Consider the following 57671-nt stretch of genomic DNA (forward strand, 5'->3'; position numbering starts at 1 on the left):
TTCCAGCGCTTCCACCGGGTGGAGGGGGCGAAGGGGCGCACCCACGAGGGCAGCGGCATCGGCCTCGCGCTCGTGAACGAGCTCGCGAAGCTCCATGGCGGCTCGGTCGAGGTGCGCAGCGTCGAGGGAAGGGGCTCCACCTTCTTCGTCCGCATCCCGCTCGGCAACGCCTACTGGATGGCGAAGCCTGCTCCACTCGATGCGCAGCAGCCCCTCTCCACCGCGACGCGCCCCGAGGCCTACGTGGAGGAGACGCTCCGCTGGCTGGCGAACCAGGTGCCGGAGGCCGCTCCGGTGGCGGACGGCGGGAGCGGGGCAAGGCTCGCCACGTCCCCGGCGGCTGGCGAGCGCCAACGAATCCTGCTCGCCGACGACAACGCCGACATGCGCGACTATGTCCGCCGCCTCCTCGAGGGCCGCTATCAGGTGACGGCGGTGACGAACGGCGAGGAGGCGCTCCGCGCGGCGCGAGCGTCCCGGCCGGACCTCATCCTCTCGGACGTGATGATGCCGGTGATGGACGGCATCGAGCTGGTGCAGCGGCTCCGGGCAGACGACGCGCTGCGCACGCTCCCGGTCATCCTGCTGTCCGCGCGCGCGGGGGAGGAGGCCACGGCGAGCGGGCTCGAGTTCGGCGCGGACGACTACCTGACGAAGCCGTTCGCGACGCGGGAGCTGCTGGCCCGCGTACAGGCCCAGCTCAGCATGGCGGCCCTGCGCTCGAAGGTGGCGGAGCAGGAGACGCGCGCCGCGAACCTCGTGCGGCAGCAGGAATGGCTGGAGGCCGTGCTCGACCGCCTCCCGACTCCCACCCTCCTCGTCGACCCGGGCTCCGGCCGGTTCACCTTCGCGAACCGCGCCGCCCAGCAGCTCTCAGCGGGTCCCTTCCCCGTAGACCTCGACGCCGCGGAGCGCGGCCGTGCATTCCGCATCACCGACGAGGCGGACCGCCCGCTACCGCCGGAGGACACCCCTGGAGCCCGGGCCGTGCGCGGTGAGCACCTCCGCGACCTGGAGTCCGTGTGGCACTCGCCCGCCGGGCGGTTCAACATCGTGGTCGACTCCGACGTCGTCCCCGCCATCGACCCGCAGCCGTCCCAGACCATCGTCACCTTCAGGGACATCTCCCGGCTCAAGCGGGTGGAGCGGGAGCTGAAGACGCTCCTGGGCGCACGCGACGAGTTCCTCTCCATCGCCTCGCACGAGCTGAAGACGCCCATCACCTCACTGCGCATGCAGTTGCAGATGACCGAGCGGGGCGTGAAGCCCGAGGAGGGCCGTGCCCCGAGCCCGGAGAAGCTCGCGAAGGCGCTGCGCGTCTCGTTGATACAGGTGGACCGGCTGACGAGCCTCGTCGAGGACCTCCTCGACGTCGCCCGCATCCGCACGGGCACCCTCGACCTCGCCGTCCAGAAGCTCGACCTCACCCAGCTCGCACGCGACGTGCTGGAGCGCCTCTCCGGACAGCTCGCGCAGGCCGGCTGCCAGGCGCGACTGGACGCCCCGCCCGGGCTGATGGGGGTGTGGGACGGGCGCCGGCTGGAGCAGGTGCTGACGAACCTCATCTCCAACGCGATGAAGTACGCGCCGGGCGTGCGCCTCGACGTGCGCCTCACGGCGGCGGGAGACCTGGCCCGCATCGAGGTGCGCGACCATGGCCCCGGCGTCGCGGAAGCCCAGCGAGAGAGCATCTTCGAGCGCTTCGACCGGGGCCTCGCCTCACGCAATGCCGGAGGGCTCGGACTGGGACTCTTCATCTCCAAGCAGATCGTGACGGCCCACGGAGGGAGCATCGTGGTGGAGGGCCCGCCGGAGGGCGGCGCGAGCTTCGTCATCCTGCTTCCCCGCGATGCGTCGCACGCGCGGGCCGGTGGATATGAGGCCGCGCCGGGGGGCGCGACATGAGCCGGCGAATCCTCGTCGTGGAGGATGACGTCTACATCCGTGACTCCATCCGCGAGCTGCTCGAGGACGAGGGCCACACCGTGGTTTGCGCGGAGAATGGCGCCCAGGCCTTCGCCGAGCTGGAGACGATGCGGCATTCGCCAGACCTCATCCTCCTCGACCTGATGATGCCCGTGAAAGACGGCTTCCAGTTCCGCACCGAGCAACGGGCCGACGCGCGCTTCGCACACATCCCGGTGGTGGTGATGAGCGCCGACCCCCACCTCGAGAGCCGGCGCAGCGTCCTCGACGCCCGCGCCTACCTGCGCAAGCCGGTCGACATCGACCTGCTGCTCGCCGCCACTGCCGCGTAGACAGCGGAGGGCGGTGCCGCGGCCCGGTGCTGGAACACGCGTCGGCGTCCGGATGAGGCCCCTTGCCAGGAAGCACCGACCTCGTTAATCCTGTCGGCATGTACCTCGTGGTGAGTGCTCGTCGATTTAGCCGCCCCCCGGCCCCGTTTGGGAGTCGGGAGGCCGTGCTCTTCGACTGAGCGCACGCCCCTCTCGTTGGTGGAACGCCGTCAGGCGCGACGCCCTCCCGAGCTCGCCGGGGGGGCATCCGAAGCCGGCGGCGCAAGGCGGCTCCCCCGCCCGGCGTCCCGGAGACCGCTGCGTCCCATCGCCATTCCACCGAGAGGTTTCCCATGTCGTCCGTCTCCGTCTCCATCCTCAGCGCCGAAGAGCTCCGGCGCGCCCTGTCCGTCCGCGACCTCACCGACCCCACCACCGGCCCGCACGCGATGCAGCAGCTCGTGTCCGCCGCGCTGGAGGCCCTGCGCTCCGCCTGGGGTTGTGAGGTCCGCATCCACCGCCAGAGTCCCGTCGTCTCCATCGCCGACAACTACGACCGGCTCCACTACCCGCCCGGCGGCGCCGCCCGGGACGCGCGCTACTCGCGCTACGTCTGTGACACCGCGCTGCTGCGCTCGCAGACCTCGGCCATGATTCCAGGCCTGCTGCGACACGTGGCCTCGGCACCGCCCGAGGACGCGCTGTTGGCCTGCCCCGGCCTCGTCTACCGCCGCGACTGCATCGACCGGATGCACACCGGCGAGCCCCACCAGATGGACCTCTGGCGGGTCCGCCGGGGGCCGCCCCTCACGACGGACGACCTGCGCGAGATGATTTCCACCGTGGTCCGCGCGCTGCTCCCGGGGCGCGAGGTGAAGCTCACCCCGGCCGTGCATCCGTACACCACCGATGGCCTCCAGGTGGACGTGCTCCACGGCACGGAGTGGGTGGAGATTGGCGAGTGCGGCCTCGCGCTCCCGGCGCTGCTGGAGGAGAGCGGCCTGGACCTCCGCACCACCACGGGTCTGGCCATGGGCGTGGGGCTGGACCGCATCCTGATGCTGCGCAAGGGCCTGGACGACATCCGCCTGCTGCGCTCCGCGGACCCGAGGATTGCGTCCCAGCTCCTGGACCTGGAGCCCTACCGCCCCGTGTCCTCCATGCCGGAGGTGCGAAGGGATGTGTCCCTGGTGATGGAGGAACAACAGACACCCGAGGAGCTGGGTGACGCCGTGCGCGCGGCCCTGGGCGAGCGGGCGGAGTTGGTGGAGAGCGTGCAGGTGCTCTCGGAGACGCCCTGCTCCGCGCTGCCCCCCAGCGCGGTGAAGCGCATGGGCATATCCCCGGGACAGAAGAACGTGCTGCTCCGTGTGGTGCTGCGCGCGCTGGACCGCACGCTGACGCATGACGAGTGCAACACGCTCAGGGATGACATCTACGCGGCGCTCCACCGGGGCACCGCGTGGGAGTGGGCGGCACGGCCGCACTGACGCCCGTGACGCAACGATGACGGAAGGAACGCGACCCCATGGCTCGGCGGGGCGCGCCTTTCTCTAGCTTGACGGCCCGCCCGACAACGCCGGTCGGGCTGTCACTGGAAAGGTCTGCCCATCATGTCGAAGCTCCTCCGCCGTGTCGTGATGATGGTCGTTGGCTCCTGTGCCCTTGGAGCCTGCTCGAGCGTCAAACCCGCCACCTGGTCCACGGACGCCATCTCGGTGCGCACGCTGAACATCGTCGACGAGAAGGGCCAGGCGCGCATCCGCATCGGCGCGCCGCTGCCGGACCCGCAGGGCCTCAAGCGCGCCGTGAAGGCGTACGGCATCCAGTTCATGAGCCCGGACGGTCAGGAAATCGGAGGGCTCGCCATGCTCGACTCCATCGGCATCCGCGGGCTGTGCTTCGACAGTGAGGAGGGCTACGAGGCGATGTGCGTGGGCCTCATCAAGGGCCAGCCCAACATCACCTTCCGCAAGGACTGGAAGGAGCGCATCGTCATCGGCGTGGACGACGGCGTCGCGAGCATCGTCATCAATGACGCCGAGGAGAAGCCGCACCTGCGCCTCTCCGTCGACAAGGACGGCAAGACGCAGGTCGAAGGCGTGACGCCGACGCCCGCGAGCAGGTAGGCGGCGTCACACCTTGTAGAGCAGGTCCATGTACTTTTTGAGCAGGTCGCTCACGAGGCCGCGAAAAGGGACGCTGGCCGCCATGCCGTAGACGGGCGCCATCGTCCCCTTCTCGCCGGGGTGGGCCTTCACGTGCTCCACGGCGGCGCGCAGGTCCGCGAGGAAGCGATCCGCCACGCCGGGTTGCGCATGCCGCAGGGTGACGCACAGGTGGACCGCGGCGGGCTTGTGCAGCCCGTTGAGGCTCCACCCGTGCGCGCTCATCTGCTCCATCACCTTGAACACGTCCACCGCCTCCGAGCCGAAGGCGATGACGAACAGCGGGTCGCCCAGCACGTGCAGCTCGGGAATCGCCCGGATGCCCTGCTTGATGGCGGAGGCCGTCTCCAGGATGCGGCGGGTGGCCTCCAGGTAGCCCTGCTCGCCCATGCTCACCAGCGAGGCCCATGCCGTGGCGATGAGCGCGCCGGGCCGGCTGCCGGAGAACGTGGGCGAGAAGTAGATGCCACCCGGCCAGTCCGTCGCCGTGAAGTACTGGTGCGAGCGCAGCGCCGTCCCCCGGTACAGCACCACGGACGAGCCCTTGGCCGCGTAGCCGAACTTGTGCGTGTCCACGGAGATGGACGTGACGCCCGGCAGCCGGAAGTCGAAGGGCGGCACCTCGTAGCCCAGCTTCTTCGCGAAGGGCAGCACGAAGCCGCCCAGGCACCCGTCGGTGTGGAAGCCGATGCGCTTCTTGCGCGCCAATTCGGACAGCTCGGCGATGGGGTCGATGACGCCGTGGGGAAAGCCCGGCGCGGAGCCAATGAGAACAATCGTGTTGCGGGTGATGGCCTTCTTCATCGCCGCCACGTCCGCGCGGAAGTCCGGCCCCACCGGCACGCGCACCATCTTCACGCCGAAGTAGTGCGCCGCCTTGTCGAAGGCCGGGTGCGCGCTGGAAGGCGCCACCATCTCCGGCCGGGTAATCCCCTTCTCCGCCCGCGCCCAATCCCGGTACGTCTTGATGGCGAGCATGATGCTCTCGGTGCCACCGGACGACATGGAGCCGCAGATGTGCTCCTCGGCGGGCCTACCGGCATTGGCGGCGTCGGCGCCGAGCATGCTCGCCGTCATGGCCACCACCTCGGCCTCGAACTTGGTGGCGCTGGGCCACAGGTCCGCATGCAACGGGTTGCTCTGCGAGTGGAGCGCGTACACGCGGTTGAGGAAGTCGATGTGCTCCGAGTCCCCGTTGTACACGGCGCCGGACACCCGGCCCTCGCGCCAGCGCGACTCCTCCTGCGACTCCAGCGCCTGGAGCTCCTTCAGCACCTCCTCGCGCGAGCGCCCCGTCACCGGCAGATGGTCGAACGCGGGCATCTTCCCGCGGTACGGCTTGAGGTCTCCCTCCAGCTCGGACAGCAGGGAGTCCGTCTCCTTCGACAGCAGCTCACGCACCATCGGCACGGCCTTGAGGTAGCGCTCGGCGGCGGACAGCAGGCGTGGGGGCACGTGGTTCAGCAGGCGCAGCGACTTCGGGTCGGGCAGTGCCATGGGAAGTCCTTTCCGGGCCGTCAGGCGCTCCGGGCGCGGTTGAGGCGCGCGAAGATGGCCTTGTTGGCCTTGTAGAGGTTGACGAACTCGCGGAACAGCTCGTCGTAGAGGGCCCGGTTCTTCGGGTCCGGCTCGTAGGTGCGGGCGATGGGGACGAGCGAGGGAATCTCCTCCACCGTGAGCTGCCCCAGCGCCACCGCCGCCTGGAACGCGGCGCCCCGGGCATTGGCCAGCACGGGCTCGTCCACCTGCTGAATCGTACGGCCCAGCACGTCCGCGTGAATCTGGCACCACAGCGGCGAGCGCGCCCCGCCGCCGATGATGCGCATGGAGTCCAGCCGGCGCCCCACGAACTGCTCCACGTAGGTGAACAGCCAGCGCGAGTTGTAGGCCACGCCCTCCATCACCGCGCGGACCATGTGGGCCCGCGTCGTCTTGAGGGACTGGTTGAAGAAGCCGCCGCGCAGCGCCTTGTCGTCCACCGGGCTGCGCTCGCCGTTGAGCCACGGCATGAAGATGAGCCTGTCACTGCCGGCGGGGACGCTGCCGGCCTGGCGCTCCATCAGCTTGTAGACCTCCGCCGAGTCGTCCTCCGCCGCCACGTCCCCCGGCTTCGCGTCGCGGCCGTAGAGGATGTTGTCCTTGAGAAAGGTGAGGCAGATGCCGGCGGACTCCTGCTCGTTGGCCAGCAGGTAGCGTCCCGGCAGCGCGGAGGGCACGGAGGCCATCTGGTGGAACAGGTCGGTCTTCTTGTACGGCACGTGGCAGCTCAGCCACGAGGACGTGCCCACGCACAGGTGCGGCTCGTGGTCTCTCACCGCGCCGGAGCCCACCGCGGCGGCGAGGATGTCCGGGGCGCCCGTCACCACCTGCACGTCCTCGCGAAGGCCCAGGGCGCGCGCGGCGTCGGGCTGCAACGGGCCGAGCACCGTGGCGGCGGGCACCAGGTCCGGCAGCTTCTCGCGCTGAAGCCCCGTCATCTCCAGGAGGCGCTCGTCGTAGGCGACGCGGCTCAATTCGCGGTTGTCCGTCACCCAGTGCAGGGTGATGGAGTCGTAGGAGGCGGCGAAGCGGCCGCTCAGCCGCAGGTTGAGCCAGTCCTTGGGCTCGAGGAACTTGTACGTGTTCCGGTAGACCTCCGGCTGCGCGCCCTGGAGGTAGAGGATGTGGCCCACCGGGTCCTTGCCGGACAGGCTCGGCACCCCGCCCGTCAGGCGAATCCACGTAAGCAGGCGGCGGAGGCCATAGCCCTCGATGGGGATGAAGCCGTGGGCCACGCGCTTCACCTGGGCCGCGCCGCGCGAGTCCATCCAGATGAGCGCGGGACACAGGGGCCTGCCCGCCGCGTCCACGGCCACGGTGCCGGACCACTGCGAGCTGCAGTTGACGCCGATGATGTCGTCCGCGCGGACGTCCCCAGAGTCGAGCAGGCGCCGCGTGCCCCGGATGATGGCGCGCCACCAGGCCTCGGGGTCCTGCTCGGCGCCTCCGTCGGGGAGCAGGGAGAGGTCCAGCGGTTCCACCTCACCGCCGAGAATGCGTCCCCGCACCGTCACCACCGCGAGCTTCACGGCCGAGGTGCCGAGGTCGATGGCCAGGATGGACTTCTCACCTGCGTGGGACACGCGCCCTCCGTGGGTCCAGAATCTACGGAGGGCGTAACAGGACTGGCCACCGACGTGCCGGGGAAAGTTGTCTTTCTGAACCCCCTGCGCACTCGCGTGCGTCCACTCCTACCGCAGACGTGCAGCCAGCTTCTGGAAGCGCGCGTCCTTGCGCACATGCTCCAGGTCCGGGTCGCTCAGCGCCCACGAGCCCTTGAGCCCGGCGTCGATGGCCTTCCCCAGGTACTCCAGCGCGCGGCCCGTGTCCGACTTGAGCGAATAGCCACAGGCGGCGTTGTAGAGCGCATTCACCTGGTACTGCTTCGAGGAGGAGGCACGGAGCGACGCCTCGATGGCGCCGTCATGGTCCTTCGCGGCCAGGAGCACCTGCCCCAGCCGGAGCCAGGCCGTCGCGTCGTTGGCGTCGGATGCCACCAGCTCCCGGTACGCCTTCGCCGCAGCCGGCAGGCTGTTCTCCTCCGCGAGAAGCTGCGCCTGCTGGTGGGCACGGCCCCGCTCATCGAGGCTCGGGTTGAACAACGCGTAGCCGCCAGCAAGGTGCGGCTCTGGCGTCCAGCGGTACTCCATGTAGCGCGCCGTCTGCTCGGCCACGCGCAGGCCGAGCAACCGCGCCACGACGTGCAGCGAGCCGTCGATGCCGGCGGACACGCCCGCGGTGGTGACGATGCGCCCGTTGTCGATGAAGCGGCGCCCCCGGTGGACGCGCGCCTTCGGCGCCATCCGCTGGAGCGAGTCGATGGCGTTGTTGAACGTCGTCACGTCCAGCCCGTCGAGCATCCCCGCCTTGCCCAGCACCATGGCCCCGGTGCAGACGGACAGGGCCACCTCGGCGCCCGCGGCCGTCTTCGCGAGCCACTTCGAATACGCCTCATCCTCCAGCACCACGCCGGTGTTGCCACCGGGAATGACGATGACATCCGGCACGGGCGCATCCTCGGGAGAGAAGTCCGGCGTCACCTTGACGAAGCCCTGGCTGGTCAGCGGCGCCTTCGACTTCGCGACGGTGTAGACGCGGAAGGCGGGCGCGTCGCCCTGCATGGACTGGTGCCCCGCCGCCGAGAACACCTCTCCGGGACCGGCGAAGTCGAGCAGCTCCACGCCCTCGTAGAGGACGATGGCCACGTTGCGGGTGTAGCCCGAGCGCCGGGGCGGTGACTCCGGCGCCGCCTGGGCCGGCGTGACGACGAGGAACAGCGACACCGCGAGCATGCAGCTCACCGCGAGGTGCTTCATGGTCTTCCTGCTTCCTGCCCCGCTATCGGGGCGCTGACTGGGTCCGCTGGCGCCCGGCCTTCCACCGCGCGGGACTCACGCCGTGGGCCTCCTTCCAGAGGCGGCGAAGCTGACGCGCATCCTTGAAGCCACAGTGCGTGGCGACGCTCTCCACCCGGGCCTCCGGGTCCTCCAGCAGGTTCGCCGCGACTTCCAGGCGGACGCGCTGCGAGAAGTCCTTCACGCTGATGCCGGTGGCCTGCCGGAAGGCCCGCGTCAGGTTGCGCGGGCTCATCGCGGCCAGGCTCGCCAGGCGCGGCAGCGTGGCGTGCTCGCGCGGGTTGGACACAATCCAGTCCTGCACCTTGTGGACGCCGTGGCTCAGGTGCGTGCGGTACTCGAGGAAGACGGACGACTGCCGCTGCTCTCCGTCGCGCCGGTGGTAGACGACCATTTCCCTCGCCACGCGTGCCACCACCAGCGGGCCCTGGTCCTCCTGGACCAGGGACAGCGCCATGTCGATGCCGGACGTCACGCCCGCGCTGGTGATGACGGTGCCGTCCTTCACGAAGAGCCGGTCCGCCAGCACCTTCGCCGCGGGATGGCGGCGCTGGAGCAACTCACAGAGCTTCCAGTGGGTGGCGCACTGCCGCCCGTCCAGCAGCCCCGCCTGCGCGAGGGCGAAGGAGCCCGTGCAGATGGACGCCACCCGCGCGCCCGCCGCATGGGCCTCGCGCAGCCACGCCACCGGCACCGCCGTAGCCAGCGAGTCCAGCGCGCGCGAGTCCATGCCCGGCACCAGCACCAGGTCCAGCCCGCGCGGCTCCGGCAGCGACTCCAGTCGGCCGAAGACCAGTCCCTGCGCGGAAGTCACCTCGGGCGTCGCCGCGCAGTAGCGCAGCCTGTAATCCGCGCCGAAGCCGTTGGCCTCGAAGAGCACCTGGACGGGTCCGGCCAGGTCCTGGAGGTGGACGTGTGGCAGGACGAGCACCGCGACGTGCCGGGGACGGGCGGACGCGGCGACTCCGGTGCGCCCGAGGGAACGGGTGGACGACATGCCCGGTAGCATAGTGAGGCCCAGGCCCCGGTTCCCACGCACGTTCCGGACAGAGAGCGGACATTTCAGGCCACACCCGACAGCCCCTCCTCCTCCTCAAGCCCGAATATGCCTTGACGAGAATATGAACCGCTGGTTATATACCTGTCGTGGAATCTTCATTCACCATCGTCGCGGAGCCCAACAGACGGGCGATCTTGAGCCTGCTGCTCTCGTCTGAGCGCTCCGTTGGCGAGATAGAGCGCGAGCTGCACCTGTCGCAGCCGTCCGTCTCCAAGCACCTGCGAGTGCTGCGAGACGCCGGGTTCGTGGAATCACGAATCGAAGCGCAGCGGCGCCTCTATCGGCTGAGACCGGAGCCACTCATGGAACTGGACGCATGGCTCGTGCCCTTCCGGCGCTTCTGGTCGAAGCACGTCGATGCCCTGGAGCAACACCTGGACAAGATGGAGGACGAGCCCCCTGTGAAGCCTCCTCTGACTCTGAAAGGAAAGAAGAAACATGAGCAGCCGTGAGCAATACGCACCGGGTGCCGCCTTTGGCGCTGATATCCGAAAAGAGGGTGAGACGTGGACGCTCGTGCTCGTCCGCGACCTCCGCCACCCGCCTGCCAAGGTCTGGAAGGCGATCACCGAGCCCGAGCATCTCCGCCAATGGGCTCCGTTCGATGCGGACCGGAACCTCGGTACCGTTGGCACCGCGAAGCTCTCGACGGTGGGGGCGCCCAAGCCGCTCGTCTCCGAGACCCAGGTGAAGCGGGCCGACGAGCCCAAGGTGCTCGAGCTCAGCTGGGGGGGACAGAACATGCGCTGGGAACTGGAGCCGCTGGAAGGCAGCGGCACCCGGCTCACGCTCTGGCACAACATCAACCGTGGCTTCATCTCGATGGGCGCCGCGGGCTGGCACATCTGCTTCGACGTGCTGGATGGCCTGCTCGCCGGTCAGCCCATTGGACGCATCGTCGGCGCCGAGGCCATGAAGTTCGATGGCTGGCAGCGATTGAACGCAGAGTACGCAAAGCAGTTCGGCATCGAGACCCCCGCTTTTCCCTCTCGCCCTACCTGATCATGACCCGCTCGAAAAAATTGGTTATCGGCTTCTGGCTCGTCACCGCGCTCTTCTGCCTGCAGATTGGCTTCACCGCCTACGCGCAACTGAGCCTGCCCCAGGTGGCGGAAGCGTTCACCCACCTCGGCTTCCCCGACTACTTCCGGGTGGAGCTCTCGTGGGCCAAGCTCCTCGGCGTGGCGCTGCTGCTTGCGCCGGTACCGGCGCGGCTCAAGGAGTGGGCCTATGCCGGCTTCGCCTTCAACCTCGTCTCCGCGCTCATCGCCCACCTCGCGGTGGGTGATGGCCCGGAGGCGTGGGGCTTCGCGGTGGGCACCGGCGTGCTCTGGGGGCTCTCGTACTTCTTCTGGCGCCGCCTGCAGCCCGCGCCGGCGATCGCCTGACCGCAATGAAATACAGCTGGAACTTCTAGGGTGAGAACATGAAGAAGACGGGCGCGAGCGAAGGCCAGTCGGCCTCGGAGCTCATCTCGAAAAGAATCGCCGAACTCGGGGGCTGGCGCGCGGCAACTCTCAGCAGGATGCGCAAGCTCATCAAGGAAGCAGACCCGGACGTCGTCGAGGAGTGGAAGTGGATGGGCACTCCAGTCTGGTCGCACGACGGCATCATCTGCACTGGCGAGTCCTACAAGCAGGTCGTGAAGCTGACCTTCATCAAGGGCGCGTCCCTGAACGATCCAGCCCGTCTCTTCAACTCGAGTCTCGACGGAAACGTACGCCGCGCGATCGACATCCACGAAGGAGAAGAAGTGGACGCGTCTGCCTTCAAGGCGCTCATCCGCCAGGCGATCGCCCTCAACAGCTCTGGCAAGTCCAAGTCGAAACCTTCGAAGAAGGCGAAGTAGGAAGCGGGGTGCCAGGACATCCTGGCTTCACGCCTTCTGGCGGCCGACCAGCTCTTCCTTGAAGGCCTGGGCCACCTCGTCCGCGGTGGGAAAACCGCCCGCGCGCTGCTGCATGAGGCGGGCGAGGACCGCGACGTAGGCCTCCCCGAACAGGGTGGTGAGGCTGGCGGCCACGGAGGCGGAGATGAGACCTCCCACCAGGGTGCCGGCCCCGGGTAGCAGCTTGAGCATCCCGGAGACGAGGGACTGGCCCGTGAAGGTGGCCCCCAGTCCCGTGACGGCCGAGCTCACCAGCGTGGTGAGAAACGCCTCGGTGAGGGGCAGGCCGAAGACACTGCTGATGCCCGCCAGCATCCCCACCTGGAGGGGGACGAGGAGGGCCGCATCAGCAAAAGGGAGGGGGTTGAGCCCTCCTATGGCAGCGGCGGTGGTGGCGGCGCCCAGGACGATGCCGTGGGCGCGCTTGCGCTTCTGCTCGATGCTCACACGCTGGGCGGCGGCGAAGGCGTTGCGCTGGGCCTCGGGGACCAGCTCCATGGTGATGTCCACCAACTCGGTCAGCCCGCGCGGCTGGAGCGTGTGGCCTTCGTCGTCCGTCTCCGCGAGCGCGCGCACCCGCATGACATTGTGCGCCTGGGGCAGCAGCCGTTGCACCTCGTCACGGAACCCCTGGTCGCTCCGGGCCTTGGTCACCACGGCCACCACGGGGACGTAGCGGGCGAGCATCTCGCACACCTGGATGTCACCGTCTTCCACGCGCCGGGAGTCCTCGCCGATGCACAGCCAGGCGACATGGACATGGCGGCCCGCGTCCTCATCCCGGGCGCGCGAGCGGACCAGCTCCTCGAGCTCCTTCACCGTGTCCCGGAAGCCCGCCATCTCCAGGCCCCGCGTGTCGATGAGGGTGACGGGAATGCCCTCCTTGGTGTACTCGCGCGCCTCCTGCGTGACGGGGCGACCCTGCCCCGTCTCCGCGATGCGCCCGTGGAAGATGGCGTTGATGAGCGTGCTCTTACCCACGCCGCTGCGGCCCGCGATGATGAGGGTGACCCGCCCTCGCTTGCGGAAGGCCTCCTCGATCTGCTTGCGAACCTCGTCACCGATGTTGAAGTCCATGGCACGAGTCTACGGGACGCGTGCGCCACCGGCACGGCGCACGGCCTTGCCTCCCCGGTGGCCGCTCCAGCCAGCCGACCTCAAGAGCGCTCCCCCTTCGGCCTGTACTCCTTCCGGAGCAAGGCAATGATTGACGGCCGTGGCGGGGAGCTGAACGAGGCTCCGTAGCGCCCGAAGTCGCGCGGGGGCGCCCCGGCGCGTCTAGCAGGCTGTTGAAGAAGTCTGCGCTGGAGCCCGAAGGACCGCCTCACCAAACGCTCGTGACTTCATCAGGAGCCGCCCGCAGTAGCCCCCTGTGCCAGCGTCGCTGACGCTCCGACTGCTCGCCATGGCCGGTACGGCTGCTCGGCTTGAGCCGGAATGGGTGCTCACCATCGCCGGAATACGCACTCAGCCCATCTACACCCGCCCGCCACCCTCAATCGGGCCGCCATCTGGCCTATACTTTGGACCACCTGTTCGGCATGACATGGGAGCATGATCGATGCATCACGGTGACGAGTACTTTGACGCGTTCAAACACGCGGCGCAGAAGTCGGTTGAACTCGGACTCGTCAGAGGCGTTCCCGACAGACTACCCGAGATGGGGCGTGCCATCGACGCCCTTGACCTCGTCGGGCGCATGATCAATTCGATGCTGTATGAGTCGACACAGATTAGGATCATGTGTGGCCAGATTCACGCCGAACTCTGGCGGTGGCTCCGTTCAGAAGGGGTGAACTGTCTGGTCACAGTTGGTGACGTTGAGGTCAGCGGAAAGCGTGAGTTCGGAACGACCTACGAGCGGCTGGAACTGGAATTGCGCGGCACTTTGCGGAATAGCGCCGAGCCGTACCCATTCCACGTCTGGTTGACATTTCCAGACAGCCACATCATCGACGTGACCTACTTCGTATACAAGCATCACGATCTCCTGCCCGTGCCGTGGACGTGGAGCAAGTATGTTGTGTGCTCGGATCACTCGTTCTCGCGCGGCGTGGACACGCGCTATGTTCCGTATTTGGTAGGCGATGCGACGATGGTCGAACGGATCATCTTCGACGAGCCTCTGGCACAAATCAGAAATCTCATGGAAACGCCGCAGGACCTCCTGGGCGCAATGGCTGCGCTCGGTGTTGGCGGTGAACCCGCAGCCACGCTCGGCCTTCCCAGCGAAGCAGCTCATGGGAAAGTTGGCCGCAACGAACCGTGTCCCTGCGGTAGTGGCCGGAAGTTCAAGCGATGCCACGGCTCCGGGGGCTAAGCCTGAGCCTTACCGGACTTTCCCGAAGCAGGGCGTCTGCCGCCGTCAGGCTCGAATACGCCCAGTCAGGGCCGATACCGCTCCGCCTCCTTGAAGAACTGGGTAAGCGAATACTCCAGCAGCGACTGGCAGGACTGCATGTCCCGGCGGGCGCGGAGGAACGGCAGCCAGACGCGCTTTCCCAGCCGCACCTGGGACTCTTCCATCGACAACTGACCGAGTAGTACTAGCCCAGAGCGGCGCGCGGCGGGGAGGGCCGATCCAGTTCCTGCGCCGCTCTCTCCCGTGCCTCGGGCGATCGGTGCGCGTACCTCATGGTCATTTCGATGGTCGCGTGGCCCATCAGCCCCTGAATGACCTTGAGAGCAACGCCCTGCATCGCAAGGTGGCTGCCGTAGGTGTGTCGTAGGTCGTGCCACCCGATGATGCCCTCTGCGCGGCTGATGCCCGCCATGCGCAGCGCCCGCTGGAGCGGGTGCCCACAGCCCTTTCTGTCTTGTGCTCCAGAACCTCTTCCGGCAGGGGCGGCTGGGCCTTGGCTTTCTTATGCCGGGTGGCCTCCGCGAGGTCCACCACCGTGCACTTGCATTCCGGCACTGTGCAAACGCCCTATGTCCCCGTCGCAGCAGGGGCCACCGGAGGAGACGCGGACTGCGCCTGCTCCGCCCCGCGCCGTGCCTCAAGCAGCGTGACGAACTCGTCGCTCGCAGCAGAGCTTTCTCTCCCAGGAACGACTCACGGCTGGCCAGAAAACTGGAAACCTGCTCATCCGAGAGAGGTTGCAGCAGGTACCGGTGCGCCGTAGCCGGTGGCGTCCACTCCATGCGCTGGGTGGCAATCAGGATATTGCCGTGGAAGTTGCGCTCGACGAACTGGACGATGCGGGCCCGCGTATCCGCCGTCACCTCATTGAGGCCGTCGATATAGATGTCGAGCGCGCCGCTGTAGATAATGCTCTGGAGGAAGGCGGTATCCTTGGCGTGCCCCTCCAACTTGGCCTGGATGGCCTCAAGCACCCCGTCCCTGCAGCGCTCTGCGGGCAGGAACACGGCCAATTGCTTCGACTGGCGGAGCAGGTACTTGATGAACAGCGATTTGCCGAGCCCCGAGGCACCCTCCAGGACCACCTGCCCCCGCAGTTGCGGAAGGGCCACGAGCAGACGCTCGCGCTTGGATGAGGGCGCGATGACGACCTCGAAGTCAGGGAAGTAGCTCTCCTTGGAAAAGCGCTCAAGGTCGGCGTCCGCCAGCAACTGGTGCGTAAAGGGGGCCAGCAGGCGGCGCCGAAGCAGTGGCACCCAGGTCAGCAGCAGGCCCACGTACCCGATGCCGGTGATGGTGCGCACCCAGGGATTCCAGAAGAAGAATGCCTGTACCTGTGGAGAGCGCGGGTAGAAGAAAAGGAGCATCGCCCAGAAGGCAATATGCCCTGCCCAGGTCCACAGAAACGTCTGCACCGCGTTCCACCTCTCCACGGAGTCGATGGCGCTCTGGACGTTCTCGGCGAAGATCGGATGGGCGATCTTCAAGTTGTTCTCGTGGAGTTTGAGCAACTCCAAGTCTGAATTCGCCCACCGGCGGCCGCCGAGGTTGGCCACCCGAGCAATCTGCTGCGCCAGATCTGCCTGGAGCACAGGGTACCTCTGGGTATGCGGCCAGAAGTCGGCAAAGGCGCGCAGCGTCTCGTGGGCCTCATCGGCCGTCAGCTCCGAGGGGACCTCCGCAGGGGGTCGCCCTGCGACCCACCGTAGAGTGCGCTCCACCTGGGGATCACCGCCCCCCGTGATGTGAGCACATAGCAACCACTCGCGGCGTTGCCCCGGATCTTTACCCACCATCGCCAGGATCGAAGCAACGTGCTGGGGAGCGAGAGGGGCCATAGTCACGAGGACTTCCCTAGCAGCGCGGCTCACCGACTCCTCCTTGTCCTCCAGAAGGTCGATAACCAAAGGAGCGTCCTCCATGGCAGGCCCGCCCATAAGCCCCAGCGCCTGCGCCGCTGCGCTGCGGACCTCCCTGTCCGGATCCTTCAGCAGTTCGACAAGGCGGGGGGCCTGCTCCTTGGCAGCCTTGCCCATGGCCCCCAGTGCCTGCGCCGCTGCAATACGGACCTGCGAGTCCGGGTCCTTCAGCAGCTCGACGAGGCGGGGGACCTGCTCTTTGGCGGCCTCGCCCATGCCCCCCAGCGCCCACGCCGCTGCACTACTGAGGACATTGAAGCCCGGATGCATTAGCAGCTCGACGAGGCGGGGGGCCTGTTCCTTGGCGGCCTCGCCCATGCCCCCCAGCGCCCGCGCCGCTGCCCAGGAGACATTGGAGTCCGGGTCCTTCAGCAGCTCGACAAGGCGGGGAGCCTGCTCCTTGGCAGCATTGCCGATACCCCCCAGCGCCTGCGCCGCTGCACGACGGACACGCCAGTCCGGGTCCTTCAGTAGCTCGCCGAGGCGGGGGACCTGCTCCTTGGCGGTCTCACCCATGGCTTCCAGCGCCTTCGCAGCTGCATAGGGGACGCTCCAGTCCGGGTGCTTCAGTAGCTCGACGAGGCGGGGGGCCTGCTCCTTGGGGGCCTCCCCCATGGCCCCCAGCGCCTGCGCCGCTGCAATGGAGACATTGGAGTCCGGGTCCTTCAGCAGCTCGACGAGGCGGGGGGCCTGATCCTTGGCAGCCTTGCCCATGGCCCCCAGCGCCTGCGCCGCTACTATGCGGACACGCCAGTTCGGGTCCTTCAGAAGCTCGCCGAAGCGGGGGGCCTGATCCTTGGCGGCCTTGCCCATGGCCCCCAGCGCCCGCGCCGCTTCTATGCGGACACTCCAGTTCGGGTCCTTCAGAAGCTCGACGAGACGGGGGGCCTGATCCTTGGCGGCCTCCCCCATGGCCTCCAGCGCCTGCGCCGCTGCGCTACGGATAACCCAGTTCGGGTGCTTCAGCAGTTCGACGAGGCGGGGGGCCTGAGCCTTGGCGGCCTCCCCCATGGCCTCCAGCGCCTGCACCGCTGCATATACTGTATGAGGATTCTCGTCCGGGTCCTTCAGCAGTTCGACAAAACGTGACTCGCGTATAAAGGACTGGAGCCGCTTTCGAGTTTCTGGATCGTTCTGGACCTGCTCCTTCCCAATACCCCCAGCGCCATGGCCACCACGGCATCATTTGGATCCTCCAGCGCCGCGAGCATCCCTCGAACCCTCGCTGGAGTTTCCTTGGACTGGTCCTGGAGCGGCTCGGCATGGACAACGCCACCGAGAATCACCGTGGCACAGAGCCACAACCACATTAGCTTTCGTCCGCGCAAGCGCCCCACCTTGCGAATACTACTTCGTTGGGCATTGTGGCAGAGCGCCGGACCCTAGGCGAGAGGGACAGCGCTGCATATTCCTGGAATTGGAGGAGATCTTAGTTCTCCAATTCGCGGGCACTCGCTTCGTCAGGCATTAGGAGGAACTACCCGGCGCCGTGATGACCTGATCAGCGAACAGAGCAGAGAAGGAAGAATAGAAGGGGTGTTCAGGGTTGGTCAGAATAGAGGATGGAGCGTGGCCGGCGGGAGGGCATCGCGATGTTCTCTGTTCTGCCAACGCCGAGCGCTTCCATGCTCGGCCGCCACTCCATAGCTGTTCCGCTCAATCATGCCAGTCAGAGTTGGCCCTCACCGCTGACCAGTCCGCTGACGCAGAGTGAGCCCAGGGAGACCGGGGAACTCAGGCCGCTCGCGCGCGTCAGCGGATTGGCCCTGTTGGGCCGCATGTGATCCCAGTGTGCCCCTCCAGCGGGGAATTGAAAGGTTGTAGGCAGCTCCGACGAAGTAGGCGGCAATCTGTGTCCTCTTCCGGCCTTTGAAGCGCGTCTTGCGGAAGCTGCCCACCGTCTTCATCCAGCCCCAAATCTCTTCGATTCGTTTCCGCGCCCGCTGGCTCAAGCCGTATCCCTCGGTGCCCGTGGTGCGTGCATCGATGGCCGAGCGGCGGCGACCGCTGGCGTTCTGCGCGACGTGCGGCGTGACGACCAGGTGCGGCAGTCGGCCACGAAGTCTTTCGTGTCGTAGCCCTTGTCGGCTCCCACGGTGACTCGTCGCGTGCCCGGTACCGCCTCGTGCAGCATGCCAATGGCTGCGTCGCGCTCGGCGGTGTCCGTGGCCTCCAGCAGGCTCAGGTCGACGAGCAGTCCGTGCCGGTTCTCCATCAGCCCGTTGAGCGAGTAACTCAGCTTCGCTTCCTTGCCCTCGCCCTTGCGCACCAGCTTCGCCTCCGGGTCCGTCTTCGACTCGTGCGTGGCGTTGCTTCGCTTCTGGCCATGGAAGCCCACCGTCGGGTTGCCCTTGTCGTCCGGAGGGGCCTGTCGTCCGGGTCCTCGCCCTTCGGCTGGAAGGACTTCAGGCTTGCCCATGCCTCGATGAGCGTCCCGTCCACGCTGAAGTGCTCGCTGCTCGTCAGCCCCGCCCTCTGCGCCTGGCCCACCACGGCCGAGAAGAACTGCCGGGCCACGTCGTGCTCCAACAGGCGTGTGCGATTCACCGAGAAGGTGCTGTGGTCGAACGAGGCCTCCTCGATGCCCATGCCGAGGAACCAGCGGAACAGCAGGTTGTAGTCCAACTGCTCGCAGAAGAGTCGCTCGCTGCGCACCGAGTAGAAGGCCATCAGCAGCGAAGCCTTCAGCAACTGCTCCGGGGGAATGCTGGGACGGCCCATCCGGCTGTACATCCGGTCGAACGTGGGCGACAGCTCCGACCGCGCCGCATCGGCCATGTCCTTCACTCGGCGAAGCGGATGGTTCTTTGAAACGCGCTCTCCCGGCGTCCTCAGGCGGAACATCGTCGCTTGCTGTTTGGGTGTCCCACGCATCGCGTCCTCCGATGCGCGTCTCCTCTCATGAGCAGGGCCGGGGTGTCGATCCCCCGCCCAGGGACTTTCTCAACAGCCTGCTAGAGTAGGCCTCCGGACCTGGGGGTGGCATGCACCGGCACTTCAACAGCGCGCGGCAGCTGTGGACGCGGCACCCGGTGGCACTGGGTGTCGCGGCGACGTTCGGCCTGAGCCTGCTGTTGCGCTGGCTCTACCTCCAGGCCTCGCCGGACCGGACCTGGCCCTTCTCCATCTTCTTCTACGGCGACTCGCGCTTCTTCCACTCGTACGCGGTGGACTGGGCACGGGAGAAGCCCTCGCAGGCCACCCTGCCCTACCACCCGCCCCTGTTCCCCTGGTGCCTGGGGCTGCTCTACCGCCTCATGGGCGAGCCGCAGGGCAGCGCCTACCCGTACAAGCTCGTGCTCGCGGTGCTGAACTCGGCCACGGTGGCCCTCACGTGGGCGTGGTGGCGCCGGGTGCTCGGCACCGGCTGGAGCCTCCTCGGCGCGGCCCTCTTCGCGTCCAGCTTCGGCTGGCTGGTGCTCTCCACCACGTACAGCAACGAGGTGCTCTACGCCCTCTTCCTGTCCGCCACCTGCGCGCTGATGCTGAAGCACCGCGCCGGGCCGTCGTGGGGCGGCGCCGTGCTGCTGGGCACCGTCATGGGGCTGGGCTCGCTCACCCGCGCCGAGCACCTCTACCTCTGGCCCTTCCTGCTCGCGTGGGCGTGGCTGTACCGGGGGAAGACGCCGCTGCCCGCGCTGGCGGTGCGCTGGGGCGCGGCGGTGCTCGTCAGCGCGCTCGTCCTGGCGCCGTGGGCCGTCCACAACGCGCGCGTGCTGGCGGAAATCAACGCGCGCACGCCGGAGCTGGAGCCACTGCCGGAGCTGGCCCCCGTCACCGTCTACGGCCCCATCAACTTCGCCATGGCCAACCACGCCGGGGCCTCGGGCGGCTTCACGCCGGACTCCGTCAACCGGCTCGGCCAGGACGGCAACCTGGACGTGGCCAACCCCGCGCAGCGCCACCTGCTGCTGCACGGCTACGCGCAAGGGCTGGCGTGGATGCGCGAGCACCCCGCCGACGCGGCCCGCCTGTGCGTGGCCAAGCTGGACAGGTGGCTGGACGGCCTGGGCCTGGGATTCGGCGCGTCCAACCTGCCCTCGGGGCTGAGCGGCAACCGCGCGCCCGTGGACCTCTTCGTCCCCGAGGGCGCGTGGCTGAAGTGGCCGCTGCTCCTGCTGCTCCTCGCGGGCGCCGCCCTGTCGCTCCTGCCGCCGTGGCGCACGTACGCCCTCTTCACCGCGGTGGTGCTGCACCGCGCCCTCATCACCCTCGCCTTCTTCGGCTACACGCGCGGCCTGCTCGCCATCTTCCCCGCGCTCCTCCCACTGATCCTCCTCCCGCTCGTCGCCCTCGCCTCACGCAGGCCGGCGCTGGCCCCGCGACTGCCCGCCTTCGCCGCCGCCGCGCTGCTGCTGCTGTGGGTGGAGGCCTTTGCCCTCACGCTCGGCGCGCCGCGCGGCTTCATGGCCAGCGGAAGCACCGATAGCGCGAGCGGCAAGCTCATCCAGGACGACTGGGTGCGCATCTGGCCGCGCTAGCGGCAAGAATCAGTCCGTCAATAAAAATCCATCCATACAATACCGATTCATGCTCCAGGGCAGGGTCATTTTCACAATCCGTCTGCGGAATTGTCCGTCAGTTAACACTCCTACCCCTTGATTTCCTTGGCCTGCGGCTTTTGTCCGCATGCCTGGGAATTCCCCGGATTCAGTTTTTGTTTCAGGGCCGCTAAGGCGTTCTCCGGGCTCCGTCCGTGGAGCCTGCCCGGGTCGGTATCCCCCACAGACCCCGCAGAGGAGAAACGCATGCGCCACACCAAGGTGTCAGCAGCATGTCTCGTCCTGCTCCTGGGAGCAGCGAGCTGGGCGCTCCAGCCCCCGCAGAACGGGCAGAGCGCTGTCGCGAGCAAGGCCTTCTTCAAGCCCGAGTTGTACCTGCCCATCCAGAACGTCCCGTTGGACACGGCGCGCCGCAACATGAGCGCGACCACGGAGGACGCGTGGGACGCGTTCTTCGCGAAGAACGGGAAGGACTTCAACATCTACATCGACCCGCGCACCGGCTCTCCCACGGCCGTGCAGGGCTCCATCCCGCTCATCCCGGGTAACGGCTTCAACAACAAGGTGACGCTGGACGGCGTGCGCGAGTCCATTGGCCGCTCGGTCGCGGACGTGGACGCCAGCGTCGTCGAGGACCTGGTCCTCAAGTTCATCGCGGACAACCAGGCCGCGCTCAACATCGACCTGATGCAGCTGGGTCAGCCCAAGGTGACGCAGGTCAGCGAGCACCTGTGGCAGGTGCACATTCCCCAGCAGGTGAACGGCATCGCCGTGCGCCACGGCCGCGTGGCCGCCACCATCAGCCACGGCAACCTCATCCTCCTGGGCACCGAGGCCTGGGCCAACGTCGGCATCGACACGAAGGCGGCCTTCGGCCCCGCGGACGCGCTGTCCGCTGGCGCCAGCTTCGTCGGCTTCGCTCCCGCCGTGCAGGACCTGTGGCAGCAGCCCACGCTCGAGGTGGCCCCCGTCGCCCGCCAGGGTGAGTCCTTCAGCGGCGCCGTCGGCACCGGCTACGAGCACCAGCTCGTCTACGCCTATGGCTTCCAGGACCCCAACGCCCAGCAGCGCTGGAAGGTGACGGTGGACGCGCTCACCGGTGAGGTCATCGCCATCGAGGACGACAACCACTACTTCGACGCGCAGTACACCGGCGGAGTCTACCCCTCCACCAACATCGGCACCTGCGCCAACAACACCGTGTGCGGCACCCTGCAGCCGAACACGCCCATGCCCTGGGCCAACACGGGCCTGGCCTCGCCCAACAACTTCACGGACGGCGCGGGCATCTACAACTACAGCTCCGGCACCACCACCACCACGCTGGCCGGCAAGTACGTCCGCGTGGCCGACAGCTGCGGCGCGGTGAGCGTCAGCACCAGCACGGGCAACCTCAACCTGGGCGGCGTGAACAACGACCACGACTGCACCGTGCCCGCCGGCACCTCCGCGGGCAACACGGCCGCGTCGCGCTCCAGCTTCTACGAGCTGGGCAAGCTGAAGGAGCAGGCCCGTGGCTGGCTCCCCGCCAACACCTGGCTCCAGGGCCAGCTGGTCTCCAACGTCAACATCGCCAGCACCTGCAACGCCTTCTGGAACGGCTCGACGGTCAACTTCTACCGCAGCGGCGGTGGCTGCCGGAACACGGGCGAGATTGGCGCCGTGTTCGACCACGAGTGGGGCCACGGCATGGACAACTTCGATGCCAACGGCACCCTGTCCAACTCCTCCGAGGGCTACGCGGACATCGCGGCCATCTACCGCCTGCAGACCTCCTGCGTGGGCTACGGCTTCTTCCAGACCAGCGACCGCGGCTGCGGCCAGACGCCGGACGGCTCCGGCTACAACCAGCAGGAGTCCCAAGTTTCCGGCCAGTCGTGGTGCAACACCAAGTGTTCCGGTGTGCGCGACGCGGACTGGGCGGCCAGCGTGAACAACGTCCCGGCCACGCCGCAGAACTTCGTGTGCCCCATGTGCAGCTCCAGCACCGGCCCCTGCGGCCGTCAGGTGCACTGCGCCGCGTCTCCCGCGCGCCAGGCCGCCTGGGACCTCGTCACGCGTGATTTGACGGCGGCGCCCTTCAACATGGACTCCAACACGGCGTTCATCACCGCGAACAAGATCTTCTACCAGGGCAGCGGCAACATCGGCACGTGGCACGGCTGCAACTGCACCGCCGGCACCTCCGACGGCTGCGGCGCCACCAACGGCTACATGCAGTGGCTGGCCGCGGACGACGACAACGGCAACCTGGCCGACGGCACGCCGCACATGACGGCCATCTACGCCGCGTACAACCGCCACAACATCGCCTGCAGCACGCCTGCCCGGACCAACGGCGGCTGCGCCGCCGGCCCCACCGCCGCCCCCACGCACACCGCCACGGCGGGCGACGGCCAGGTGTCCCTCAACTGGACGGCGTCCGCGGGCGCCTCCGAGTACTGGGTGATGAAGACGGAGGGCTTCGCCGGCTGTGACTTCGGCAAGGCGAAGATCGCCACCGTCACCGGCACCAGCTACGTCGACGGTGAGGTCGCCAACGGCCGGCAGTACTGCTACTCCATCGTCCCGGCCTCCTCCAACGCGTGCTATGGCAGCGCCAGCACGTGCAGCTGCGCCACGCCGGCCTGCACCGCGCCGGGCGCCGCCACGCTGTCCACGCCCGCCAACGGCGCCACCGGCGTCGAGCCCCTCGCCGTCCTCGACTGGGCGGACGTGTCGGGTGCCGCCAACTACGAGGTGCAGGTCGCCACCGACTCCGCCTTCACCAACGTCGTGGCCACCGCCACCACGCTGGCGACGAGCACCTGGACGGTGTCGCCGGCGCTCAACACCACCACCACGTACTACTGGCGCGCCCGCGCGAAGAACTCGTGCGGCGGCGTCGGGGCCTGGTCCTCGACGTTCTCGTTCACCACGCGCGGCTGCGTCGCCCTGGCCACGCCCACGCTGGTCAGCCCGGCCTCCGGGGCCACGGGCGTCGCCACCTCCGCGGCGCTCGACTGGAGCGACGTGACGGGCGCCTCCCGCTATGAGGTGCAGGTCGCCACCGACTCCGCGTTCACCAACGTGGTGCGCTCCAACACCGCGCTGTCGTCCAGCAACTGGACGGTGACGCCGGCCCTCTCCAGCGCCACCGTGTACTACTGGCGGGCCCGCGCGGGGGACAGCTGCGGCACGAGCGCCTACAGCGCCACGAGCAGCTTCACCACCACCACCGTGTGCACGCCGGTCGCCGCCGCCTTCGACACCACCCGCCAGGCTCCGACCTGCGGCACGGTGTGCGGCTGCGACACGGGCACCGCGCTGGTCAACGGCCGCGGCACGCTGTCCGGCGGCGCCGAGCCCAACCAGCCCAACACCATCGCCGACTCGTGCGCGGACGGCAGCACCGGCACGTACCACTCCGACGAGAGCATCGACCGGGTGGTCATCAAGACGGTGGACCAGGGCGCGTTCGCCGTCGGCAAGCAGGTGACGGTGGAAGTGACGGCCTGGTGCTGGGGCACCACGGACGCGTTGGACCTGTACTACACGACCAACGCCGGGACTCCGGCCTGGACGGCGCTGACCACCAACCAGGCCTGCACCGCGGGCGGCGTGGCGCGCGTCTTCACGCACACGTTCAACCTGGGCACGACGGCGGGCACGCACGCCATCCGCGCACAGTTCCGCTACGGCGGCACCGCCTCCAGCGCCTGCGTCAGCGGCAGCTACAACGACCGTGACGACCTGGTGTTCGGCGTCGGCACGACGGTGGCGGCCGGCCCGTCGGGCAAGAAGAGCACCACGCAGGGCCGCGCGGCTCCGGCGGACCGCTGAAGTCGCTTCTTTGCTGACTGAATGAGTGAAGGGCCCCCGGGAAGTGCTCCGGGGGCCCTTTGCTTTTCCCGACGCTCGCGGCTCAGTGGCGGCCGTGCGAGTCCGGAGGAGCGGCGTGCCCCGGCTCGTGCGGCGGGGGCCGCCGCGCTTCCTCCATGGGGCCTCCGAACAGGAGCCCCTCCTCCAGCGCGCCACGGCCCGGCTCGTGCTGCGCCAGCTCGCGCCGGTGCGCCTGCTTCCAGCGGTCGTGGCGGTCCCTGAGAATCTCCTGCACGAGCACCTGCGCGGCCGCGGCCAGCGGCACGGCGAGCACCACGCCGGCCAGGCCGGACAGCGCGCCGCCGCAGAGCGCGACGATGGAGATGAGCAGCGGGTTCATCTTGATGGCCCGCCGCTGGATGACGGGCCCGAGCACGTTGGACTCGAGCTGCTGGTACACCATGAACACCGCCAGCGCGATGAGGGCCTGCTTCAGCCCCACCGTGGCGAACGTGATGAGCCCCACCAGCACCGCGCTGATGACGCTGCCGAGGAAGGGGATGACTCCCAGCATCATCACCACCAGCCCCAGCGCGAGGAAGTACGGCACGCCCTGGATGAGGGCCACGGTGGCGGCCACCGTGCCGCCAATGGTCATCACCAGCAGCGTGCCCGCGAGGTAGTTGCCCACCGCCTCGCGCATCCTCCCCACCAACTGCCGCACGTGCGGACGGCGGCGCGGGGACACCCACTGGAGGATGCTCTCGTAGAGGTCCGCGCCGAACAGCAGGCCGAAGACGGTGAGCGCCACCACGGTGATGCCCGCCGCCACCAGCCCCAGCGTGGAGGAGAGGACGTCGATGGCCCGGCCCGCCAGGTCCGCGGGCTCGAAGTGGACCAGGTCCTCCGCCTTCACCTGCACGCCGTACTTCCTCCCCAGCTCCTGCACCCAGTCGGCCTGCGACAACTGCTGGAGGCGCTCGGGCATGGTCTGCACAAAGGACTGGAGCTGCTGCACCAGCTTGGGCACCAGCGTGCCCACCAGCACGCCCATCAACCCGAGCAGCATCAGCGCCACCACGGCCACGCCCAGCCCGCGCTTCAACCCCCAGCGCTCCAGGCGCCGCACCAGCGGGTCCAGGGCAATGGAAAGCAGCAGCACGACGGCCAGCAGCGTGAGCACGGGGTAGAGCTGACGGATGACCACCCAACACAAGACAAGCAGCAGGACCTGAAGCCCCACGGCCCACACCGTGCGCGGAGGCACATAGACCGGGAGCTGCCGACGTGAGGACTTCATGCCCCTCAAGGTAGGAAGTGGTGGCCCGTACGGCAGGCGCCCCACGGGGGCGCTCGTGTGCGCCTCCCGCAAGTGCCCGGGACTCCCGGCGTTCCACGCCCTTGAGAGACAGCAGGCAGGCGAGCAGGCGCTGAGTCGTCAGCCGACCTTCCGGGGCGGCGACCAGGGGCCCCAAGGCCCACCCCTGCCATCGGGGCCCATCGACCCCACCCTCCAGTGCGACGAAAACTCCAAGAAACCGGGACGCGCCCTGTCCGATAATCTTCTATGCCGGTTGTAGCGGCTGCCGCGCGGAGGATGACGCGATGTGGATCGAAGCCATCGTCATGCCCCGGGAGAGTCCCCGAGCGTCACGCTCGCTGTCGCGGCGCGGGCGGGGAACACGGGCGGCTGCTTCCTCGCCTGCTCCCGACCGTGCTCGCCTGCACGCCGCCGGGTGTGAAGAGGGCCGGCGCTTCCGCGACGCGGTGCTGGGCTTCCTTCAAGCGCGCCACCTGATGAGCGCGGTGCGGTGGATCAGCGAGCCGGGCACCCTGCCGCAGGTGACGTTGCACTGTACCCAGGTGGTGTTGGAGCAGCTCCGTCAGGCCCCGGAGTTCGACGCCGGCCTGTCCATGCACCTGGAGTTCCTCGCCTGAGTGCTGCCGGAGTCCGGGCGCGCCCCTAGCTTCAAGGAGACAACACAGGGGCGCCGCGTGGGCGGTGGCGCGAGGAGTGCCGCCACCACGGGACGCGGAGGTATGCGTCATGAGTGAGCTCACCATCAAACACTCCGGGACACCGGACGAGCGTCGCCCCTTCGTGGCGCACGGCCATGTGGACGCCTTCGACCTCGGGGGTGGAAGCATCGTCGGGCGGGGCGTCTTCGAGCCGGGGTGGAAGTGGTCCCAGGACGTGAAGCCCATCGCGGGCACGGAGAGCTGCCAGGCCTCCCACGCGGGCTACGTCATCTCCGGCCGCATGGTCGTCGCCATGGATGACGGCACGCAGGCGGAGCTGGGGCCCGGGGACATCGCCATCATCCCGCCCGGGCATGACGCCTGGGTCGTCGGCAACGAGCCCTGCGTCATGGTGGACTTCGAGGGCATGTCCCAGTACGCGCGGCGCGAGGAAGCGGGCACGAAGTACGCGGACACCGAGGAAGTGGCCCCCGGCATCCACTGAGCGGGGCCGCTACGGCGTGCAGGACGCGCCGGGCTCGGCCGGGATGTGGCCTTCGTAGGTGAGGCCGGTGGGGCCGTACCAGGGCAGCACCTCGATGGCGAAGCGGCCGGCCTTCACGGCCGGGTCCTGCTGCGAGAGCGCCAGGGCCTCCTCGCGGGTGGCGACGTCGAAGATGAAGATGCCGGCCAGTGCATCCGGCGGCGCGTCGGCCGGCACATCGAAGGGGCCGGCGATGACCAGCTTCCCGCACTTCGCCAGCCGCTCGATGTTGGCCATGTGCCCCTTGCTCGCCTCGACGGCCTCGGGCGTGCGCTCCTTCGTCCACGCCGGCCCCCGGCGCAGGAAGGCCATGTAGTAGGTGCGCATGGAGAACTTCTTCTCCGGTGCCGCGGTGGCACGAGGCGCCTCGGCGGTCGGGGCGGCCCCGCTCTTCGAGGCGGTGACACAGCCCGTGGCGAGGGCGAGCAGGACGGGAATGGAGAGCACGGTTCGCATCGCGCCTCCTTAGCACGCGACGCGGACGGGCTCGGGCTCCGGCGCCTCCTGTTCGAGCGCCAGCGGCACCTGCTTCATGCCAGGAACTTCACGCGGCTATCCCTCGCGAGCGAGGTCGCGCGCATGTTGCACCCACGCCTCCAGCGAGCCGTGCTCCCGCCACCCGCGCAGGAGCTGCGTCCCCACGGAGCGAGAGAGAATGAAGGCGCGCAGCGTCTCGCGCACCCGGACGGCTTCCGGACTCCGGGCCTCGGGCTCCGCGCGGCGGGCATGCGCCACCATGCGCTCCCATCGGCGCTCCGGCCAGCGCCGCGCTTCGGGATGTTCGGCGTGAAGCGGCTCCCACAGCTCGTGCGCCAGTCCGACGAGTCCGGCACGCGCCTCGCGCAACCGGGCCGACGCCTCCAGCGGTGCCTCTGGATTGCGGTCGTGTTCGCAGAGCCAGAACACCACCTCCGGCCACTCGGCGGGCGTCGGCTGGAGGGACGGCAGGCGCTCGCGGAGGATTCCGTCCAGGCGGGCCCGGGCCGTCTGGAACCAGAACTCCGCCTGCGCGAGCTGCTCGGAGCCGTCGTGCGGCGCGAGGTGTGGCTCTCGTCCGGCGCGCTTGCGCACCTCTCCGACGACGCCACCCGAGCGGTCCACACCCGTGAGCCGCGCCCAGCACGTGGCGAGCGCAGTCTCCCCTTCCGACCACCGCTGACGCAGCGACAGGAGGTCTTCTTCCCGGAACGGCAGCGGCCTGGCCGGGTCGAAGGGCTCGGAGAGGATTCTTCTCAGCAGCGCGCCGAAGGTGGAGACGTCCCGCAGGAGGGGCAGGTCGTCGGGAAGCACCTCGCTGGCCACGGCCTGGCGCCGCGCGGGAGGCACCACGCGCGGTGCACATCGCGCGTGCTCTTCCAGGGCCCACATCCAGCCAACGAGGCCGCTGCTTCGCCCAGGCGAAGTGGCGATGCTCCGCTCGAAGTCTGGTCGCCCGGCGCCACCCACGTGGAGCTGCTGGCTGTTCTCGCCACCTTCGCTCGGAGAGGCGCTCGCACCTCCTGACGCGGGCCGCTCCAGAGGGGGGACTTCCACTCCCGTTACGCCGAGTCGCTCGGCGGCGGTGCGGAAGAGGGTCTCGCGCAGGGCAGAGACCTCGCGAAGCATGCGAACGGTGGGCGAGCTCTCGGGCCAGCCCTCCACGCGAGCCCGGCGGAGCGCCATGGCGAGCGCCGCGTCCACGCGCTCCAGGTCCGCGCCCGACGTGCGCAGCAGCTCCAACCGGCCGCGCACGCGCTCCTCCCAGTGGGGCGCGCGCAGGACATCCAGCAGCTCCCGGTAGCGAGGCCGCGCGGCCTCCAACAGCTCCGCGCGCCCTTCCAACCGTGCGCGGTAGACATCCCTGACCGGACCCACCATCAGCGCCTCACCCGGCGGAAGTCACGGACAGCCGACATGCGCGCATCCTCCCCTGTCCCTCCCGGAGAGCCAATGGGACCGGCCCATCTGTAAACAGGTACCGGATGCCATCGGGTTGCCCTCACGCCAGCAAGGTGTCGAGCGTGCCCCAGTCGACCCCGTTAAAGTATACGCCCCCCTCGAGCTTCGTTCTTCGCCCGGAGTAGCCCATGACGTTCCCCCGCGCCCTCGCGCCGCTGTGCGTCCTCCTCCTGCTTTCCGCCTGCTCCGACCCCGAGCCCACACCCGGGCCGGTGGACAGCGGCGCCACGACGGATGCCGGCACCGACGGCGGCACGGATGCTGGCACTGACGCCGGCACGGATGCTGGCGCCGACGCCGGCACGGATGCTGGCACTGACGCCGGCACGGATGCTGGCGCCGACGCCGGCACGGATGCTGGCACCGAGACGCCCCTGACCATCAACACCGAGGTCCTGCCGGAGGCCTACGTGGGCCGCGCGTACCAGGCCACCCTGGCAGCGTCCGGCGGCGTGGCGCCCTATGTGTGGTCGCGCTTCAGCGGCGTGCTGCCCGTGGGCCTGTCCCTGTCGGACGAAGGCGTGCTGTCCGGCACCCCGGGGACATCTGGCGAAGTCGCCTTCACGCTCAGCGTGCGCGACGCGGCCGGAGTCTCCGTCCGGGCGGCACTCTCCGTCACGACCCATGAGCTTCCTGCCCTCGCCGAGGTCCCCGCCCCGACGCGCAAGGTGGGCGACACCGTCACGCAGACGCTCACCGTCACTGGTGGCAAGGCGCCCTACACCTTCACCTCCGGCACGCTGCCCCCAGGGCTGACGCTGGCGAGCGGCGTCCTCCAGGGCACGCTCAGCCAGGCCGGCACCTTCACCTTCGACCTCACCGCCACGGACGCGAATGGCGTGACGGCCACCCGCACCGTGACGTTCACCGTCCTCGAGCGCTTCGCCATCACCACCGGAGCGCTGCCCCAGGGCACGCGCGGCGAGCCGTACACCTTCACGCTCACCGCGTCGTCCGGCCGTGCGCCCCTGACCTGGAGCATCACCGCCGGCGCGCTACCCGCCGGGCTCACCCTGTCCACCGCGGGCGTCCTCTCCGGGACGCCGACCTCGGCGGGGACCTCCACCTTCACCGTCACCGTGCAGGACGCGGACGGACAGACGGACGCGCGGGAGCTCTCGCTCGTCGCGAGAGACCCGGGCGCGCCGGTGTTCACCGTGGGCCAGTTCAACATCACCTACTTCGGCGACAACACGCGCGGGCCCGACCACTCCACTTCCGACGGTGGCACGTCGGACGACCTGCAGATTGCCTACGCGCGCGACGTGATGCGCGACGCGGGCGCCAACGTGTGGGGCATGGTGGAGATGGTGGACACGAGCGACTTCGACGTCCTCAAGTCCCAGCTCCCCGGCTTCAGCGGCTTCCTGTCCAACAACGCCGCCTTCGTCTCCGGCGGTACGTCTCCCTACGGCACCAGCAGCCAGAAGCTGGGCGTGCTCTATGACAGCGCCCTCACCTTCCAGGGCTCACAGCTCATCCTGAACGACGCCACGCACCTGCCCGACTTCAGCAGCCGCCCACCGCTGCGCGTGGACTTCACGACGGAAATCCAGGGCGTGGAGACGCCGCTCACGGTCATCGTCGTCCACATGCGTGCCGAGAGCGCCGACCCCACGGGTCCCCGCGACTCACGCCAGCGCGCGAGCGCCGCGCTGAAGGAGTACCTGGACACGAACCTGCCCACGCAACACGTCATCGTGCTCGGGGACTGGAACGACGACGTGGACGAGTCCATCACCCTGGACCCCAACTCCGGCTCGCCGCTGCCCACTCCGTACCAGGACTTCGTCTCGGACCCGGAGCGCTACACGTTCATCACCCGGGCCCTTTCGCTCGCGGGGGACGACACCTCCATCGGCTTCGAGAACGTGGTCGACCACACGCTGGCCAGCAACGAGGTGGCCTCCTGCTACGTGTCCGGCTCGGCCCGGGTCATCTACGCGGACAATTGGGTGCCGGACTACCTGAACACACTGAGCGACCACCGCCCCGTCACCAGCGCGTACGCATTCAGCGCGGAGACGGGCCCCTTCCTCCGCCTCAAGGCGCCGCAGGGCGGCACGTACCAGGCGGGCAGCGTGCTCGCCATCACCTGGACGTCGTGGTCCGTGGGCGAGGTGCGCGTCGAGGCCTCCACCGACGACGGCGCGCAGTGGAGCGTGCTCGCCGCGTCCGTGCCGGCGGCGCAGGGCAGCTACCTGTGGACGCTGCCGGACCTCGACTCCAGCACCGTGCGCGTGCGGGTGGTGGACGTGTCCAACCCGGCGCGCACCGACACGAGCGACGCGGCGCTGACGCTCGTCAAGGGCCCGGGGCGCGTGTTCATCAACGAGGTGCTCGCCTTCGAGCCCACCGTCAACGGCTCGCTCAACCAGGCCTACGAGTTCGTGGAGCTCGTCAACGCGAGCCCCTTCCCCGTCGACATCTCCGGCTGGAGCGTATGGGACTCCACCAACGGGGCCGCGCGCCATGTCTTCCCGACGGGCATGAAGCTGGGCGCGGGCAAGGGCTATGTCGTCTTCGGTGGCAACGCAGGGATTCCGGCCGGCCTGACGAACGCGGCGGCGGCCTCCAGCAACCAGAACACGCTTGGACTGAGCAACAGCAACGACTCCGTGCGGCTCCGGCTGCCGGACGGCGGCGTGGTGGACCAGTACAACTACACGTCCGCCACGCAGAACGTGTCCGTGAATCGCTCGCCGGATGGGGACCCGGCGGCGGGCTTCGTCCTGCACAACGCCCTGCCCTCCGGACTCGGCAGCTCACCCGGCCGGCACGCGGACGGGACGGAGTTCTAGCGGGCGGCAGGGCGTCCGCCGGGGACGCCTGTCTCACTCATCTGGAACGAGAGGACAGCGGCTGAGGGGTGGCCTTGCCGCCACCATTCCGCATGTGGATGGGCGTCCACGAGGGCCACATCCTAGAAGCGAGCCCGGTGCCGGTCGACAGGTCCACCGCGTACCAGTCGGCCCATCCCCCACCTCCATTCTTGCTGCCGGTCACGATGTCGGCTTTGCCATCTCCATCGAAGTCGCCTACCAACGGCTGATAGTCGGCGGCGCTTCCACCGTTCCGCATGTGGATGGGTGTCCACGAGGGCCACATCCCAGAGGTGAACCCGGAGCCGGTCGACAGGTCCACCGCATACCAGTCAGCCCATCCTCCACCTCCATTCTTGCTGCCGGTCACGATGTCCGCTTTGCCGTCTCCATTGAAGTCGCCCACGCGCGACTGATAGTCGGCGCTGCTTCCACCATTCCGCATGTGGATTGGCGTCCAGGAAACCCAGGTCCCGGAACTGAACGCCGAGCCGGTCGACAGGTCCACCGCATACCAATCGGCCCATCCCCCGAATGCGTTCTTGCTGAGGGTGACGACGTCGTCTCGACCGTCTCCATTGAAGTCGCCTACCAACGGCTGATAGTCGGCGCTGCCGCTACCGTTTCTCATGTGGATGGGCGTCCACGAGGTCCAAGTCCCGGAGGTGAATCCCGAGCCGGTCGACAGGTCCACTGCATACCAGTCGGCCCATCCCCCACTGCCGTTCTTGCTGACCGTGACGATGTCGTCCTTGCCGTCTCCGTTGAAGTCACCCACCAACGGTTGGTAGTCGGCACTGCGGCCGCCATTCCTCATGTGGATGGGCGTCCACGAGGTCCAGGTCTCGGAGATGAATCCCGAGCCAGTCGACAGGTCCACCGCATACCAGTCGGCCCATCCCCCACTTCCGTTCTTGCTGACCGTGACGACGTCGTCCTTGCCATCTCCGTTGAAGTCTCCCACCAGCGCCCGATAGTCGGCCCCGGGGCCACCATTTCGCATGTGGATGGGCGTACGCGAGGCCCAGGTCCCAGAGGTGAACCCCCTGCCGTTCGACAGGTCCACCGCGTACCAGTCGGCCCATCCTCCGGACGCGTTCTTGCTGACGGTGACGACGTCGTCCTTGCCGTCTCCGTTGAAGTCTCCCACGAGCGGCTGATAGTCGGCGTTGCGGCCACCATTGCGCATGTGGATGGGCGTCCACGAAGTCCAGGTCCCGGAGGCGAATCCCGAGCCAGTCGACAGGTCCACCGCATACCAGTCAGCCCATCCTCCGGATGCGTTCTTGCTGAGGGTGACGATGTCTGCCTTTCCATCCCCACTGAAGTCACCCACGCGCGACTGATATTCCGGGCCTGTAGACGGGGGAGTGAGACATCGACCATCGCCGCCGAGAATCTGGCCTGCCAGGCAGTCTGCCAGGGGATAGGCGATGCTCGCGACGGGCGTTCCATCAGGTACAAGGGAGGGCATGAGTGTGTAACTCCGCTCCCACAACGGCAGTTCCCAGTGGAAAAGGGTGGCGTCCACGGGCGACCAAGACTCGTAGATGTCGATGCCCCAGACGTTGAGAGCGAGCCTGGCTCCTGCCACCACGCTCACATCGAACCCGAGCTTGATACCGTTGTTCACCTCGATGGCATCCGGCTTGAGCGTGGACCAGGTCGCGTCCCAGTAGGGACCCGCGAATGCGGTCACCGGCATCTTCACATAGAGCACCTTTTCGAGCACCACCTCGGGAGCCAGCCCGATGTAGGGCATGACATATCCAGATACTCCCAGCGTCGTGGCAATGCGAAAGTCCGGGTAGATGAACGCGTCCTGGAACGACGTGGTCGACCCACGCTGGTCAGACCAGCCAATGTCCAGCGCCACCGTGGCGCCATAGAGCGCACAGAACTTCACGCCGACCCGCGTCTCGGATGCCAGCGCGAAGCCCGCCTTGTAACCGATGTCCGGGCGCACCCCCAGGTCGACGAGGAGCGGCCCGATGACGAACGAGGTCCCCCAGAAGGTCGACCACAGCGACTTCGTGGCGGTCAGGGTGACACCCTTGGTGGCATTCGCGCCGAGGTAACCATCCAGCATCAACATGAAGCCCACGCTCCCTCTCACATGAGACCAGGTGATGGAGACATCCGCGTCAATGCCAGTGCTGACCGCCAGATCCAGCATGCCAATGCAGACCCCATCAAAAGAGCAGTCCTTGAGCACGCTCGTGGGAATGTCCATCCTCTTGCTCAGCCGGTACGTCGCGAGGAGATCAGCGTAGCTTCTGACCTTCGCCTGATAGGCGGCGTCATCCTGCATGACTCTTCCACCAGTCTCCGCCACACCGGCTCGCCGTATCGCGCCACCGGGTGAGCCGGCAGAAGGCGTCTTCATGTAGAAGACCGGCATGACGTCCGCGTAGGAGGGGACGTCCTCGGCGGACGAGAGCAGGGCCCCCAGGGGCAGCTCCGCCCCTCGCCGCAGCTCGGGGCGGATGCCCTGCGGCACAACCCTCCGGTACTTCGCGGTCGCAACGTCCATGATGATGTCGCCGGGCTCCACGGAGAACCCTCCCGACAGGCTGGTGCTCCGTGTTGCCCGGGAATCCACCTTGACGATGGCGTTTCCATTCACGTTGTACCCAAGATTGCCGCCAGCCGGATTGAGCCCTGGAATCAGATCTGGCGCGTATGAATACATCGCGGTGCTGAGGGATTCCCTGGACGAGATGAACCTCAGATAAATCTTGCTCTGAGAGGTGGGTCTCGCGCTGCTGATCGAGTCCACGTATTCGAGGTCACTCTTTCCGTCGCCGTCGAGGTCGGCCTGTTCCGATGCGCGCAGCGTGACCTGTCTCACGGCTTTGACGCCTCCTTGCGCGTCGAAGAGCGTCACGCCGAGAGATACAGCTTTCATGTCAATGGAACGAACCTCGATGAAGCCGAACACCTCCGCGCTGGCGTTGTCGATGTACTCATAGAGGGTTTCGCCAGAGGCATCGGCCTTCTTTCGAAGCTCGGGAGGAAGGCGGTCATGAGGGACCATGGCCCGGCTCAACGGAGCTATCCGGATGGGTATCCGCACGCCCTGGGCCAGGTGGCTCAGCACTGGATTTTCCAGGTCGAAGAGCAGGCTGCCTCCCATGAAGGGCAGGCTCTTGAGCGACTCAAATGAGACAGCCGTCCCGGGGGCCGCCGATTTCACGAGTGCACCCGCCCTGGCCTCAGGCTTGTGACACGCCCCCTCCCTGAAGGAGCAACACCCAGAGCAGACCAGCGCGAGCAGCATTGCGCACAGGATCATTCGAACAGTCACAGGCCCCCCCAGCAAACAAGCTGCGACATACAACCGCAGCAAGGAGAGGCACTACATCCGCACGCATGGAATCCCTGCACCCCCGTCTACTTGCTGACGCTTTTCTGAGGAGCCCCTGCCTCACTGAACGGCAACATCCGTCCGGAGGGCGCTGCGCTGCCAGGGCCTGTCGGGCTGCGCGAATCGGTTGCGCTCTTGAACGAGGCCCACGACAGCACCACCTCCCTGCCCGATGCGTCGCGCCCGTGGAGGAAGTCCAGCACCTGCTTGACGTCGGGCCGCACGTCCGACGGGCGCACCGTGACATGTCCCCGGAAGCCGCCGCGCTCCAGGTCCTCCTCCACGGAGATGACCTCGCGCCAGGGGCGCGTGCTGGACTCCACCTGGTCGTCCCAGCTCACGGTGAGGCGCTCGACGCGCTCCCAGGTGACGTCGCCGCCCTCGGGCACTCGGACCGTCACCCCGCTCCGCCAGCCCTCCTCGCCGCCAGGCTCACGCGCACGGTTGAACTCCAGCGTCGCCAGGGGCGGCGCGTCCGGAGGCGGCTGCCCGCGGACCTGCACGAAGGTGGTGGCGGTCCGTGCCGCGCCTGCGCTGTCACGCGCGGAGAGCCGCACCGTGAAGGCGCGCAGCTCCTGCGCTCCCAACGCCTGCGTGGCATAGCCATGCGACGCCGTGGGCTCCTGAGTCACCGTGGAGGCCCCGTCACCGAAGTCCCACTGATACGCGGTGAGCGGCGCCGCGTCCGGGGTCACCGCCCGGAAGACGAAGTCACCCGCCCCTTGTTGGCTGACCTCCAGCGTCAATGACTCCGCTTCCTTCGACGCGCCGCACTCGCGCACGTCGATGCCCACCACCTGTTCGGCCAGCACTCCGACGCGCCGGCCTCCCAGGTCCCTGCACACCTGGAAGCGCACGAAGTACCGGCCCGCGCTCTTCGGAGCGCGCCACTGGAGCCGCGAGCCGGGTTGCAGCTCCGCGCCCGTCTCGGCGCCCGGCCACACCCAGCGCTGGACGGCGCCCGGCTCCGGCTGACCGCCCACGCGGGCGGACAGCATCATCGGCTCGCCCGCGCACACCCACGGGCGGTCCGCGTCGATGCCCTCGATGAGGGCGGTGGAGGTGAGGACCACCCGCTCCTCGTTCAAGGCCAGGGAGAGGGCCTCCCCCGTCGCCGCTTCGGGGATGGACGCTGAAGCGGGTGGCACCGGCCGCACCGGAGCCATGGGCGCGGCAGGCGCATCCACGGCTCGCGACGCCGTCACCACCACCGTGCCAAGGCTGGTGGGCCGCAGCGGTGCCTCGCCGCCCTCCGGAAGTGTCAGCGCCACGCCGACGACCACCAGGGCGCCGCCCGCCACGAGGACCAGGCGGCTGCGGACACGGGCGCCGCCGTGGCGACCTTCAGGAACGCCAGGGGACATGGGAGCGCGCGGACTAGAAGCCGAAGTCGACGAGGTGCCGGCGATAGCCCTCGGAGTTGGGCCGGTACCACTGGTCATCCCAGCCCTTGAACTCGACGTCGTCGAGCAGCCGCTCCGTCTTGCCGTTGAGGACCACCTGATTGATCAACGGCACCGCGAGGGAGCCCACGTTGCGTGAGATGAGCTTGCTGCTCGTGTCGAGGAACTGGGACGCGTACTTGCTGCAGTAGTCCTGGGCGAAGCAGCCGCTGTCACAGGTGGACAGGTTGTTGTACGTCGCATGCTTGTCCTCGGCGACGTAGAGCGTGGGCCAGCCGCGATAGGCATTGCGCGAGTCGCTCGTGTCGTACTCGAGCTGGTCATACGAGTACCAGGCCGACGAGTCACACACGCTCTTGCGGTGCGCGGACAGGTAGACCCAGTCGAGGTACCAGCGGCCTCCGGAGTAGTGCACCTCGAAGAGCTGGAACTCGGGGTCACCGTCATGGCCGGTGGTGACGCCGGTGTCCTCGAAGAAGGTGTCCAGGTAGAAGATGCGGAGCGTGCGGGTGGCGAAGGCCTCGCTCTTCACCGCGTAGTAGGGCCGGCGGCCATAGCCGCTCTCACCGGTGTCGAACCAGAACTTCGGCATGAACGCCAGCGCGAGCTGGTACTCGCAGTCGTCGTTGAGCCCGTCCCGGTCCGCGTCCGTGCCGCTGCCCCAGCAATTGTCACCGTAGGGGATGGTGGACAGGCCATCGGCCCGGGCCACGGATGACGACAGCAGCAGGGTGAGACCCAACGACATGACGACGGTGCGGATACCGCGGTTCATGGAGCGCTCCCGGGGGTGGAGACGTCGAGGAGGAGCGCACGCTAGCCCTCCTCTGCCTCACGGCTCCACCCCGGTGCGACGCATATCGTTCGTGAGCGTCGGCTATCTCCCCACCACCGTGAGGTGTAGGAAGTGGCCATGCGCGCTCCCTGGCGATACCTGCTCCCCTGCGTCCTGTTCTGTCTGACGTTGCCTCCCCGGACGGGCGAGGCCCAGGCCGTCTCCGCGAGACCTCGCGCGAGGGAGCTGGGCATCACCTTCGGCGGGCAACCCGGGCCGCACAACGCCATCACCGACGTGACGGGCGTGGAGGTCGGTCACGTCACCCTTATCTCCGGCGACGGCCCGGGGGAGCCAGGCAAGGGGCCGGTACGCACCGGCGTCACGGCGGTGCTGCCCCGGGGACGCGACGGCGTGGCCGAGGAGGTCTTCGCCGCCGTGTTCGCCCTCAACGGCAACGGAGAGATGACGGGCACCCACTGGCTCACCGAGTCGGGCCAGCTCGCCGGCCCGCTGATGCTCACCAACACCAACGACGTGGGCGCGGTGCGCGACGCGGTGATTGCCTGGGCCATGAAGCGCGGGCTCGCGTGGGAGCTGGGCCTGCCCGTGGTCGCGGAGACCTGGGACGGCACGCTGAACGACATCTCTGGCTTCCACGTGAAGGGCGCACACGCCTGGCAGGCGTTGGACACCGCTCGTGGAGGGCCCGTCGCGGAGGGCTCGGTGGGCGGAGGCACGGGCATGGTCTGCCACGGCTTCAAGGGCGGCATCGGCACGGCGTCACGCAAGCTGCCGGACGCGGAAGGCGGCTACACGGTGGGCGTGCTGGTGCAGTGCAACTACGGCTCGCGCCGGCTCCTCTCCGTGGAGGGCGTGCCCGTGGGCGAGGAAATCACCGACCTGCGCACCTGCTACGAAGGGAGCCAGAAGCCGGCCAATGAGATGTTCGGGAAGGTGCCGCCCTGCTCCGCCTCGGGGGGCGTCACGAAGCCCACCATGAAGGAGGGCTCGGGCTCCATCATCGTCGCCGTCGCGACGGACGCGCCCCTGTTGCCCCACCAGCTCGCGCGGCTGGCACGTCGCGTCCCCCTGGGCATCGCGAAGATGGGCGGCCTCGGGGAGAACTCGTCGGGCGACATCTTCCTCGCCTTCTCCACCCAGCACGTGAAGCCTCCCGGGGGCGCGCCCATCGCCAGCGTGTCGGTGCTCGACAACGAGCTCATCAACCCACTCTTCGAGGCCACGGTGCAGGCCACGCAGGAGTCCATCCTCAATGCCATGCTCGCCGCGGACACGATGACGGGCGCGGAGGGCATCCGCGTCTTCGGCCTGCCCCACGACAGGCTCGTGAAGGCCATGCGCAAGTATGGGCGGCTGACCTCCGCGCCGGGACAGGCGCCCCGAAAGGCGGCTCCCGGCGGACTCAAACCCTGAGCGGCGCTACTTCGCCGCCTTCCGCGCGGCCACCCACCCCTGGACCTTCGTCTCCAGCACGTCCAGCGGCAGCGAGCCGTCGAGCAGCACCACGTCATGGAACTCGCGCACGTCGAAGCGGGGGCCCAGCTCCTTCTCGGCGCGCGTGCGCAGCTCGCGAATCTTGAGCTGGCCGACCTTGTACGCCAGCGCCTGCGCCGGCCAGGCGATGTAGCGGTCAATCTCGTTGGTGGTGTCCAGCTCCGGGCGCGGCGAGTTCGTCAGGAAGAAGTCCAGGGCCTGCTGGCGCGTCCAATGCTTTGCGTGCATGCCGGTGTCCACGACGAGCCGGACGGCGCGCCACATGTCGTACGCGAGCTGGCCGAACTTGTCGTACGGGTCGTCGTACAGGCCCAGCTCGTCGCCCAGCGTCTCGCAGTACAGCGCCCAGCCCTCGCCGTAGGCGACGTAGTAGCCGAAGCGACGGAAGTCGGGGATGCCGGTCTGCTCGGCGGACAGCGTCGTCTGGAGGTGATGGCCGGGCACCGCCTCGTGCAGCGTGAGGGGCACCATCTCCCAGCGCGGCCGCGTCTCCGGACGGTACAGGTTGACGAGGTACGTTCCCGCGCGCGAGCCGTCCGTCGCGCCGGGGTAGTAGAAGCCCGTCGTCGCATCCGGGGCCATGGCCTCGGGCGTCGGCTCGACGCCGTAGGGCTGGCGCGGCAGCGTCTTGAACAGCTTCACCAGCAGCGGGTCGATACGCTTGGAGAGGCTGCGGTAGCGCATCAGCAGCTCGTCCCCCGTGCGGTAGTAGAAACGCGGGTCCGTGCGAAGGAAGTGGAAGAAGTCCGCCAGCGAGCCCTGGAAGCCGGCCCTGGCCTTCACCGCCTCCATCTCCGCGCGGATGCGCTTCACCTCGGACAGGCCCAGCGCGTGGATTTCGTCCGGCGTCAGCGACGTCGTGGTGAATCTGCGGGCCAGCAGCGCATACAGGGCCTCGCCCTCCGGGAGCTGCCAGATGCCCACCTGCTCCAGGCCCTTCGGCAGGTACTCCTCCGTGAGGAACTGGTGGTAGCGCTTGAGGGCGGGCAGCACGCCCTGGGCAATGGCGGCACGGCCCGCGGCGGCCAGTCGCTGCTGCTCTGCGGCGGGGATGCTGGCGGGGAAGCGCGTGAAGGGGCTGTGGAAGGCGCTCTTCTCGGGCGCGTCCACGAGCTGCTTCTCCACCTGCGGCGGCATGCGCTTCACGACGACCGCGGGGTGGACGCGCCCCTCGCGCAGGCCCTCGCGCATCAGCGCCATCACCTGGTCCACGTAGGTGCCGAAGCGCTGCAGCCGCGTCACCCACTCCTCGTAGTCCTGGACCGTGTCGAAGCGCAGCATGTCCGCGAGCTGGTAGGCCGTCTGGACGCCCGGCGGCTGCTTGATTCCCTCGGGCAGGCCGCCCATGTGGTTCGACGGCATCAGGTACGTCTTGAACCGGTGCTCCTCGATCCACAGCTCATGGTCGCGGAGGAACAGGTCGTAATTGAGCTGGTCCGTCGCGGAGAGCTTCTTGCGGTCCAGCTTCTTCACCTGCGCGACGACCTGGAGGTTGTGCTGGTGGTCCGCCTCGATGGCCTTCAGGCTCAGGTCATCCCAGCGGTCGTTCCACCGGCGGTCTCCCGACACCGACGCGTACGTCGGGTTGTGCTCCAGTTGGTATTGCCACTCGCGCTGGATGAGCGCGTGCAGCGTGGTGGCGGTGGCATCCCGCTTCTCGGCTTCGGCGGTGACAGGCAGCATCGCGATGGACCCCATGACAACGAGCAGGACTGCACGGAACATCGAACCGCCTCTCTAGCGGAGGGAGGGCGTGCCCTCGGGAGCAGGGAGCACCGGCTCCTCCGGGAGCGGGCGCTTCAGGATGACGAGCGCCAGCGTGGTGGCCAGCGTACCCACCGCGATGGCCACGAGGTAGAGCCCCACCGGCTGCACCGCATTGGGGATGGCGAGCACGAACACGCCGCCGTGCGGCGCGCGCAGCCCGCATCCGAACCACATGGACAGGGCCCCCGTCACCGCGGAGCCGAAGACGATGGAGGGGATGACGCGCAGCGGGTCCTTGGCGGCGAAGGGGATGGCGCCCTCGCTGATGAAGGCCAGGCCCAGCACCGCGGCGGCCTTGCCGGCCTCGCGCTCCTGGAGCGTGAAGCGGTTGCGGGCCACCACCGTCGCCAGCGCCAGGCCGAGCGGCGGCGTCATGCCCGCGGCCATCACCGCCGCCATCGGCGTGAAGGTGCTGGAGCCCAGCAGCCCCACCGCGAAGGCGTAGGCCGCCTTGTTGATGGGCCCGCCCGTGTCGACCGCCATCATCCCCCCGAGCAGCAGCCCCAGCAGGATGGCGTTGGTGCCGCTCATCCCCGTCAGGAAGTCCGTCAGCCCGTGCATGATGGCTGCCACCGGCGCGCCAATTACGTAGACCATCAACAGGCCGACGACCAGGGACGACAGCAGCGGGAGGATGAGGACGGGCTTCAGCCCCTCGAGGTTGGCCGGCAGGCGGATGTGGTCCCTGAACCACCGCGCCACGTAGCCCGCGAGGAAGCCCGCGGCGATGCCGCCCAGGAAGCCGGCTTCGATGCGGCTCGCCAGCATGCCACCGATGAAGCCCGGCGCCAGCCCTGGCCGGTCCGCGATGGAATACGCGATGTAGCCCGCCAGCGCCGGCACCATCAGCGCGAAGGCCGCCTGGCCAATCTGCATCAGCGCCGCGGGCAGCGTGCCCTCCTGCTTGAAGGCGTCGATGCCGAAGACGAACGACAGCGCCATGACGAGCCCGCCCGCCACGACGAACGGGAGCATGAACGACACGCCCGTCAGCAGGTGTTTGTAGGGGCCCGCCGGCTCTGCCTTCGCGCGCGCCACCGCCTGCGCGGGCGCCTCGGCGGCGGGAGTGCCGGCCACCACCACGGGCAGCGCCAGCGCCCGCTCAATCACCGAGTCCGCCTGCTTCAGCGCCTCACCCACCGAGGTCTTCAACAGCCGCTTGCCCGCGAAGCGCTCGGTGGAGACGTGGGTGTCCGCGCCGATGATGACCGCGTCCGCCGCGGCGATTTCCTCCGGCGTCAGGAGATTCTTCGCACCCACCGAGCCCTGCGTCTCCACCTTGAGGGTGTAGCCCTTCGCCTTCGCGGCGCGCGTCAGCGCTTCGGCCGCCATGAAGGTGTGGGCGATGCCCGTGGGACAGGCGGTGATGGCCACCAACCGGCCGGAGCCTCCAGCGGTGGGCGTGGCCGCGTGTGTGGCCGTCACCACCGTGACGGGCGGCGTCACCGGCGCCGGGGGCGCTGGCACCACGGAGAGGGCCGAGGCCGGCGACCGGGCCACCGCCTCGTCGATGATGTGCTCCGTCTCCCGGATGGCCAGCGCCGTCGAGGTCCGGATGATGCGCTTGCCCTGGAAGCGCGTCTCGTCGACGGTGATGTCGGCCGCGACGATGACCGCGTCCGCCTCCGCGATGGCCGCCGCGTCGAGCGGCGTGCGGGCCCCCTCGGAGCCCTGCGTCTCGACGGTGATGTGGTGCCCCTTGAGCGCCGCCACCCGCCGCAGCGCCTCGGCCGCCATGACCGTGTGGGCGATTCCCGTCGGGCAGGCGGTGATGGCTACCAGTTTCGCCATGGTCGTCCGTTCCTCGTCTCTCGCGGCTCAGGCACTGCCCAAAGGATGGATGGCCACGTAGGGCATCAGCGCTTCCACGCGCGCCGCTGAAGGCGGCACCGGACCGACGCGGACCAGCTTGCCGGAAGCGAAGGCAGTGCCGTACCGCGCACAGTCCTCCAGGGTGCGCCCCGCGAGCCGCGCGGCCAGCACTCCGGCCACCATGGAGTCCCCTGCCCCCACCGTGCTGGCGACCTCCACCTTGGGAGGCACCGCCAGCAGCGCCCCCTCGTGGCCCACGAAGATGGCGCCGTCCGCGCCCAGCGACACGACCACCAGCGAGATGCCCGTCGCCTGGAGCTGCCGGGCCGCGCGCACCACGTCATCCCGGCCTGGGAGCGGGCAACCGAGCAGCTCGGACAGCTCGTGCGCGTTCGGCTTCACGAAGTCCGGCCGCGCCGCCACCGCGTGCTTCAGCGGCGCGCCGCTGGTGTCCACCACCACCAGCGCGCCGCGGGCCCTGAGCCGCGCCGTCAGCGTGGCGTAGGTGTCCTCGGGCACGCCGGCCGGAAGGCTGCCGGCGAGCACGAAGCAGCCGTTGTCCACGGCGAGCGCCTCCAGCCGCTCCGCCAACATGCCCAGTGCCCCTTCCGGGACTCGCAGCCCCGGCAGGTTGAGGTCCGTGACGGTGCCGCCCGCGCGGTCCACCACCTTGATGTTGACGCGGCTGGAGCCGGGCAGCCGCACGCAGCGGTCCTGGATGCCGCGCTCGCGGAACAGCGCCTCGAAGACCTGGGCGTTGTCCGAGCCCAGGAAGCCCGTGGCGGTGACGGGCGTCGGGCCGCCCGCGAGGAAGGCGGCGACGTTGATGGCCTTGCCGCCGGCCGTGCGCGTCTCAGAAGCCACACGGTTGACGGCGCCCGCGGTGAAGCCGGGACAGTCGAGCGTCTGGTCGATGGCGGAGTTGAGGCTCACCGTGACGATGCCCGGCTTCGTCGGCGTCATGCGTCCACCCCCGTCCGGGCCAGCAGGCCCTGCACCAGCGCCCGCACGTCCGCCGCGTTGTCACAGGCGAGCGCCCTTCTCGCGAGCGCCTCCAGGTCCGTCATGGACACGCTCCGCAGCAGCGCCTTGATGGCGGGGATGGTGGGGATGGCGACGCTCAGCTCGGTGACTCCGAGCCCGGCCAGCGTCATCGCCCCCGCCGGGTCTCCGGCGACGCCGCCACACGCGCCCACCCAGATGCCGGCCGCGCGCGCGGCCTTCACGGTGAGGTCGACCATGCGGAGCACCGCCGGGTGGACGCCGTCCGCCTGCGACGCGAGGACGGGGTGCTCGCGGTCCATCGCCAGCACATACTGCGTCAGGTCGTTGGTGCCGATGGAGAAGAAGGACACCTCCTTCGCCAACTGGTCCGCGAGAATCACCGCCGAGGGGACCTCAATCATGATGCCCGTCTCCACCGGTGCCGCGCCCACCTCGCGCCGCACGTCCTCGGTGATGGCCTTCGCCTTCCTCAATTCGCCGAGAGTGGCCACCATGGGGAACATGATGCGCACCGGCCCTTCCAGCGACGCGCGCATGATGGCGCGCAGCTGCGTGCGGAACAGGTCCTCCCTCTCGAAGCACAGGCGGATGCCGCGCACGCCGAGGAAGGGGTTGGCCTCCGCGGGCAGCGACAGGTAGGGCACCTGTTTGTCGCCGCCGATGTCCAGCGTGCGCAGGATGATGGGCAGCCCGTTCAGGGCCCGCACCATGGTGCGGTAGGCCTCGTATTGCTCGTCCTCCCCGGGCGGGTCCTCGCGCTGGAGGAAGAGGAACTCCGTGCGCATCAGCCCCACGCCCTCGCCGCCGGCATTCACGGCCTTCTCCGCGTCCCTGGCGGAGCCGATGTTCGCCGCCACTTCCACGCGGTGCCCGTCGCGGGTGATGGCGGGCTTGTAGCGGTCCAGCTTCTCGGCCTCGCGCTGCTCCCGCACCCGCTCGCGCTGGGTGGCCGCGCGCTCGCGGTCCTTGGCGGACGGCTTGAGGACGAGGACGCCCGCGTTGCCATCGAGGATGCACTCGTCCCCGTTGGACAGGTCCAGCACTCCCGGCCCGGCGGCGACCACCGCGGGGATGTCCAGCGAGCGGGCGATGATGGCCGTGTGCGAGGTGGCCCCGCCCCCGACGGTGCACAGGCCCAGCACCATCGCCGGGTCCAGCTTCGCGGTGTCCGACGGGGCCAGGTCCTCGGCCAGCAGCACCACGGGGTGGTCCGGCAGCGTCGCCACGCCCTCCACCACGTCCGCGAGCAGGCGCAACACGCGGCGGCCCACGTCGCGTAGGTCACCCGCGCGCGCGGCGAGCAGCGGGTCCGGCAGGCGCGCGAGCACCTCGGCCCGGGCCTCGTAGACGGTGCGCCACGCCCAGCCGGCGCTCGCCCCCGCGTCGATGTGGCCGTGCGCCTCGGACACCATGTCCGGGTCGTCCAGCAGCTCCTGATGGGCCTTGAAGATGGCGGCCCGGGGCGCACCGGCCTTCTTGAGGAACTCCTGGTACAGGTTCTGGAGGTCCGCCGTCGCGCCGGCCAGGGCCTTTTCCAGCCGGCGGCGCTCGGCCACCGCGTCCGGCGCCCGCTCCTCCACCTCCAGGCGCTCGTGCTGGAAGGCCCACACCGGCCCGGCGGCGATGCCCGGCGACGCGGAGATGCCGGCCACCATCGTCCCCTCGTAGTCGAGCCGCGCGGTGGGAATCACCACGGGCTCCGGCCTGCCGGGCCGGGGAGCGGCCACCTCCTCATCGAGCCCCTCGTCGAAGGCCTCGCGGATGGCGGCCAGCGCCGTCGGTGCATCCTCGCCCACGGCGCTGATGGTCATCGTTGCGCCAGCCCGTGCGCCGAGCGACAGCAGCGTCACCAGGCTCTTCGCGTTGGCCACCCTCCCCTCGAAACGGACGGAGATGTCGCTGCGGAAGCGCTTCGCCACCTCCACGAGCGCGGTGGACGGGCGCGCGTGCAGACCATGCGGCACGGGCGAGGTCACCTCGATGCAGCAGCCCCCACCAGCCAGCGGGGTCGGAGCTGTTTCGGCAGGCGCGCCAGCGCCATTGAGGGTGGCAACGACGATGTCCAGGTCGGTCGTCCGGGCCAGCTCTTCGGCCTTCGCCGCGTCACCGAGCACGCCGGTGAGGTTGGCCAGCACCTGGAGGTGCTCATCCGAGCGCGCGGCGATGCCGACGACGATGCGCGCGTGCCCGTCCCCACCCCAGTCCACGCCGCGAGGGAACTGCACGACGACGACGCCCGTCAGTCTCACCATCTCCCGCGCATCGGGCGTGCCGTGGGGAATGGCGATGCCGTGCCCCAGGTACGTCGCGGAGACCTTCTCGCGGCGGAGCATGCTGTCGATATAGCCGGGCTCGACGAAGCCCTCGTCCACCAGCGTCTGCCCGACGAGGCGAATCGCCTCCGTCCTGCTCGTGGCGCTCTGTCCCAGCCGGACGTGCGTCCTGCGCAGTGTCAGCATCGGCGCTCCTCAGGAGAACAGCTCGAGCAGGTCTTCACGGGTGATGGCCGTCGCCGCGGAGGCCTCGCTCAGGGCCGCCTCGAAGATGGCGCGCTTCTTCTCCTGGAGTCCCAGGATTCGCTCCTCCACCGTTCCCTGCGAGACGAGCCGGTACACCATCACCGTCCGCTCCTGGCCGATGCGATGCGCGCGGTCCGCCGCCTGGGCCTCCACCGCCGGGTTCCACCACGGGTCCACCAGGAACACGTGGTCCGCCGCAGTGAGGTTGAGGCCCGTGCCGCCCGCCTTGAGCGACATCAGCAGCACCGGCGCGCCGCCGTCCGCCTGGAAGCGCTGCGTGATTTCGCCGCGGTTGGGCGTCGAGCCGTCCAGCCGCTCGAAGGTGATTCCCGTCGCCTTGAGCTGCGGCTCGATGAGGTCCAGCATCGACGTCCACTGCGAGAAGACGAGCGCCTTGTGGCCCTCCGACACCGCGGTCTCGAGCGCGTCCACCAGCGTCTCCACCTTCGACGAGGTGTTGGCCCGCTGGCCCGGCACGAGCGCCGGATGGCAGGCCGCCTGGCGCAGCCGGAGCAGCGCCTCCAGCGCCTTCAGCACACTGCCGCCCTCGTTGAGCAGCGCCACGACTTCCTTGCGCGTGGCGGCCATGATGGCGTCGTAGACGGCGCGCTCGCGCTCATCCAACTGCACGTGCATCACCGACTCGATGCGCGGCGGCAGCTCGGGCGCCACGTCGCGCTTGAGGCGGCGCAGGACGAAGGGGCGAATCTTCCGGCGCAGTCCCTCGGCGGCGTCGGTGCGGCCGTCGGCAATGGGCTGTGCCACCTTGTCCTGGAAGTGCCTCCGCCCCCCGAGCAGGCCCGGGTTGGTGAAGTGCATCAGGCTCCACAGCTCCTCCAGCCGGTTCTCCAGCGGGGTGCCGCTGAGCGCCAGCCGGAAGTTGGCCTTGAAGCCGAAGGCCGCGCGCGCCACCTGGCTCTCCGGGTTCTTGATGGCCTGCGCCTCGTCCAGCACCAGCGAGTCCCAGGTGCGCGCGCCCAGCACGGCCGCGTCCAGGCGCATGATGGAGTACGTGGTGAGCGTGATGTCCGCGGCCGGGTCCAGCGCGCGGCCGGGCCCGTGGTACACGCAGACCTTGAGCGACGGGCGGAAGCGCTTCAGCTCCGCGGCCCAGTTGGGCAACACGCTGGTGGGGCACACCACGAGCGAGCCCGGCCCCAGCGCGCAGATGGTCTGCAGCGTCTTTCCGAGGCCCATGTCGTCCGCGAGGATTCCGCCCAGTCCCGCGCCGCGCAGGAAGCCCAACCAGCTCACGCCCTGGAGCTGGTAGGGGCGCAGCGTGGCGTTGAGCTCTTGCGGCAACACCGGGGCCGGCAGCTTCTCGAAGCCGGAGACGAGCGGCGCCAGCCGGTCCAGGCCCGGAGGGGGCGGCTGCTCCAGCGTCTCGCACAGCGCGGTCAGCTCCGGCAGCGCGTGGTTGGACACCTTGCCATCCGACTGCCGCGCGGCCAGCAGGTCCGCCACGCGCTGGCCGTGCTTGTCCAGCCACGCCCGGGGCAGCGGCGCCCAGCCTCCGCCGTCCAGCGGCACCAGCCCCAGCCCCTCCGTCCACGCGCGGATGACGGCGGCCGCGTCCACGGCTTTGACTTCTCCCTTCGCGCCCTCCACCTGGAACTCCAGCGTGAAGCTCACGTCCGGGACGCCCTGCCCGGTGACGCCGGACTGCACCTGGAGCTGCGGCCGGAGCTTCACGTTCGGACTCACCAGGCCCGCCGCGTCGCCGGCCAGGTCTCCGCGCCACCGACGGAGCTTGTCCGCCCAGCGCACCATCTCCGGGCCCTGCACCGTCAGCCGGCGGCCCGGCACCAGGTTCAGCTCGTCGCGCAACTGGTGGATGAGACGCTGCTCCGCGGCCTCGTCGCGCAGCGGCACCGCGCCGCGCAGGTACACCATGCGCCCGTTGTCGATGCGCACCGCGGGCGGCGCGCCGTAGACGAGCGTGGGCAGCACGGACAGGCCCGACTCCAATTGGTTCAGCTCCAGCAGGACGCGCGGCCGCAGCTCACGGTCCAGCCGAGGCAGGCGGCGGCTGCGCATGTCCACGGGGATGCGGCGGCCCAGTTCCGGGAGAATCTTCGCGGTCAGCTCGCCCACCTGCTCCACCGAGTACGTGCGGACGATGGGCAGCGACTGGAGCCACGCGCCCGTCATCTGCGTCTCCCCCAGGCGGGCCAGCGCGTCGCCGAACAGCGCCACGCCGGGGCTGACGACTTCCGTCACGCGTGGGTCCTTCGTCACCGTCACGGCAATCTGCTGGGCCCGGTCCTCCACCACGGCCCGGGGCAGGACGGGCTCGTCGGACACCGCCACCGGACGCCCGTCGAGCAGCACGTTGCGCGCGTTCTCCAGCACCTTGAGGATGGCCTCCAGCGCCTCCGGGGCCAGCGTGCCGCGCGTGCGGCGCGCCTCCAGGATGCGGTCGGCGAGGAGGTCCGCGTTCTCCACCTGGAGCGTCGCCGCCTTCGCGGGCTGCGCCACCAGCGACGTCAGGCTCCCCTCCAGGGGCTCCTCCCGGCCGTCCGCGTGCGCGAGCGCCCGGTGCAGCTCCAGGCCGCCATCCGCGCGGGTGAAGTGGTACACGACGCGGGACCAACGGGCCGCCGCCGTCTCCAGCGGCGTCTCCTGCTTCTCCGCCTGCTGGATGGAGATGGCCGCCGCGACGACGTGCTCGCACGGGTCCACCTGGCTGGGGCAGTCACACTCCCAGGCGTCGTCGTTCGGATAGAGGACCACCGTGAGTGCGACAGGTCGGCCCTTCGCCCGCACCCGCAACTCCAGCTCGCCCTCCTTCTGCGACTGGAGCACCACGGCTCCCGAGCGCGCGAGGTTGACGCCGTTGGACCAGATGCCCGGCTTTGCTTCCTTCCGGACGGCTTCCAGCAGTTGAGCAGTCGCTGACATGGGGCGTGGTTTCCCTACCCCCCATGGGTGCGCCGCGCAACGACCATCAGGACGCCCCGGCGCCGGACAGGCGCCCCGCGAACACAGCGCGTCGCGTCGCCTGCGCGGGCGGCCCTGGTCAGCCTCGAAGACTGGCCAGGGTTCGAGCGCGGGACTTCAGCGACAGGACAGCCAGCTGCACGAGCCGGACAGGCACTCCCGGCCGTACAGACAGGAGGCGCCCTTCGCCTTCTTGTTCTGGCACTTCCCCTCGTTGAGGGCGTAGCCGCAGTACCGGCCGGTGCCGCATTCCGCGTCGTTGTTGCACGTGCAGATGCCGACGGAGCCACAGGCCCCGGAGCTGCAGGTGTTGTTGACGCACTCCTGGTCGAAGCGGCACGCCTGGCCCATGTCCTTGGACTGCGGCGAGTAGTGCTCACCACACAGCACGGGATACGCCGCCTCGCGGGTGGCCTTGTCCACGTACGGGGCGACGCCGGTGGTGTCGATGTCCGCCGCCGCGTCCGCCATGCCGGTGCGCGGGCCGGACGCGCGCTCCCACGTGCGCAGGAAGGACTCCGACGAGCCGGACAGCGCGGTGGTGTTGGCGCCCACGCGGCCCAGGTCCTTCAAGAGGTCCGGCAGCAGTCCCACGTGCGCGAGGCCGAACTCGTCGAAGCCGGTGCCCAGGCGCGCCGGGCCGCCCAGCGTCTGCTGACGGGACTGCGCGTCCGCCTCCGCCTGGAAGCCCGCCGAGCACGCGCCGTTGTCACCGAAGCGCGGCCGCGTCTGCTGGATGAAGCCGTTGAGGTCCGCGCCGAAGGCCATGGACACCTTGAGGCCCTGGCGGCCGAACTCGTACGCCTGCGCCAGCGAGCGCGTGGAGCCCTGGCAGTTGTTGGCCACGCCGGACTTCGTGTACGCGCGCGTCTCGTCGTGCGCGGTGCGCAGGCCGAACATGCCGCCCGTCTGCCGCACGTATTTCACTGCCCACGCGGGCGTCGTCTTCTCATTGTCCGCCAGCTTGGGGTTCATCACCTCGCGGAAGTGCCCGTGGGAGATGACCAGCGGGTAGTAGGCGTTCGCCTGGGCAACGGCGTAGGCGTCCTGCAGGCCCTTCTCGGACACGTGCGCCACGTCGATGATCATGCCCTTGGACATCATCGCCTGGAGCAGCGCCTTGCCGTCCGCGGTGAGGCCGCGGGTGTTGCGGCAGTTGCCGGCGGCGTCCCGGTACACGTCGAAGCCGAGCGTGAAGGTGTCCGTCGTCACGCCGCAGTCGTAGTCGATGTGGCAGTTCTCCAGGAACTGCGCCGCCTGGAAGATGGGGTTGTGCAGCGCCGCGCCGCCGAAGCGGTTGTCCAATTGGTGCACCGGCTGGAGCGAGCGGACACCCAGCGCGTAGAAGCGGTCCAGCTCCGTGCGCCAGTCCTTGGTGCCGAACAGCTTGCTGGCTTCGATGGAGAGCACCATCGCCAGCCGGCCGGAGTTGATGATGGTGCGCGCGTGCGCGGGCGACAGGGCAATCTCCACCCAGTCGTTGTTGGCGTCGAAGGTGCGCGCCATCTGGAGCTGGAGCTCCACGTCCGCCATCTCGTCGCACGGGCGCTTGATGTTGTCGTACGGCAGCGCCTTGCAGAGGAACTCGTTGCTGACCAGCGACACCATCACCAGGGACATGCCGCCCTGGTACGCCTGCTTGAGCCAGCCCTGCCACGACTGTTGATGCGCAATCGTGTCCCAGCGAGGCCACTGCGTGTTCACCGTGGCACGGCCCAGGTGGACGCCGGTGTCGCCCTCGGTGCCCTCAATCTTGCCGATGTACTCGGAGGCCACCGCGCCGCCGATGCCGAAGAACGCGGAGAGGATGGGCACACCGCTCAGGTCCACGCTGCCGGAGTTGGGACACAAATCCAGCATGTTGCTCAGGTCCATGCGGACTCGGGCGTGGTCGCTCTCCGGAAGTCCGCCGTCACAGCTCGCGAGCGTGCCCAGGTGGCTGCCGTGGAACCAGCCGCCGCCGAAGGCCTCCTCCGCGAACATGTGGTGGTGCAGCTCCGCGAAGCCCGGTACCGCGAGCGCCTGGGTGGCGGCGGCGGTGGGCTCGGGGGCGGCGACGGGGAGGGACGACTCCTCCTCCACCGGGCCGCAGCCCAGGCCGAGGGTGAAGGACAGGGCGGCCAGCACTCCATGGCTGGCCAGGCGGTGATTCACGCGCATGACGAGACTCCCTTCTCACTCCGAGAGACGAACGGAGCCCACCCTCTTAGTGGAATGCGCCTGGAAAGACACGCCAGGCCCGCAAAACGAGTTCAGTTTGATGGAACAATTTTGTTGTTTCGGTGCATCGGGCTGCGACGTCGCGCGGCTCGTTTCGTTCTTTTGTTGAAGCGTTGGCGGGGGGACGCAGGGCCCAAGGGAGGGCGCTGTGTATGGCCTCGGCTCGCTCGCACGAGGGACACATGCACAACCACCGAATCTTCTCGCTCCTCACCGCGGCAGTGCTCGGGCTGGGCACGCAGGCCCAGGCCGTTCCCACCCCCACTGTCCCGCGCACGGCGGCCACCGCGGCCCGCCCGCTGCGCATCCTCCTGACGACGGACGACGGCATCAACGGCGCGGGGATGCGCATCCTGCGGGACACGCTGTGTGCCGCAGGCCATGAGGTGACGGTGGTGGCGCCGTCGGCGGACCGCAGCGGCACCAGCGGCGCGCTCACGCTCAACGCGGTGATGCGGACGACGCGCGGGACGTTCCCCTGCGGCACGGGGACGGGGGCGTCGTGGGCGCTGACGGGGACGCCGGCGGACTCGGTGTTGTTTGGACTGTCCGTGGTTTTCGGCGCGCAGAAGCCGGACCTGGTGATTTCGGGCATCAACTACGGGCAGAACGTGGGCCGTGCGGTGAATCACTCGGGCACGGTGGGTGCTGCGGTGGCGGGAGCGGAGGAAGGGGTTCCGTCCATCGCGGTGAGCATCGGGCTCAACCTGGCGGACTCGGGGACGGGGTTCTCCCAGACGCTGGCGGCGGCGCCCACGGTGGCGACCTACGTGAAGGACCTGGCCGAGCAGCTCCGGGACACGGCGGGCCGGGACGGGCGCCTGCTGCCGGACCGGATTGCCCTCAACGTGAACTACCCCGTGGTGCTGGACGAGGCCGGCCAGTTCGACGCGTCGCAGGTGGGCGGGCCGAGCGTGACGTTCATCGGCCACGCGGAGGTGGTGCGTCCGACGTACCTGCCCGTCCCGAACACGCCGGACACCTATATTTCGCAGGGCCCCATCTGCGGGCTCTCCACCGCGTGCGCTCCGGAGACGGAAGCGGGCGCGGACACCACCGCGCTGGAGGAGGGAGAAATTTCGATGACCCCCATCGCCGTGGACGGTACGGAGCCCCCGTCGCTGCGGCCGCTGCTGAAGGTGCGGCTGCGGAAGCAGTCACCGTTCGGGCCCGTCGTTCCGTTCAAGGCTGGCGGGCCACCGTCAGCGGGTTGGTAGCTCGCGGAAGGCGATGCCGTCCAATTCCAGGCGGCGCACCGTCTCCATGAACCGCTCGGTGCCGACAATCACTGTGGAGAAGTTGCCCACGCGGAACAGGTCCAGTTCCGTGGGCAGCGATGCCGCGTCCAGGATGGGTTCCTCTGGCAGTCGGAAGGCGTGCCGACCACAGGTCGGGCACGGTTGAGGGACTTCCGGGGGAATGCAGTCCGGGTGGAGCCGACCGTGCGGCTCAATCTGTAGCTCCAGCACATCTGGCGGGTTCTTCTGACGGAATCGCAGCTCTGTTCGGCAGCCCAGCAGTCCGCGCACGCCTTCCGCCTGGAGGCGTTCCAGTGCCTCCCGAAGCACCAGCCATGTGATGTCCCCCTGTGAGGTGAACGGGCCGAACTTCCCGGAGGCACGGCCCACCAGCGGGCCGAAAGTCGTTCCCGGAGGCAACCAGGCATTGGGGGGCGCAAGAGGGCGCACCAGTTCTCGCAGTCGCGCGAACTCAGAAAAGGGCTCGGGTCTTGCCTCCTCGAACTCCTTTCGCTCCGGCAGTTGCGACAGGTCCACGGCGGGATACTGGTGCCCGGCAACTCCCCAGATAGCTCCGCAGGTGTGGCAGTTCGCGCCGGGCAACCCCCACTTGTGCGCGGCGTCGAACTCCCCGCTATAGCGCTCTCGAACCACTGCTTCGTCCTGTAGCAACTCAAAAAACCGAACCATCGGTCCTCACGTTCCCGGGCGGGAATAATAGGGCTTGATGGGTCCACCGATGAGTTCGAAGCGATGAATCAGCTCCCCCGCGTGCTTGTAGATCTCCATGGGGGTCGCAATTTCGTTCTGCCTCCTGAAATGTCGCCATGCGTTGTTCCATGGGCCCCCACGCGCGCCGTCGTGAATTCGTCTGTGAAGCTCGTACGGGATGGGCATCGTGTAGTCGTGTATCTTGACGCCCCGCTGCGCGAACCACCTCGCAAGGTCATCCGCCTGGGGAAATATGTGGTGCTTCTCCCATCGGCCGGGCGCGAGCTGATGTGAAGGAGGGATGACCCGGTCGGGACCACCGTTCCAGTTGGGGAACACCATGACGGCGCCACGCGGAAGGCCCTGCACGCCTCCCCAATTTCGCCGAGGCCCCATGCCCGGAGCGGCGGCCGCCGCAGGCGGGCGCGAAGGAGGAAACCGCGCCAGTTCGACGTCACCGGACAGCTCCCCGCAGCGGTAGAAGCCACAGGCATCTCCCAGACACAGGAGCGTAACGCACTGGTCGTCATCAGGCGCGGGGCACTCCACTGCCGCCTCTGCCGAGGCCCGCTGCATGGGGGGTTGGACAGTGGAGCAGGCCTGCCACAACACGGCAAACACCAGGAGCCAGAGCGCACAAAGGGTTCGCATGAGCGCCAAACCCTACCATCCAGCTCCACATCGACAACTCTCATCACACCCGACGGAAAACGACAGCGCCACTGTCTGTCTTTGACACTCCGAGCGGCAGCTCCACGATGAACGTCGCCCCACCGCCCGGAGTGTCCTCGACGGAGATGGTGCCACCGTGCGCCTCCACGATGACCCGCGCCGTCCACAGCCCCAATCCCAGTCCACTGTGATGCCGCGTGGACACGGCCCGCTCGAAGCGCTCGAAGATGCGCGCGCGGTCCTCGGGCCTGATGCCCATGCCATGGTCCACGACGCCCAGTCGTGCCGTGTCCCCTCGCCTGTCGAGGTGCACCTCCACCGCCCTGCCCTGCCCGTACGCCGCCGCGTTCTGCAGGAGCCCCGTGAGCACCTGCCCCAGCCGCGCCGGGTCCACGTGGCCCAGCAGCCCGCGCTCCGCGTGGACCTCCAGCGGTGTCCCCGTGCGCTTCAACTCGTCGCGCACATGCGCCACCGTGTCCAGCACCAGCGCCCCCAGGTCCGTCTCGCCCAGGGACAACTTGAACCGACCCGTGGTGATGAGCGTCACGTCGAGCATCCGCTCCAGCAGCACATGCAGGCGCCGCACCTGTCGGCCCGCGGCCACCAGCTTCTCGGAGACGTGCGCTCGCGACTCCGGACTGAGTCCCTTGTCAATGAGCTCCAGGTTCAACCGGAACGCGGCCAGCGGCGTCTTCAATTCATGGCTCGCGGCGGAGAGGAACTCGTCCCGGGCCCGCACCGCCTCCCGCAGGGACGCCTCCAGCGCCTCGTGGGCCGCCACCTCCTGCCGCACCCGCGACAACTCCAGCGCGGACCGCACCCTCGCCCGCAGCTCCCTGGCGCTGAAGGGCTTCACCAGGTAGTCGTCCGCGCCCGCCTCCAGCCCCTCCACCGTCGCGTCCTCGCCCACGCGCGCGGACAGCAGGATGATGGGCAGCGTCCGCGTGCGCGCCTCCGCCCGCAGCTCCCTCACCAGCGCCAGCCCGTCCAGCCCCGGCATCATCACGTCGGAGAGGATGAGGTCCGGCCGCCACTCGCGCGCCCGCGCCAGCGCGGCGCTCCCGTCCCCCACCGCCTCCACCCGTGAGCCATCCTGCCGCAGCAACCCGGTGACGTACGTGCGCAGGTCCGCGTTGTCGTCCGCCACCAGGATGCGCGCCCCCGCCAGCACCGAGCGCTCCCCGGATGGAACCTCGAGAACCGCGGTCGGCGCGTCGGACGGCACACCGGTGGACAGCGACCAGTGCCGCGCCTCCTCGACGAAGGGTGCCGCCTCGGCGGCGACGGGAAGCAGCACCGCCGGAGCGACGCTCTCCCCGGGCCGCTGTGCCTGGGAGATGGGGAGGCGCACGGTGAAGGTACTGCCCTCGCCCATCCGGCTCGCCACCGCCACCGTGCCGCCGTGGAGCTTCACCAGCTCGCGCACCAGTGACAGGCCAATGCCCGTGCCCTCGTGGCTGCGCCCGCGCGTGGTCCGCACCCGGTAGAAGCGCTCGAAGAGGCGCGGGAGCGCGTCCTCGGGGATGCCCACGCCGGTGTCCCGCACGGAGAGCACGGCGTGCGCGTCCTCCCAGCGCAGCGACACCTGAATCTCTCCCTGGTGCGTGTACTTCACCGCGTTGGAGAGCAGGTTGAACACGACCTTCTCCCACATCTCCGGGTCCACCGGGACGGGCGCGGGCAGCGGCGGGCAGTCCACGCGCAGCCGCAGCCCGGCGTGCTCCGCGGCCGGCAGGAAGGCACCCGCCAGGCTCGCGGTGAAGGCGGCCAGGTCCGTGGGCACGAGGGTCGCCTGCGCGCGCCCCGCCTCCAGGCGGGAGAAGTCGAGCAGGCCGTTCACCATCTTCGAGAGGCGCAGGACGTTGCGCCACATCATCTCCAGCCGCTCGCCCGTGAGCGGCTTCGACGCGTCCGTGCGGGCGTCCTCCACCGGCCCCAGCAGCAGCGTCAGCGGCGTGCGGAACTCGTGGCTGAGGTTGGAGAAGAACGCCGTCTTCGCCCGGTCCAGCTCCGCCAGCGCCGAGGCCCGGCGGCGCTCGTCCGCGTAGGCCGTCGCGTTCGCGATGGCCGCCGTCACGTGCTCGCTCACCAATTCGAAGAAGGCGCGGTACCGCTCGTCGAGCGCCCGCCGCGGGCTGACGCCGGCCACCAGGAAGCCGTGAGCCGTGTCCGTTCCCGCCTTCACCAGCGGGAGTACCACGGCGGTGTGCGCGGGCTCGGGGCACGTGCCGCCCGGCAGCGTGCCGAAGCGCGGGAGCACGTCCGTCACGACCTGCAGTTGCCGCGTCCGCAGCGCCCGCGCGAGCGGCCAGCCCGCCTCTTCGCCCGGCTCCCGCAGGTCGACCTCGGTGGGCGCGCCGGACTGTCCCGGGGAGAGTCCGACACAGGCGGCGAGCCGCGCGCTCCGCCCGTCTGCCTCGTGGAGGTACAGCAGCGCGAACGGGACGTCGGTGGGATTCTTCGAGCAGATGGCCGCGGCGACCTCGAGCGTCCCGTCCACGGTCCTCGCGTCGGACACCTGCCGCGCCAGCGCGCGCAGCGTCGCGAGCCGCCGCTCTGCCTCCACTCGCTCCGTCGTCTCGGCCACCACCGCGAGCATGCCCCCGACGCCTCCGGACTCGTCGCGGATGGGGCTGTACGCAATCGTGAACCAGCAGTTCTCGAGGTAGCCGCTCCGGTCCAACGGGATGAGCAGGTCCTCCAGGCCGACCGACTCCCCCCGCCGCGTCCGCTCGAACAGGGGCCCCACGACGGACCACGACTCGGGGAAGATGTCCCGAGCCGGAATGCCCAGCGCGGTCGGGTGCTTGTTGCCGATGATGGGCCGGTAGTGGTCGTTGTAGAAGAAGCGGAACTCCGGCCCCCACGCCACCACCATCGCGAACTGCGACGGAAGCATCATGCTGATGGCGGTCCGGAGGCTCTGGGGCCAGGACGAGACCGGGCCCGACTCCGTCTTCCCCCAGTCGGTGGAGCGCATCAACGCCCCCACCTCGCCGCCCCCTTGCAGGAACTCCTCGCCCGTCAGCCGGGGCCCCCCTGCGCCCACGGCCCGCCGCCGCTGGACGGTCTCCGTCACCGCCGCCGGGAGCCTGAAGGAGAAGCGGCTCCCCTGCCCCGGCGTGCTCTCCACGCGGATGCGTCCACCGTGCGCCTCGACGATGCCCTGGGCGATGGGCAGGCCCAGGCCATGGCCCTCACGCCCCTTCTGCGTCGTGTGCCAGTGGCGCTCGAAGACGCGGGACAGCAGGTCGGCGGGGATGCCCGCGCCGGTGTCCTCCACCGCGAAACACACCCCGCCCTCCCCGTCCGAGGAGGCCCGCAGCGCCACGCTGCCGCCCTCGGGCGTGAACTTGAAGGCATTGGCCAGCAGGTTGGAGAGCGCCTGGAAGACGCGCTCCCTGTCACACGTCATCGCCGGCAGCCCGGCCTCCACGCCGGAGGTGAAGGCGAGCCCCTTCTCCAGGGCCAGCGGCTCGAAGGCCTCGCGCGCCTCGCGCACCAGGTCCTCCGGCGAGTGGGGGTGCCGGTCCAACGACAGCGTGCCGGAGTCGATGCTCGCCAGGTCCAGCAGGTCGCCGATGAGCCGGCGCATGCGCCCGGCCGCGCGCCGGATGGACGCGGCGTGCCTGCGCGCGGTGGAGTCGCGCCCGTCGCTTGCGAGCGTGCGCTCCAGCAACTCCACCGCCGTGAAGACGGAGGTGAGGGGCGTGCGCAAATCGTGGCTGACGACGGCGAGCATCTCCTCGCGCGAGCGCGTGGCCCGCTCCGCCTCGCGCAACAGCCGGGTCGCCTCCTCCACGTGCGCACGCTCCGCGGCGAGCGCCTCCTGCCGCTGGCGGGCCAGGGTGAGCTGCCCGTTGACGCGGGCGAGCAGCTCGTTGGCGGAGAACGGCTTGACGAGGTAGTCGTCCGCGCCCGACGTCAGCGCGTCCACCGTGGCCTCCTCGCCGGCCCGGGCGGACAGGAGCACCACCGGGGTGGTGCGGGTGCGCTCATCCGCGCGCAACTCGCGCAGCAGGCCCAGCCCGTCGAGCCTCGGCATCATCACGTCGGAGAGGACCAGGTCCGGCGGACGCGCGCGCGCCGCTGCCAGGGCCTGCACGCCATCCCCCACCGCCTCCACGTGC

Annotated in this window: 36 protein-coding genes and 3 pseudogenes (2 of these 39 cut by a window edge); 16 read left to right on the top strand and 23 right to left on the bottom strand. The window is 69.2% G+C overall.

Going from position 1 to position 57671, the window contains the following annotated elements:
• From OV427_RS04080 to OV427_RS04095, 4 genes are all read left to right on the top strand, one after another.
• Positions 1-1905, top strand: partial view of an ATP-binding protein gene (locus OV427_RS04080; protein ID WP_267854795.1) — the 3' portion only. Its footprint begins 1503 nt before the window's first position; only the last 1905 of its 3408 coding nucleotides appear in the window; its start codon lies off the left edge, out of view; the stop codon is at positions 1903-1905.
• Complete coding sequence (locus OV427_RS04085; RefSeq protein ID WP_267854796.1) at positions 1902-2258, top strand: response regulator; 357 nt, start codon at positions 1902-1904, stop codon at positions 2256-2258. Before OV427_RS04080 ends, OV427_RS04085 begins: the two co-directional genes overlap by 4 nt.
• A 332-nt stretch (positions 2259-2590) precedes the next feature.
• Entirely contained in the window at positions 2591-3727 is a 1137-nt protein-coding gene (locus tag OV427_RS04090) for a hypothetical protein (protein WP_267854797.1), read from the top strand.
• A gap of 123 nt (positions 3728-3850) precedes the next feature.
• Complete coding sequence (locus OV427_RS04095; protein ID WP_267854798.1) at positions 3851-4366, top strand: hypothetical protein; 516 nt, start codon at positions 3851-3853, stop codon at positions 4364-4366.
• A gap of 6 nt (positions 4367-4372) precedes the next feature.
• Here OV427_RS04095 and OV427_RS04100 read toward each other — a convergent pair whose 3' ends face one another.
• The 4 genes from OV427_RS04100 to OV427_RS04115 form a co-directional block, all read right to left on the bottom strand.
• The gene (locus tag OV427_RS04100) at positions 4373-5902 is read right to left on the bottom strand and encodes a pyridoxal phosphate-dependent decarboxylase family protein (RefSeq protein WP_267854799.1); all 1530 of its coding nucleotides are present in this window, start codon (positions 5900-5902) and stop codon (positions 4373-4375) included.
• A 20-nt stretch (positions 5903-5922) separates the two neighbouring features.
• A complete protein-coding gene (locus tag OV427_RS04105) occupies positions 5923-7527 on the bottom strand; it encodes a xylulokinase (RefSeq protein ID WP_267854800.1) in 1605 nt (534 codons plus the stop codon).
• A gap of 108 nt (positions 7528-7635) precedes the next feature.
• Positions 7636-8760, bottom strand: coding sequence for a DJ-1/PfpI family protein (locus OV427_RS04110; protein ID WP_267854801.1), 1125 nt, complete (start codon positions 8758-8760; stop codon positions 7636-7638).
• Positions 8761-8782: 22 nt separating this feature from the next.
• Complete coding sequence (locus OV427_RS04115; protein WP_267854802.1) at positions 8783-9796, bottom strand: GlxA family transcriptional regulator; 1014 nt, start codon at positions 9794-9796, stop codon at positions 8783-8785.
• A 197-nt stretch (positions 9797-9993) separates the two neighbouring features.
• On the opposite strand from OV427_RS04115, the gene OV427_RS04120 reads away from it, so the two are divergent.
• The 4 genes from OV427_RS04120 to OV427_RS04135 are packed head-to-tail and all read left to right on the top strand — an operon-like array spanning position 9994 to position 11708.
• On the top strand, positions 9994-10311 hold the full coding sequence (locus OV427_RS04120; RefSeq protein WP_267854803.1) for an ArsR/SmtB family transcription factor: 318 nt from the start codon (positions 9994-9996) through the stop codon (positions 10309-10311).
• Positions 10298-10861: an SRPBCC family protein gene (locus OV427_RS04125; protein ID WP_267854804.1), complete on the top strand. Its 564-nt coding sequence runs from the start codon at positions 10298-10300 to the stop codon at positions 10859-10861. The genes OV427_RS04120 and OV427_RS04125 overlap by 14 nt, the downstream gene beginning before the upstream one ends.
• Before the next feature lie 2 nt (positions 10862-10863).
• Positions 10864-11247: a DoxX family protein gene (locus OV427_RS04130; protein WP_267854805.1), complete on the top strand. Its 384-nt coding sequence runs from the start codon at positions 10864-10866 to the stop codon at positions 11245-11247.
• Between the two features lie 38 nt (positions 11248-11285).
• The gene (locus OV427_RS04135) at positions 11286-11708 is read left to right on the top strand and encodes a DUF1801 domain-containing protein (RefSeq protein ID WP_267854806.1); all 423 of its coding nucleotides are present in this window, start codon (positions 11286-11288) and stop codon (positions 11706-11708) included.
• 27 nt (positions 11709-11735) lie between these two features.
• Here OV427_RS04135 and OV427_RS04140 read toward each other — a convergent pair whose 3' ends face one another.
• Positions 11736-12824 (bottom strand): YcjF family protein, encoded by a 1089-nt coding sequence (locus tag OV427_RS04140; RefSeq protein ID WP_267854807.1) that lies wholly within the window; start codon positions 12822-12824, stop codon positions 11736-11738.
• 484 nt (positions 12825-13308) lie between these two features.
• Between OV427_RS04140 and OV427_RS04145 the strand changes: the two genes are divergently transcribed.
• Positions 13309-14067 (top strand): YecA family protein, encoded by a 759-nt coding sequence (locus tag OV427_RS04145; protein WP_267854808.1) that lies wholly within the window; start codon positions 13309-13311, stop codon positions 14065-14067.
• Positions 14068-14293: 226 nt separating this feature from the next.
• Here OV427_RS04145 and OV427_RS04150 read toward each other — a convergent pair.
• The 3 pseudogenes from OV427_RS04150 to OV427_RS04165 all read right to left on the bottom strand — a co-directional run.
• Positions 14294-14542 (bottom strand): annotated as a pseudogene (locus tag OV427_RS04150) (tyrosine-type recombinase/integrase); the annotation flags it as partial.
• A gap of 1411 nt (positions 14543-15953) precedes the next feature.
• A pseudogene (locus tag OV427_RS04155) lies at positions 15954-17183 on the bottom strand (HEAT repeat domain-containing protein); the annotation flags it as partial.
• A 659-nt stretch (positions 17184-17842) separates the two neighbouring features.
• A pseudogene (locus OV427_RS04165) lies at positions 17843-18902 on the bottom strand (IS5 family transposase); the annotation flags it as partial.
• Positions 18903-19012: 110 nt separating this feature from the next.
• On the opposite strand from OV427_RS04165, the gene OV427_RS04170 reads away from it, so the two are divergent.
• Complete coding sequence (locus OV427_RS04170; RefSeq protein WP_267854809.1) at positions 19013-20509, top strand: ArnT family glycosyltransferase; 1497 nt, start codon at positions 19013-19015, stop codon at positions 20507-20509.
• A gap of 267 nt (positions 20510-20776) precedes the next feature.
• Positions 20777-24352, top strand: a complete 3576-nt coding sequence (locus OV427_RS04175) for an endopeptidase (RefSeq protein ID WP_267854810.1) — start codon at positions 20777-20779, stop codon at positions 24350-24352.
• An 82-nt stretch (positions 24353-24434) separates the two neighbouring features.
• On the opposite strand, the gene OV427_RS04180 is transcribed toward OV427_RS04175, so the two are convergent.
• Entirely contained in the window at positions 24435-25631 is a 1197-nt protein-coding gene (locus OV427_RS04180) for an AI-2E family transporter (protein WP_267854811.1), read from the bottom strand.
• Between the two features lie 305 nt (positions 25632-25936).
• Here OV427_RS04180 and OV427_RS04185 point away from each other — a divergent pair, with 305 nt between their 5' ends.
• Positions 25937-26269: a hypothetical protein gene (locus tag OV427_RS04185; protein WP_267854812.1), complete on the top strand. Its 333-nt coding sequence runs from the start codon at positions 25937-25939 to the stop codon at positions 26267-26269.
• 109 nt (positions 26270-26378) lie between these two features.
• The gene (locus OV427_RS04190) at positions 26379-26795 is read left to right on the top strand and encodes a cupin domain-containing protein (RefSeq protein ID WP_267854813.1); all 417 of its coding nucleotides are present in this window, start codon (positions 26379-26381) and stop codon (positions 26793-26795) included.
• Positions 26796-26804: 9 nt separating this feature from the next.
• On the opposite strand, the gene OV427_RS04195 is transcribed toward OV427_RS04190, so the two are convergent.
• Entirely contained in the window at positions 26805-27290 is a 486-nt protein-coding gene (locus tag OV427_RS04195) for a YciI family protein (protein WP_267854814.1), read from the bottom strand.
• Positions 27291-27386: 96 nt separating this feature from the next.
• Positions 27387-28691 (bottom strand): hypothetical protein, encoded by a 1305-nt coding sequence (locus OV427_RS04200; protein WP_267854815.1) that lies wholly within the window; start codon positions 28689-28691, stop codon positions 27387-27389.
• 209 nt (positions 28692-28900) lie between these two features.
• On the opposite strand from OV427_RS04200, the gene OV427_RS04205 reads away from it, so the two are divergent.
• Positions 28901-31573, top strand: a complete 2673-nt coding sequence (locus OV427_RS04205) for a putative Ig domain-containing protein (protein WP_267854816.1) — start codon at positions 28901-28903, stop codon at positions 31571-31573.
• Positions 31574-31610: 37 nt separating this feature from the next.
• Here OV427_RS04205 and OV427_RS04210 read toward each other — a convergent pair whose 3' ends face one another.
• The 3 genes from OV427_RS04210 to OV427_RS04220 form a co-directional block, all read right to left on the bottom strand.
• Positions 31611-34730 (bottom strand): FG-GAP repeat domain-containing protein, encoded by a 3120-nt coding sequence (locus OV427_RS04210; protein WP_267854817.1) that lies wholly within the window; start codon positions 34728-34730, stop codon positions 31611-31613.
• 257 nt (positions 34731-34987) lie between these two features.
• Positions 34988-36325: a PKD domain-containing protein gene (locus OV427_RS04215; protein ID WP_267854818.1), complete on the bottom strand. Its 1338-nt coding sequence runs from the start codon at positions 36323-36325 to the stop codon at positions 34988-34990.
• A 13-nt stretch (positions 36326-36338) separates the two neighbouring features.
• Positions 36339-37139: a hypothetical protein gene (locus OV427_RS04220; protein WP_267854819.1), complete on the bottom strand. Its 801-nt coding sequence runs from the start codon at positions 37137-37139 to the stop codon at positions 36339-36341.
• A gap of 138 nt (positions 37140-37277) precedes the next feature.
• On the opposite strand from OV427_RS04220, the gene OV427_RS04225 reads away from it, so the two are divergent.
• The gene (locus OV427_RS04225; protein ID WP_267854820.1) at positions 37278-38576 is read left to right on the top strand and encodes a P1 family peptidase; all 1299 of its coding nucleotides are present in this window, start codon (positions 37278-37280) and stop codon (positions 38574-38576) included.
• A gap of 6 nt (positions 38577-38582) precedes the next feature.
• Here OV427_RS04225 and OV427_RS04230 read toward each other — a convergent pair whose 3' ends face one another.
• From OV427_RS04230 to OV427_RS04255, 6 genes are all read right to left on the bottom strand, one after another.
• On the bottom strand, positions 38583-40382 hold the full coding sequence (locus tag OV427_RS04230) for a DUF885 domain-containing protein (protein ID WP_267854821.1): 1800 nt from the start codon (positions 40380-40382) through the stop codon (positions 38583-38585).
• 12 nt (positions 40383-40394) lie between these two features.
• Positions 40395-42215 (bottom strand): PTS fructose-like transporter subunit IIB, encoded by a 1821-nt coding sequence (locus OV427_RS04235; protein ID WP_267854822.1) that lies wholly within the window; start codon positions 42213-42215, stop codon positions 40395-40397.
• A 27-nt stretch (positions 42216-42242) separates the two neighbouring features.
• Positions 42243-43199 (bottom strand): 1-phosphofructokinase, encoded by a 957-nt coding sequence (gene pfkB, locus OV427_RS04240; protein ID WP_267854823.1) that lies wholly within the window; start codon positions 43197-43199, stop codon positions 42243-42245.
• The gene (gene ptsP, locus OV427_RS04245) at positions 43196-45700 is read right to left on the bottom strand and encodes a phosphoenolpyruvate--protein phosphotransferase (RefSeq protein WP_267854824.1); all 2505 of its coding nucleotides are present in this window, start codon (positions 45698-45700) and stop codon (positions 43196-43198) included. The genes pfkB and ptsP overlap by 4 nt, the downstream gene beginning before the upstream one ends.
• Before the next feature lie 9 nt (positions 45701-45709).
• Positions 45710-48661, bottom strand: coding sequence for a DEAD/DEAH box helicase (locus OV427_RS04250; protein ID WP_267854825.1), 2952 nt, complete (start codon positions 48659-48661; stop codon positions 45710-45712).
• 156 nt (positions 48662-48817) lie between these two features.
• Entirely contained in the window at positions 48818-50860 is a 2043-nt protein-coding gene (locus tag OV427_RS04255) for a membrane dipeptidase (protein ID WP_267854826.1), read from the bottom strand.
• 242 nt (positions 50861-51102) lie between these two features.
• Between OV427_RS04255 and surE the strand changes: the two genes are divergently transcribed.
• A complete protein-coding gene (gene surE, locus OV427_RS04260) occupies positions 51103-52137 on the top strand; it encodes a 5'/3'-nucleotidase SurE (RefSeq protein WP_267854827.1) in 1035 nt (344 codons plus the stop codon).
• On the opposite strand, the gene OV427_RS04265 is transcribed toward surE, so the two are convergent.
• The 3 genes in view from OV427_RS04265 to OV427_RS04275 are tightly spaced (at most 43 nt apart) and all read right to left on the bottom strand, a layout consistent with a single transcriptional unit that may run on beyond the window.
• The gene (locus OV427_RS04265; RefSeq protein ID WP_267854828.1) at positions 52123-52848 is read right to left on the bottom strand and encodes a double-CXXCG motif protein; all 726 of its coding nucleotides are present in this window, start codon (positions 52846-52848) and stop codon (positions 52123-52125) included. The two genes, surE and OV427_RS04265, sit on opposite strands and share 15 nt — an antisense overlap.
• Positions 52849-52854: 6 nt before the next feature.
• On the bottom strand, positions 52855-53520 hold the full coding sequence (locus OV427_RS04270) for a TIGR02269 family lipoprotein (protein ID WP_267863358.1): 666 nt from the start codon (positions 53518-53520) through the stop codon (positions 52855-52857).
• Between the two features lie 43 nt (positions 53521-53563).
• Positions 53564-57671, bottom strand: partial view of an ATP-binding protein gene (locus OV427_RS04275; protein WP_267854829.1) — the 3' portion only. The gene runs 1949 nt beyond the window's last position; the window shows 4108 of its 6057 coding nt (coding positions 1950-6057); its start codon lies beyond the right edge, outside the window; its stop codon occupies positions 53564-53566.

Origin of the sequence: Pyxidicoccus sp. MSG2 (assembly GCF_026626705.1) — a bacterium.
In the GTDB taxonomy this organism is placed as follows: Bacteria; Myxococcota; Myxococcia; order Myxococcales; family Myxococcaceae; genus Myxococcus.

Bases quoted from the DNA above. Each gene is read 5' to 3' on its own strand.
- OV427_RS04085 (WP_267854796.1), top strand. From the start codon at position 1,902: ATGAGCCGGCGAATCCTCGTCGTGGAGGATGACGTCTACATCCGTGAC.
- OV427_RS04090 (WP_267854797.1), top strand. From the start codon at position 2,591: ATGTCGTCCGTCTCCGTCTCCATCCTCAGCGCCGAAGAGCTCCGGCGC.
- OV427_RS04095 (WP_267854798.1), top strand. From the start codon at position 3,851: ATGTCGAAGCTCCTCCGCCGTGTCGTGATGATGGTCGTTGGCTCCTGT.
- OV427_RS04100 (WP_267854799.1), bottom strand. From the start codon at position 5,902: ATGGCACTGCCCGACCCGAAGTCGCTGCGCCTGCTGAACCACGTGCCC.
- OV427_RS04110 (WP_267854801.1), bottom strand. From the start codon at position 8,760: ATGAAGCACCTCGCGGTGAGCTGCATGCTCGCGGTGTCGCTGTTCCTC.
- OV427_RS04115 (WP_267854802.1), bottom strand. From the start codon at position 9,796: ATGTCGTCCACCCGTTCCCTCGGGCGCACCGGAGTCGCCGCGTCCGCC.
- OV427_RS04125 (WP_267854804.1), top strand. From the start codon at position 10,298: ATGAGCAGCCGTGAGCAATACGCACCGGGTGCCGCCTTTGGCGCTGAT.
- OV427_RS04130 (WP_267854805.1), top strand. From the start codon at position 10,864: ATGACCCGCTCGAAAAAATTGGTTATCGGCTTCTGGCTCGTCACCGCG.
- OV427_RS04135 (WP_267854806.1), top strand. From the start codon at position 11,286: ATGAAGAAGACGGGCGCGAGCGAAGGCCAGTCGGCCTCGGAGCTCATC.
- OV427_RS04140 (WP_267854807.1), bottom strand. From the start codon at position 12,824: ATGGACTTCAACATCGGTGACGAGGTTCGCAAGCAGATCGAGGAGGCC.
- OV427_RS04145 (WP_267854808.1), top strand. From the start codon at position 13,309: ATGCATCACGGTGACGAGTACTTTGACGCGTTCAAACACGCGGCGCAG.
- OV427_RS04170 (WP_267854809.1), top strand. From the start codon at position 19,013: ATGCACCGGCACTTCAACAGCGCGCGGCAGCTGTGGACGCGGCACCCG.
- OV427_RS04175 (WP_267854810.1), top strand. From the start codon at position 20,777: ATGCGCCACACCAAGGTGTCAGCAGCATGTCTCGTCCTGCTCCTGGGA.
- OV427_RS04180 (WP_267854811.1), bottom strand. From the start codon at position 25,631: ATGAAGTCCTCACGTCGGCAGCTCCCGGTCTATGTGCCTCCGCGCACG.
- OV427_RS04185 (WP_267854812.1), top strand. From the start codon at position 25,937: ATGTGGATCGAAGCCATCGTCATGCCCCGGGAGAGTCCCCGAGCGTCA.
- OV427_RS04190 (WP_267854813.1), top strand. From the start codon at position 26,379: ATGAGTGAGCTCACCATCAAACACTCCGGGACACCGGACGAGCGTCGC.
- OV427_RS04195 (WP_267854814.1), bottom strand. From the start codon at position 27,290: ATGCGAACCGTGCTCTCCATTCCCGTCCTGCTCGCCCTCGCCACGGGC.
- OV427_RS04200 (WP_267854815.1), bottom strand. From the start codon at position 28,691: ATGGTGGGTCCGGTCAGGGATGTCTACCGCGCACGGTTGGAAGGGCGC.
- OV427_RS04205 (WP_267854816.1), top strand. From the start codon at position 28,901: ATGACGTTCCCCCGCGCCCTCGCGCCGCTGTGCGTCCTCCTCCTGCTT.
- OV427_RS04210 (WP_267854817.1), bottom strand. From the start codon at position 34,730: ATGGGAGGCAGCCTGCTCTTCGACCTGGAAAATCCAGTGCTGAGCCAC.
- OV427_RS04215 (WP_267854818.1), bottom strand. From the start codon at position 36,325: ATGTCCCCTGGCGTTCCTGAAGGTCGCCACGGCGGCGCCCGTGTCCGC.
- OV427_RS04220 (WP_267854819.1), bottom strand. From the start codon at position 37,139: ATGAACCGCGGTATCCGCACCGTCGTCATGTCGTTGGGTCTCACCCTG.
- OV427_RS04225 (WP_267854820.1), top strand. From the start codon at position 37,278: ATGCGCGCTCCCTGGCGATACCTGCTCCCCTGCGTCCTGTTCTGTCTG.
- OV427_RS04230 (WP_267854821.1), bottom strand. From the start codon at position 40,382: ATGTTCCGTGCAGTCCTGCTCGTTGTCATGGGGTCCATCGCGATGCTG.
- OV427_RS04235 (WP_267854822.1), bottom strand. From the start codon at position 42,215: ATGGCGAAACTGGTAGCCATCACCGCCTGCCCGACGGGAATCGCCCAC.
- pfkB (WP_267854823.1), bottom strand. From the start codon at position 43,199: ATGACGCCGACGAAGCCGGGCATCGTCACGGTGAGCCTCAACTCCGCC.
- ptsP (WP_267854824.1), bottom strand. From the start codon at position 45,700: ATGCTGACACTGCGCAGGACGCACGTCCGGCTGGGACAGAGCGCCACG.
- OV427_RS04250 (WP_267854825.1), bottom strand. From the start codon at position 48,661: ATGTCAGCGACTGCTCAACTGCTGGAAGCCGTCCGGAAGGAAGCAAAG.
- OV427_RS04255 (WP_267854826.1), bottom strand. From the start codon at position 50,860: ATGCGCGTGAATCACCGCCTGGCCAGCCATGGAGTGCTGGCCGCCCTG.
- surE (WP_267854827.1), top strand. From the start codon at position 51,103: ATGCACAACCACCGAATCTTCTCGCTCCTCACCGCGGCAGTGCTCGGG.
- OV427_RS04265 (WP_267854828.1), bottom strand. From the start codon at position 52,848: ATGGTTCGGTTTTTTGAGTTGCTACAGGACGAAGCAGTGGTTCGAGAG.
- OV427_RS04270 (WP_267863358.1), bottom strand. From the start codon at position 53,520: ATGCGAACCCTTTGTGCGCTCTGGCTCCTGGTGTTTGCCGTGTTGTGG.